49 protein-coding genes and 7 pseudogenes (1 of these 56 only partly in view) are annotated in these 57,450 nt (G+C 60.8%); 35 read left to right on the top strand and 21 right to left on the bottom strand.

The annotated features are described in order from the left end of the window. The 5 genes from urtC to AC070A_RS05375 form a co-directional block, all read left to right on the top strand. On the top strand, positions 1–899 hold the 3' portion of the coding sequence (gene urtC / locus AC070A_RS05395) for an urea ABC transporter permease subunit UrtC (protein WP_058329825.1). Its footprint begins 262 nt before the window's first position; only the last 899 of its 1,161 coding nucleotides appear in the window; its start codon lies off the left edge, out of view; the stop codon is at positions 897–899. A 5-nt stretch (positions 900–904) separates the two neighbouring features. After that, a complete protein-coding gene (gene urtD / locus AC070A_RS05390) occupies positions 905–1,669 on the top strand; it encodes an urea ABC transporter ATP-binding protein UrtD (protein ID WP_113480169.1) in 765 nt (254 codons plus the stop codon). 35 nt (positions 1,670–1,704) lie between these two features. Continuing rightward, positions 1,705–2,400, top strand: a complete 696-nt coding sequence (urtE, locus tag AC070A_RS05385; protein WP_057251746.1) for an urea ABC transporter ATP-binding subunit UrtE — start codon at positions 1,705–1,707, stop codon at positions 2,398–2,400. Positions 2,401–2,713: 313 nt separating this feature from the next. Beyond that, on the top strand, positions 2,714–3,172 hold the full coding sequence (locus AC070A_RS05380; protein WP_029742909.1) for an RrF2 family transcriptional regulator: 459 nt from the start codon (positions 2,714–2,716) through the stop codon (positions 3,170–3,172). Positions 3,173–3,284: 112 nt separating this feature from the next. After that, positions 3,285–4,514, top strand: a complete 1,230-nt coding sequence (locus AC070A_RS05375) for an acyl-CoA dehydrogenase family protein (RefSeq protein ID WP_113480168.1) — start codon at positions 3,285–3,287, stop codon at positions 4,512–4,514. 88 nt (positions 4,515–4,602) lie between these two features. On the opposite strand, the gene AC070A_RS05370 is transcribed toward AC070A_RS05375, so the two are convergent. Both AC070A_RS05370 and AC070A_RS05365 read right to left on the bottom strand, forming a co-directional pair. Further along, positions 4,603–6,000: an LLM class flavin-dependent oxidoreductase gene (locus tag AC070A_RS05370; protein ID WP_113480167.1), complete on the bottom strand. Its 1,398-nt coding sequence runs from the start codon at positions 5,998–6,000 to the stop codon at positions 4,603–4,605. A gap of 80 nt (positions 6,001–6,080) precedes the next feature. After that, positions 6,081–7,298: an SfnB family sulfur acquisition oxidoreductase gene (locus AC070A_RS05365; RefSeq protein WP_057251744.1), complete on the bottom strand. Its 1,218-nt coding sequence runs from the start codon at positions 7,296–7,298 to the stop codon at positions 6,081–6,083. A 395-nt stretch (positions 7,299–7,693) separates the two neighbouring features. Between AC070A_RS05365 and AC070A_RS05360 the strand changes: the two genes are divergently transcribed. From AC070A_RS05360 to repB, 10 genes are all read left to right on the top strand, one after another. Next, positions 7,694–8,080 carry a BRA0787 family protein gene (locus AC070A_RS05360; RefSeq protein WP_057251743.1) on the top strand — a complete coding sequence of 129 codons (387 nt, stop codon included), beginning with the start codon at positions 7,694–7,696 and terminating at the stop codon, positions 8,078–8,080. Positions 8,081–8,236: 156 nt separating this feature from the next. After that, on the top strand, positions 8,237–9,139 hold the full coding sequence (locus AC070A_RS05355; RefSeq protein ID WP_058329854.1) for a LysR family transcriptional regulator: 903 nt from the start codon (positions 8,237–8,239) through the stop codon (positions 9,137–9,139). A gap of 337 nt (positions 9,140–9,476) precedes the next feature. After that, positions 9,477–10,421: an ABC transporter permease gene (locus AC070A_RS05350; protein WP_058329828.1), complete on the top strand. Its 945-nt coding sequence runs from the start codon at positions 9,477–9,479 to the stop codon at positions 10,419–10,421. Next, positions 10,418–11,236: an ABC transporter permease gene (locus AC070A_RS05345; protein ID WP_113480166.1), complete on the top strand. Its 819-nt coding sequence runs from the start codon at positions 10,418–10,420 to the stop codon at positions 11,234–11,236. The genes AC070A_RS05350 and AC070A_RS05345 overlap by 4 nt, the downstream gene beginning before the upstream one ends. Then, complete coding sequence (locus tag AC070A_RS05340) at positions 11,233–12,876, top strand: ABC transporter ATP-binding protein (RefSeq protein WP_113480165.1); 1,644 nt, start codon at positions 11,233–11,235, stop codon at positions 12,874–12,876. The genes AC070A_RS05345 and AC070A_RS05340 overlap by 4 nt, the downstream gene beginning before the upstream one ends. 1 nt (position 12,877) lies before the next feature. Continuing rightward, on the top strand, positions 12,878–13,735 hold the full coding sequence (locus AC070A_RS05335) for a serine hydrolase (RefSeq protein ID WP_113480164.1): 858 nt from the start codon (positions 12,878–12,880) through the stop codon (positions 13,733–13,735). Between the two features lie 31 nt (positions 13,736–13,766). Then, complete coding sequence (locus AC070A_RS05330) at positions 13,767–15,311, top strand: ABC transporter substrate-binding protein (RefSeq protein WP_057251738.1); 1,545 nt, start codon at positions 13,767–13,769, stop codon at positions 15,309–15,311. A 114-nt stretch (positions 15,312–15,425) separates the two neighbouring features. After that, positions 15,426–16,865 (top strand): M20 family metallopeptidase, encoded by a 1,440-nt coding sequence (locus tag AC070A_RS05325; RefSeq protein WP_057251737.1) that lies wholly within the window; start codon positions 15,426–15,428, stop codon positions 16,863–16,865. Positions 16,866–17,121: 256 nt separating this feature from the next. Beyond that, positions 17,122–18,375 carry a plasmid partitioning protein RepA gene (gene repA / locus AC070A_RS05320; protein WP_113133081.1) on the top strand — a complete coding sequence of 418 codons (1,254 nt, stop codon included), beginning with the start codon at positions 17,122–17,124 and terminating at the stop codon, positions 18,373–18,375. A 4-nt stretch (positions 18,376–18,379) separates the two neighbouring features. Further along, entirely contained in the window at positions 18,380–19,456 is a 1,077-nt protein-coding gene (gene repB / locus AC070A_RS05315) for a plasmid partitioning protein RepB (RefSeq protein ID WP_113133079.1), read from the top strand. Between the two features lie 804 nt (positions 19,457–20,260). On the opposite strand, the pseudogene AC070A_RS05310 reads toward repB, so the two are convergent. Further along, positions 20,261–20,398: pseudogene (locus tag AC070A_RS05310) on the bottom strand (IS5/IS1182 family transposase); the annotation flags it as partial. Between AC070A_RS05310 and AC070A_RS05305 the strand changes: the two are divergent. The 3 genes and pseudogenes from AC070A_RS05305 to pyrF form a co-directional block, all read left to right on the top strand. Continuing rightward, a pseudogene (locus AC070A_RS05305) lies at positions 20,363–20,707 on the top strand (helix-turn-helix domain-containing protein); the annotation flags it as partial. The pseudogenes AC070A_RS05310 and AC070A_RS05305 sit on opposite strands and share 36 nt — an antisense overlap. 28 nt (positions 20,708–20,735) lie before the next feature. Further along, entirely contained in the window at positions 20,736–21,200 is a 465-nt protein-coding gene (locus AC070A_RS05300; RefSeq protein WP_112997381.1) for a carboxymuconolactone decarboxylase family protein, read from the top strand. A gap of 614 nt (positions 21,201–21,814) precedes the next feature. Then, positions 21,815–22,711 carry an orotidine-5'-phosphate decarboxylase gene (gene pyrF / locus AC070A_RS05295; protein WP_112997382.1) on the top strand — a complete coding sequence of 299 codons (897 nt, stop codon included), beginning with the start codon at positions 21,815–21,817 and terminating at the stop codon, positions 22,709–22,711. 295 nt (positions 22,712–23,006) lie between these two features. Here pyrF and AC070A_RS05290 read toward each other — a convergent pair. Beyond that, positions 23,007–23,890: pseudogene (locus AC070A_RS05290) on the bottom strand (MFS transporter). Between the two features lie 215 nt (positions 23,891–24,105). Further along, the gene (locus AC070A_RS05285; RefSeq protein ID WP_162728218.1) at positions 24,106–24,252 is read right to left on the bottom strand and encodes a CynX/NimT family MFS transporter; all 147 of its coding nucleotides are present in this window, start codon (positions 24,250–24,252) and stop codon (positions 24,106–24,108) included. A gap of 11 nt (positions 24,253–24,263) precedes the next feature. Here AC070A_RS05285 and AC070A_RS05280 point away from each other — a divergent pair, with 11 nt between their 5' ends. Continuing rightward, complete coding sequence (locus AC070A_RS05280; RefSeq protein ID WP_255571177.1) at positions 24,264–24,710, top strand: GSU2403 family nucleotidyltransferase fold protein; 447 nt, start codon at positions 24,264–24,266, stop codon at positions 24,708–24,710. 205 nt (positions 24,711–24,915) lie between these two features. On the opposite strand, the gene AC070A_RS05275 is transcribed toward AC070A_RS05280, so the two are convergent. Continuing rightward, entirely contained in the window at positions 24,916–25,812 is an 897-nt protein-coding gene (locus AC070A_RS05275) for an SMP-30/gluconolactonase/LRE family protein (RefSeq protein WP_112997058.1), read from the bottom strand. Between the two features lie 111 nt (positions 25,813–25,923). Between AC070A_RS05275 and AC070A_RS05270 the strand changes: the two genes are divergently transcribed. The 9 genes from AC070A_RS05270 (at position 25,924) to AC070A_RS05230 (ending at position 34,958) form a co-directional block, all read left to right on the top strand. Next, entirely contained in the window at positions 25,924–26,646 is a 723-nt protein-coding gene (locus tag AC070A_RS05270) for a FadR/GntR family transcriptional regulator (protein ID WP_113480184.1), read from the top strand. A gap of 11 nt (positions 26,647–26,657) precedes the next feature. Next, positions 26,658–27,860 (top strand): mandelate racemase/muconate lactonizing enzyme family protein, encoded by a 1,203-nt coding sequence (locus AC070A_RS05265; RefSeq protein WP_112997060.1) that lies wholly within the window; start codon positions 26,658–26,660, stop codon positions 27,858–27,860. Between the two features lie 40 nt (positions 27,861–27,900). Beyond that, positions 27,901–28,881 carry a sugar ABC transporter substrate-binding protein gene (locus tag AC070A_RS05260; RefSeq protein WP_112997061.1) on the top strand — a complete coding sequence of 327 codons (981 nt, stop codon included), beginning with the start codon at positions 27,901–27,903 and terminating at the stop codon, positions 28,879–28,881. 142 nt (positions 28,882–29,023) lie between these two features. Further along, the gene (locus tag AC070A_RS05255; protein ID WP_112997062.1) at positions 29,024–30,001 is read left to right on the top strand and encodes an ABC transporter permease; all 978 of its coding nucleotides are present in this window, start codon (positions 29,024–29,026) and stop codon (positions 29,999–30,001) included. A 3-nt stretch (positions 30,002–30,004) separates the two neighbouring features. Continuing rightward, entirely contained in the window at positions 30,005–30,736 is a 732-nt protein-coding gene (locus AC070A_RS05250; protein ID WP_112997063.1) for a sugar ABC transporter ATP-binding protein, read from the top strand. Between the two features lie 12 nt (positions 30,737–30,748). Continuing rightward, positions 30,749–31,489 carry an SDR family oxidoreductase gene (locus tag AC070A_RS05245; protein ID WP_112997066.1) on the top strand — a complete coding sequence of 247 codons (741 nt, stop codon included), beginning with the start codon at positions 30,749–30,751 and terminating at the stop codon, positions 31,487–31,489. After that, a complete protein-coding gene (locus AC070A_RS05240; protein ID WP_112997064.1) occupies positions 31,490–32,389 on the top strand; it encodes an aldose 1-epimerase in 900 nt (299 codons plus the stop codon). After that, the gene (locus AC070A_RS05235; RefSeq protein WP_375374118.1) at positions 32,367–33,512 is read left to right on the top strand and encodes a fumarylacetoacetate hydrolase family protein; all 1,146 of its coding nucleotides are present in this window, start codon (positions 32,367–32,369) and stop codon (positions 33,510–33,512) included. Before AC070A_RS05240 ends, AC070A_RS05235 begins: the two co-directional genes overlap by 23 nt. 12 nt (positions 33,513–33,524) lie before the next feature. Beyond that, positions 33,525–34,958 carry an aldehyde dehydrogenase family protein gene (locus AC070A_RS05230; RefSeq protein WP_218373158.1) on the top strand — a complete coding sequence of 478 codons (1,434 nt, stop codon included), beginning with the start codon at positions 33,525–33,527 and terminating at the stop codon, positions 34,956–34,958. Between the two features lie 511 nt (positions 34,959–35,469). Here the strand turns inward: AC070A_RS05230 and AC070A_RS05225 are convergent. Next, complete coding sequence (locus AC070A_RS05225) at positions 35,470–35,943, bottom strand: methyltransferase family protein (RefSeq protein WP_113480275.1); 474 nt, start codon at positions 35,941–35,943, stop codon at positions 35,470–35,472. A 21-nt stretch (positions 35,944–35,964) separates the two neighbouring features. After that, positions 35,965–36,858: an NAD(P)/FAD-dependent oxidoreductase gene (locus AC070A_RS05220; protein ID WP_218373157.1), complete on the bottom strand. Its 894-nt coding sequence runs from the start codon at positions 36,856–36,858 to the stop codon at positions 35,965–35,967. Between the two features lie 281 nt (positions 36,859–37,139). On the opposite strand from AC070A_RS05220, the gene AC070A_RS05215 reads away from it, so the two are divergent. Both AC070A_RS05215 and AC070A_RS05210 read left to right on the top strand, forming a co-directional pair. Then, positions 37,140–37,787 (top strand): TetR/AcrR family transcriptional regulator, encoded by a 648-nt coding sequence (locus tag AC070A_RS05215; RefSeq protein WP_112995109.1) that lies wholly within the window; start codon positions 37,140–37,142, stop codon positions 37,785–37,787. Between the two features lie 35 nt (positions 37,788–37,822). Then, a complete protein-coding gene (locus AC070A_RS05210) occupies positions 37,823–38,686 on the top strand; it encodes a class I SAM-dependent methyltransferase (protein ID WP_112995110.1) in 864 nt (287 codons plus the stop codon). Between the two features lie 238 nt (positions 38,687–38,924). Here the strand turns inward: AC070A_RS05210 and AC070A_RS05205 are convergent, their stop codons facing one another. From AC070A_RS05205 to AC070A_RS05195, 3 genes are all read right to left on the bottom strand, one after another. Beyond that, the gene (locus AC070A_RS05205) at positions 38,925–39,176 is read right to left on the bottom strand and encodes a hypothetical protein (protein WP_113133940.1); all 252 of its coding nucleotides are present in this window, start codon (positions 39,174–39,176) and stop codon (positions 38,925–38,927) included. A 175-nt stretch (positions 39,177–39,351) separates the two neighbouring features. After that, positions 39,352–40,629 (bottom strand): beta-ketoacyl-ACP synthase II, encoded by a 1,278-nt coding sequence (fabF, locus tag AC070A_RS05200; protein ID WP_113480194.1) that lies wholly within the window; start codon positions 40,627–40,629, stop codon positions 39,352–39,354. A 52-nt stretch (positions 40,630–40,681) separates the two neighbouring features. Then, complete coding sequence (locus AC070A_RS05195; RefSeq protein WP_112995113.1) at positions 40,682–41,266, bottom strand: TetR family transcriptional regulator; 585 nt, start codon at positions 41,264–41,266, stop codon at positions 40,682–40,684. A gap of 97 nt (positions 41,267–41,363) precedes the next feature. On the opposite strand from AC070A_RS05195, the gene AC070A_RS05190 reads away from it, so the two are divergent. Together AC070A_RS05190 and AC070A_RS05185 are read left to right on the top strand one after the other, a co-directional pair. Next, the gene (locus AC070A_RS05190; RefSeq protein WP_113480195.1) at positions 41,364–42,476 is read left to right on the top strand and encodes an efflux RND transporter periplasmic adaptor subunit; all 1,113 of its coding nucleotides are present in this window, start codon (positions 41,364–41,366) and stop codon (positions 42,474–42,476) included. Next, complete coding sequence (locus tag AC070A_RS05185) at positions 42,476–45,589, top strand: efflux RND transporter permease subunit (protein ID WP_492383734.1); 3,114 nt, start codon at positions 42,476–42,478, stop codon at positions 45,587–45,589. The genes AC070A_RS05190 and AC070A_RS05185 overlap by 1 nt, the downstream gene beginning before the upstream one ends. A gap of 325 nt (positions 45,590–45,914) precedes the next feature. Here AC070A_RS05185 and AC070A_RS05180 read toward each other — a convergent pair. The 7 genes and pseudogenes from AC070A_RS05180 to AC070A_RS05150 all read right to left on the bottom strand — a co-directional run. Beyond that, positions 45,915–46,050: pseudogene (locus AC070A_RS05180) on the bottom strand (IS91 family transposase); the annotation flags it as partial. A 49-nt stretch (positions 46,051–46,099) separates the two neighbouring features. Further along, positions 46,100–46,772 (bottom strand): annotated as a pseudogene (locus tag AC070A_RS05175) (tyrosine-type recombinase/integrase); the annotation flags it as partial. A 125-nt stretch (positions 46,773–46,897) separates the two neighbouring features. Then, positions 46,898–47,681 (bottom strand): annotated as a pseudogene (locus tag AC070A_RS05170) (hypothetical protein). Between the two features lie 11 nt (positions 47,682–47,692). Continuing rightward, the gene (locus AC070A_RS05165) at positions 47,693–48,964 is read right to left on the bottom strand and encodes an alpha/beta hydrolase (protein WP_492384383.1); all 1,272 of its coding nucleotides are present in this window, start codon (positions 48,962–48,964) and stop codon (positions 47,693–47,695) included. Between the two features lie 77 nt (positions 48,965–49,041). Further along, positions 49,042–49,254 (bottom strand): hypothetical protein, encoded by a 213-nt coding sequence (locus tag AC070A_RS05160; protein WP_112995118.1) that lies wholly within the window; start codon positions 49,252–49,254, stop codon positions 49,042–49,044. Next, positions 49,251–50,036 carry a DUF2092 domain-containing protein gene (locus tag AC070A_RS05155; RefSeq protein WP_112995119.1) on the bottom strand — a complete coding sequence of 262 codons (786 nt, stop codon included), beginning with the start codon at positions 50,034–50,036 and terminating at the stop codon, positions 49,251–49,253. The genes AC070A_RS05160 and AC070A_RS05155 overlap by 4 nt, the downstream gene beginning before the upstream one ends. Before the next feature lie 131 nt (positions 50,037–50,167). Continuing rightward, positions 50,168–51,877: an adenylate cyclase gene (locus AC070A_RS05150; RefSeq protein ID WP_492384382.1), complete on the bottom strand. Its 1,710-nt coding sequence runs from the start codon at positions 51,875–51,877 to the stop codon at positions 50,168–50,170. A 31-nt stretch (positions 51,878–51,908) separates the two neighbouring features. On the opposite strand from AC070A_RS05150, the gene AC070A_RS05145 reads away from it, so the two are divergent. Both AC070A_RS05145 and AC070A_RS05140 read left to right on the top strand, forming a co-directional pair. Further along, positions 51,909–53,012, top strand: coding sequence for an IS5 family transposase (locus tag AC070A_RS05145; RefSeq protein ID WP_494773556.1), 1,104 nt, complete (start codon positions 51,909–51,911; stop codon positions 53,010–53,012). After that, a complete protein-coding gene (locus tag AC070A_RS05140; protein ID WP_113479793.1) occupies positions 53,009–53,365 on the top strand; it encodes a hypothetical protein in 357 nt (118 codons plus the stop codon). The genes AC070A_RS05145 and AC070A_RS05140 overlap by 4 nt, the downstream gene beginning before the upstream one ends. Before the next feature lie 372 nt (positions 53,366–53,737). Here AC070A_RS05140 and AC070A_RS05135 read toward each other — a convergent pair whose 3' ends face one another. After that, positions 53,738–54,076 (bottom strand): DUF2147 domain-containing protein, encoded by a 339-nt coding sequence (locus tag AC070A_RS05135; RefSeq protein WP_113479791.1) that lies wholly within the window; start codon positions 54,074–54,076, stop codon positions 53,738–53,740. 830 nt (positions 54,077–54,906) lie between these two features. On the opposite strand from AC070A_RS05135, the gene AC070A_RS05130 reads away from it, so the two are divergent. Next, positions 54,907–56,340, top strand: coding sequence for a DUF1254 domain-containing protein (locus tag AC070A_RS05130; RefSeq protein WP_112995124.1), 1,434 nt, complete (start codon positions 54,907–54,909; stop codon positions 56,338–56,340). Positions 56,341–56,561: 221 nt separating this feature from the next. On the opposite strand, the gene AC070A_RS05125 is transcribed toward AC070A_RS05130, so the two are convergent. Both AC070A_RS05125 and AC070A_RS05120 read right to left on the bottom strand, forming a co-directional pair. After that, on the bottom strand, positions 56,562–56,903 hold the full coding sequence (locus AC070A_RS05125; protein ID WP_492383732.1) for a hypothetical protein: 342 nt from the start codon (positions 56,901–56,903) through the stop codon (positions 56,562–56,564). 106 nt (positions 56,904–57,009) lie between these two features. After that, positions 57,010–57,372: pseudogene (locus AC070A_RS05120) on the bottom strand (arylsulfatase); the annotation flags it as partial. Positions 57,373–57,450 lie beyond the last annotated feature (78 nt).

The following is a 57,450-nucleotide window of genomic DNA, read 5'->3' as shown; positions in this document are numbered from 1 at the left end:
CCATGGGCATGTATCTCATGCGCCAGATTGGCGCGCGCGGCTCCTACGGCAATCCGCTGCTGCCGGATTTCATGGTGTTCCTCAACTGGAAGGAACTGCCCTGGTTCTGGTACGGCTTCGACATGTTCTGGTTCGCCGCGCTGATGGTGGTGCTGGTTCCGGGGCTGCTCGCCTTCATCTTCGGCTGGTTCGCCTTCCGCTCGCGCGTCAACGGCGTCTATCTGTCGATCATCACCCAGGCGATGACCTATGCGCTGCTGCTCGCCTTCTTCCGCAATGACATGGGCTTCGGCGGCAACAACGGGTTGACTGATTTCAAGGATATCCTCGGCTTCAGCATCCAGGCGGACGGCACGCGCGCCACACTGTTCGCGGTCTCGGCGCTGATACTGGCGCTCTGCCTCATCCTCACCTCGGCGATCGTTCGCTCCAAATACGGCAAGGTGCTCGTCGCCGTGCGCGACGCGGAAAGCCGCACCCGCTTCCTCGGATACCGGGTGGAGCACATCAAGCTCTTCGCCTTCACCGTCTCGGCGATGATGGCGGGCATCGCCGGCGCGCTCTACGTGCCGCAGGTCGGCATTATCAATCCCGGCGAATTCGAACCCGGCAATTCGATCGAGGTGGTGATCTGGACGGCGGTCGGCGGGCGCGGCACGCTGATCGGCCCGATCGTAGGCGCCATCCTCGTTAACGGCGGCAAGAGCATCTTCACCGCTGCGTTTCCTGAATTCTGGCTCTTCGCCCTCGGCGGTCTTTTCGTGCTCGTCACCCTGTTCCTGCCGAAGGGCGTCGTCGGAACGGCCAGCGCCTATTTCGCCCGCCGGCGTGCTGAGCGTAGGGCGCAGACGGGCGAAACGCCGGACAATCTTGCTGTTGAACCCATTGCGGCGGAGTAGGCGACATGAACCAGACGATCGGCCAGACCAAACCGACCAGCCTTCTCTATCTCGATGGCGTCTCCGTCGCCTTCGACGGCTTCAAGGCGCTGAACGCGCTCTCCTTCGTCATCGAACCGGGCGAACTGCGGGCGATCATCGGCCCAAACGGGGCCGGCAAGACGACGATGATGGACATCATTACCGGCAAGACCCGACCCGACGAGGGGCAGGTTTTCTTCAAGGGCGGGATCGACCTGACGAAGAAGGACGAGGCTGAGATCGCCTCGCTCGGCATCGGCCGAAAGTTCCAGAAGCCGACGGTCTTCGAAAGCCATACGGTGTGGGACAATATTGAACTCGCCTTGAACCGAAGACGAGGCGTCTTCGCGACGCTGTTCTATCAGCTGACGGCCGCGGACAAAGCCCGGATCGAGGAAATCCTTGCGACCGTCCGGCTTTCTGCGCGTCGCGACGATCTCGCCGCCAACCTCTCGCACGGCCAGAAGCAGTGGCTGGAGATCGGCATGCTGCTTGCCCAGGAGCCGGAACTGCTTCTGGTCGACGAGCCCGTCGCCGGGATGACGGATGCGGAAACGGCCGAGACCGCGGTTCTGCTCAAGGAGATCGCAAAGACCCGATCCGTGGTGGTCGTCGAGCACGACATGGGCTTCATCCGCGAATTGGGGGTCAAGGTTACCTGCCTTGCCGAAGGTGCAGTGCTGGCGGAAGGCTCGATCGACTCCGTCAGCAGCGACCCGAAGGTGATCGAGAACTATCTCGGCCGGTAATGCCCCATCCAGCAAACGTCATAGGAGGGCGCGCCATGCTGAGCGTCGAAAACGTCAATCTTCACTACGGTGCCGCGCAGGCGCTGCGCAACGTGTCGATCACCGCCGAGATGGGCAGGATCACTTGCGTGCTCGGCCGCAACGGCGTCGGCAAGTCGAGCCTGCTCCGGGCCGTTACCGGTCAGCATCCGGTTAGCGCCGGCGCGATCGGCTTCAACGGCGTAGCACTCGCGGGTATGGCGCCCTACCGCCGTGCCAAGGAAGGCATCGGCTACGTGCCGCAGGGCCGTGAGATTTTTCCGCTGCTGACGGTCAAGGAGAATCTCGAAACCGGCTACGCCCCGTTGAAGCGGGGCGATCGCTCGATACCGGAGGACGTCTTCAATCTCTTTCCGGTTCTTCGTTCGATGCTCGGGCGTCGCGGAGGCGACCTCTCCGGCGGGCAGCAGCAGCAACTGGCGATCGGCCGGGCACTGGTGACACGGCCGAAGATCCTGGTGCTCGACGAGCCGACCGAGGGCATTCAGCCTTCAATCATCAAGGATATCGGCCGGGCGATCCGCTACCTCCGGGATTCGACCGGAATGGCGATCCTGCTGGTCGAGCAATATCTGGATTTCTGCCGGGAACTCGCCGATCACGTCTACATCATGGACCGCGGCGCCGTGGTGCACGAGGGGCCGCCAGAGACGTTGGATACGGCCGAGGCCCGACGACATCTTACGGTTTGATCACCCGCTACCGGCATCTCTGGTGTCAGGTGTCCTGCAAGGGGCGCCATCGTTCGCGTGCGCAGGTGCTGGCGCCGCGGACCGAACCTCAATCCACCGAAGGCTCATTTATGAGAAATCGCGGTCTCTGCCATGAAAGCGCCAAGAAAGCGCACTAAATCTATGCAGTAACTTACGTAATTTCTTGAGAATGGTACGGTTTGGGTGTAGGACATCCTAAGCGAAAGAGTGCGGCCGTCACAACCCGTTGCCTCCGGCAAATGCCTGAGGAGCGGAATTGTGGCGGCCTTCTTGTTCACGAAAGCGAAGTGACATGTTGACCAAAAAAGGAAAATACGGGCTCAAGGCCCTTGTCGACCTGGCTCAACTGGAGCCAGGAGAGACCGCCTTCATCACCGAGATCGCCACGCGGAACAATATTCCGAAGAAGTTCCTGGATGCGATCCTTCTCGAACTGCGCAATGCCGGCATCCTGCGCTCGAAGAAGGGTCCGGGCGGCGGCTATTCTCTGTCTCGACCAGCCTCCGACATCCGCATCGGCCAGGTCATCCGGACGCTGGATGGCCCCTTGGCGCCGATCCGCTGTGCCAGCCGCACCGCCTTCGAGGCCTGCGACGACTGCGCAGATCCGGTCAACTGTCATGTGCGCAAGTCGATGAGCAATGTTCGCGACGCGATCGCCTCGATCCTCGACAACATGACGCTGGAGCAGTTCGCCGCCAATGACAACGCCTCCGAGATCGTAGCGTTGCGCGATGCCGAGGCGGGCTGAGGCGGCGCGGAAGCGGGTAGGACATTTCCAACGGCCGCGCCGCCGTGGAACTGGATTGCTGTCTTTATCTATATAATATGTGCATTATTTCGCCTCAACCATGGAGAGGCGGATGAGCAACGTACATTTCCTCAAAGAGCCGGTGGCGGCCGACAACAGCGAACATGATCAAAAACGGCGGGAGCTGTTTGCCCGCGCCGAGACGCTGTCTAGGGATCTTGCCCGGCGTGGCGCCGAACTCGACCGCGTCGGAGCGCCGCCGCGGGAAGAGGTCGAGGCGCTCCGTCAGGCCGGTCTGCTGACGGCACTGCATTCGCCCGAGATTGGCGGAGCGGGGCTGAGCTGGGTCGACGGGCTGCGGCTGGTACGCATCATCGCGCGCGGCGAAAGCTCGATCGGCCAATTGCTTGGCTATCACTACGTCAACAGCCAATATGTCTACTGGGCCGCTGCCGATCCGAAGCAGGCCTGGGTGCTTGGGGCGGAGACCGTCGAGCGGCAGCTCTATTGGGGTGCCGCGGTCAACCCGCGCGATCCGGGCCTGACATTGGAACGACGTGGTGGCCACTATGTGCTGAACGGCCGCAAGACATTTTCGACCGGCGCGCATGTCTCCGACCGCATCAACGTCAACGCTGCGATCGGCGGCAAGATCGCCAACTTCGTCGTGCCGACCGATCGGCCGGGTTACATCACCAACGACGACTGGGACAATATCGGCCAGCGCCTGTCGGACAGTGGCAGCGTCGAGTTCCGCGATTTCCCCGTCTACGAGCGTGATTTCATCCTGCCGCTTGCTGATCCCTCCGATCCGCCAGTGGTGCAGGCGACGTTCAACACGCCGTTGATCCAGCTCGTCTTCGTCAATTTCTACCTCGGCACGGCCGAAGGTGCGTTTGCCGCGGCCCTCGACTACGTCCGCAGCACGACGCGTCCCTGGGTGACATCGGGTGTCGAGCGCGCCGGCGATGATCCCTATATCCTCGAACGGATCGGCGAGTTGCAGGCAAGCCTGAAGGCGTCGGTCGCTTTGGCCGATACGGCGGCGGCAACCGTCGAGGCGGCACTGTCGCAGGGGAGGTCGGTGACGGCTGAGGCGCGCGGCGAGGCGGCGATCCAGGCCTATGCGGCCAAGGTGCACTCGACCCATGTCTCGCTCGACGTGACGACGAAGGTCTTCGAACTGATGGGCGCACGCGCCACGGCCGGGCATTATCGCTTCGACCGCTACTGGCGCAATGTCCGCACTCACACGCTGCACGATCCGGTCGCCTACAAGGCGCGCGAGGTTGGCGATTTCGCATTGAACGGTCGGATCCCGCCGGTAAGCCTTTACAGCTGAGCCCCGCCCCGCAGGCGCGATTACCTCGGCCTGAACTAAAAACGCCGCCTGGACCAGGTCCCGGCGGCGTTTCTTGGATGGCCCCGCCTTAAGCGGAGGCTGCGATTGCTTGTCGCTGTCCGCCGAGATCCCGATAGCCGGCGCCCGGATGCGGCGCTGCAAGCCTTGGCCCGGCGCCGAACAGCTTTTCCCTGAGCGTGCCCTGGCGATAGCCGGTCTTGTAGACGCCGCGTTTCTGCAGTTCCGGCACCAGCAGGTCGACGGCGTCTTCGAAAGTCTCGGGCGTGACCGCATAGGCGAGGTTGAAGCCGTCGACATCGGTGTCCTCGACCCATTCCTGCATGAGGTCGGCGACCGTCGAGGGCGAGCCGACGAAGACCGGTCCGAAGCCGCCGATGCCGACCCAGTCGGCCATCTCGCGTACCGTCCACACGCGATCCGGATCGATGGTCGTGAAGGTCTCGACGGCCGATTGCACAGCATTGGTGTAGCGGTGGCGCAGCGGTTCGTCCGGCGCGAACTGGCCGAAATCTATGCCCGTCCACCCGGAGATCAGCGCCAGAGCGCCCTCATAGGAGACGTGCTTGCGGTACTCGTCGAACTTCTTCTTCGCCTCGGCATCGGTTTCGCCGAGGATCACCGTCTGCAGATTGAAGGCAAGGATTTCGCGCGGGTTGCGGCCGGCGCGCTCTGCCGCCTCCCGGACATTGGCGACATAGCGTTTCAATACGGTCTTTGAGGGCGCGGCGACGAAGATGCATTCGGCGTGCTGGCCGGCAAAGTCCTTGCCTCTGCTCGAAGAGCCAGCCTGGTAGAGCACTGGCGTGCGCTGCGGCGAAGGCTCGCTCAAGTGGATGCCCGGAACGGTGAAATGGCGGCCGCGGTGGTCGATCGGGTGCACCTTGTCGGGGTGGGTGAAGATGCCGGTTGGCCGGTCGCGGACGACTGCACCGTCTTCCCAGCTGCCTTCCCAGAGCTTGTAGCAGACCTCGAGATATTCCTCAGCGAGATCATAGCGGTCGTCATGGCGCGTCTGCTGCGCCTGGCCGACATTGAGGGCGCCACTGTTCAGATAGGAGGTGACGATGTTCCAGCCGATCCGCCCCTTGGTCAGATGGTCGAGCGTCGAGATGCGGCGGGCGAAGGTATAGGGGTGTTCGAAGGAAAGCGACGCCGTCAGGCCGAAGCCCAAATGTTCGGTTTCGTGGGCCATGGTCGGCACCAGCTGTAGGGGGTCGTTGACCGGAACCTGGGCCGAATGGCGAAGAGCCGCGTCTGCATTGCCGTTCAGCACGTCGTAAACGCCGAGCACATCGGCGATGAAAAGGCCGTCGAACTTGCCGCGCTCGAGCGTTTTTGCCAGATGCACCCAATAGTCGAGGTCCTTGTAGCGCCAGGACTGGTCGCGCGGATGGGTCCAGAGCCCCGGCGACTGATGGCCGACGCAATTCATGTCAAAGGCATTCAGCCGGATTTCGCGACTCATGCAGTTCTCCTTCGAGCAAGGTTTATGCGTTGCCCGAAGCGTTGGTCACGCCTCGAGCCGCTTGTGCGCGGTCAATGGGATCAAAGTGCGCCGTTCTTCGGCGGCTTGACGCCGTTCAGGTGGTAGTTGCCGACGACGTGATGCTTCCAGCGCACCGGGTCGTGCAGCGTGTGGGTGCGGGCGTTGCGCCAATGCCGGTCGAGGTTGAGGCCGATCTTCGTCGAGGCGGTTCCGGCGAGTTCGAAGAGCGTGTTGCTCGCTTCCAAGGCGATCTCGGTCGTCAGGACCTTCGCCGCAGCAACGGCCAGCGTTGCCTCGACGACGCTCTCCTCGGTGCCGTTGATCTGGGCGACATCGACCTTTTTGCCGGCGCGTTCGACGGTTGCGGTTGCCGCCTCCAGCCGGATGGCGAGCTGGCCGATGCGGGCGATGGTCAGGGGATCATCGGCAGCGCGCTCGACGCCGCTGTCCATCCAGGGCCGCGCATGATCACGTACGAAATTGAGGGTTTCGGCAAAGGCCGCCCGGGCGATGCCGAGGTCGATGCCGGCATGAATGATCTGGCCGACGGAGCCAATCGTCGTCGGGCGCTCGAAGCCGCGGTGATGACGCACCACCGCATCGGCGGTGACGTAGACATTTTGCAGCACGGTCGTGCCGCTGCCGGTCGTGCGCTGGCCGAAGCCGTCCCAGTCGTCGATGACCTGCAATCCTTCGGCGCCGCGCGGCAAAAACGACATGGTCAGCTTGTCGTTTGGATCCAGAGCGAAGACCACGATCCATTCGGCAAACAGCACGCCGGTCGAATAGTACTTGCGCCCGTTCAGCCGGAAACCGGGACCATCGGGCGCCAACCGCGTCGCGTAGTCGCCGACAGTCTTCGTGCCGCGCTCGGAAAGGGCGTTGCCGAAACGGTCGCCGGCAAGCGCACGGCCGAAGAAGAACGCCTTCTGCTCCTCGGTGCCGTCAGTGCGCAGCGCTTCCAGAATGTAGAAGTGGTTCTGCGGGATCTGGCCGATCGAGCTGTCTGCTTCCGAGAGGATGGCGGTGATCTCTGCCAGAACCGCATTGGAGACGTCGATGCCGTCATATTCCGGCGGCACTGTGATCGCGAGCAGGCCGGATTGGGCCAGCGCATCGAGCTCGTCGAAGGGCAGGATGCGGTCCGTATCCCGCTCATTGGCGCTCTTCGCAAATTCCGCCGCCAATTCGCGGGCGATCGACAGCGCTTCCTCCTCGCTCTCGATCCGGTGCGCCGGGGCTCGTGTTTTCTCGGAAAGCCGCGAGATCGTTCCCATGTGACTGCTCCCTGTCGATTGAGGTGCATATCAGTGAATTATCTGGCAGAGCCGGGTAAGATAGTATATTCTATAGAAATTATCGATTTGAGATTTTCGTTTCTGCCGCGGTGGCGGCCCGGTGTTTACCTTTGGGGCGGGATCGTTAATATCGAGTCGGGGGGGAGGCCGCGGGGGAAACCTTGGCCGCGGCGCGCGACGTGTATGCGTGCCGATTTCCCGCCAAAATTGACTGCGGCTCAGGGAACTATCACCCGATTTGCGCATTGCGTCATCGCCTGCAGTTTAACCAGTCGCGTGGCCACAGAGTATCGGCCACCCGGCACGAACACAAACACATGCTGACAGAATTGGCCATTCGCGTTTCCCGGCCTTAACCACTGAAGGAGACACAAATGACGAATTTCCTGCCTGCTCTACATGAAGGGCACGCCTCCATCACGCTGCAGAACCTGTTTCGCGATGCTCTGGAGGCCTATGACGACTGGGGCGCAAACATGCCCGAGCCGTTCGTTGCGTTCGAAGGTAAGCTGCTTCCGATCAGCGAAGTCTTCGACTGGATGAAACCTTGTACCGACATCATGCCGGCGAACCTCCTCGGCATCGTCACGGACCGGCTGAACAAGCCTTGGAGCGGTGAAGGTCCGCTCGACGCTATGACCGTCTCGACGGCGGCACGCGTGATGGCTGTTCTCACGCGGCGACAGCTGCGCAGCTTCGGTCGAGGCTCGATCGAGGTTTTTGCCGAGCGTTTCAACCATCCGGTGCAGGCCAACGCCTGATCGGTGAATCCCTGAGGAGCGCGTTCGCGCGCTCCTCATCAATGGCGAGCCGCTCGGCGATCGATTTCGCTACGCTCGGTGTCGCACCCCTTTCTTGCCGGATTGCCTTCCCGTAAACACGGGAGCTAGCGGATGTTCGAACGAACCGGGGGCGACGTGAATTTTCGACAATTGGAAGTGCTGCGCACGCTTCTTGCGACCGGATCGACGATTGCTGCCGCCAAGACCATGGGCCTCAGCCAGTCCGGTGTCAGCCGGTTGTTGCAGCAGCTCGAGGAAGACCTGTCGCTGACGCTCTTTGCTCGCGACAAGGGCCGGCTGATCCCGACGCCGGAGGCGATGAAACTCGCCGAGGATGCCGAGCACATTCTGTTGGGCATCGACCGCTTCACCAATCTGGCGCAGGATCTGCGCAGCGGCGCCGTCGGCCCCGAGGTCGTGCGCATCGGTCTGCCGAACAGCATGTCCGAGACTTTCGCGCCGGCGATGCTCGCCGACTATGCCAAGGATTTTCCGGGCGTGCGCATCGAGACTTTCTTCGATACGACCGTCGCGATCGCGCGGCTGGTGGAGCAGCGCATCATCGACTTCGGCTTTCTGCGCTATGAGGGGCAACTGAGCGCCGGCATCGAAATGCAGCCGGTCGCCACCGGCGTCAGCGTCTGCGTGATGGAAAAGGGGCATCCGCTCTCTGCGCTCGATACCATCACGCCCAAGGAATTGCGCGGGGTGCCTCTGATCCTCATCGGCCGGCGCCGGCCGACGCGCGTCATGCTCGACGAGATCTTCCGCAAGGCGGGCGTGCCGCAGAAGGTCAAGATCGAGACCCACAGCAACAGCTCGGCCTGCGCCTATGCCGCCTATGGCCTCGGGGTCGCGATCATCAGCAGCTTCTTTGCCAGTTTGCATCGGCATCTGCCGATCGAGATCCGCCGATTCTCGCCGCATCTCACCCAGGATTTCGGAGTCGCAACGGCGGCCGGCGTTCCGCTGTCGCTTGCGGCCCAGGCCATGATCGATTGCCTGAAGCGTCAGATCGCCGCCGTCCACGACCTGTAGACGGTGGGTCGCCTCGGCACAGGGCAGCTACTGCATGTCTCCTTAAATCGGCTTCGATTTAAGGACAAAGACATGCAGAAAATCAAAGTGCTACAGCGACCTTTGCGCGTCTGATAAGACGCGCGGCGCTGTAGTAATGCCTTGTTTTATATTCAGTATCCTGTTCGTCGAGCGATCCATCGATGCTCGCCCGGCGTGTCATGTCCTTGTCATAGATGTATGACGATTACTCATAATATTGCGCGATTTTTTCCAATCGATCATACTTCCATCAACAAGAGCCGACGGGCGGGAGAATCGCGGTAACGCGTGCGGCCTGCCTCAGTACGGGGAACCCATGATCAAGTTCATTCTCAATCGCCTCGTGATGGCGATACCGACGATCGTTATCGTCTCGGTGGCCGTCTTCACGCTCATCCGCCTCATTCCCGGCGATCCGGCAGCGCTGATGCTCGGCGACATGGCCGAGCCGCGGCAGATTGCCGCGATGCGCACGGAGCTCGGTCTTGACCGCAGCATCCCCGAGCAATTCGTCATCTGGGCCGGCAATATCCTCTCCGGCGATTTCGGCACGTCGATCGTCACCGGCGAGCCGGTGCTGCATCTGGTGCTCAGCCGCTTCATGGTGAGCGCCGAGATCGTCGTGATCGCCGTGTTTCTCGCAAGCCTCATTGCGGTACCGGCTGGCGTCATCGCCGCCTGGCGGCAGAACAGCCTGACGGATCTTGCTTTGGTCGGTACGGCGACCGTGCTTCTGTCGATCCCGACCTTCTGGCTCGGCCTGCTGCTGCTGCTCGCCTTCGGCCTCAAGCTCGGCTGGCTGCCGGTACTGGGTTACGTGCCGATTTCGGAGAACTGGAAGGCGGGCCTTCTCTATCTGGTGCTGCCGGTCATGACCCTCGTCATCCACGAGATGGGCGTGATCATTCGCATGGCGCGTGCCTCCACCCTCGAAGTGCTGAGACTCGATTACATCACCCACGCCCGCGCCAAGGGGCTGTCGGAAAGCGCTGTCCTCTGGCGCCACGCCTTCAAGAATGCCTTCGGACCCACCTGGACGATGATCGGCCTTATCCTCGGCAACCTGCTCGGCGGCATCGCGGTCATCGAAACGGTTTTTACCATCCCCGGCCTCGGCCGATTGATGGTCGATGCCATCTTCCAGCGCGATTATCCGGTGATCCAGGGCTGCCTGCTGCTCGTCGCCTTCTCCTATGTCGTCGTCAACCTCGTGGTCGACCTTCTCTATCCTCTCTTCGATCCGCGGGTGGTGGCAGAATGAGAAAGTTCACTTTCAATGGCTTCATCGGCGGCGGCCTGATCGGATTGCTCGTCATCATCGCGCTCATCGGTCTCATTTGGACGCCCTATGATCCGATGGCGCTCGGCTTCACCTCGCGCCTCGCTGCACCCGGTGCGGCGCACTGGCTTGGCACCGACGAGTTCGGCCGCGATGTCGCCAGCCGGCTGATGGTCGGCGCCCGCGCCAGCGTCTGGATCGGCTTCCTGACCGTCACCTTCGCCGTCGTCTGCGGTACCTTCATCGGCATCGTCAGCGGCTATGCCCGCGGCTGGGTCGATGGCGTCATCATGGCGATCAACAACGCGCTGCTGGCCTTCCCCGGCATCCTGCTCGCCCTCGGCCTGCTCGCCGTCTTCGGCGCCAACCAGTACGGCATCATCTTCGCACTCGGCATCGCCTATACGCCGTCGATGGCGCGTGTGGTGCGCGGCGCAGTCCTTTCATTGCGTGAGCGCGAGTTCATCGAAGCCTCGCGCGTCATGGGCAATGGCGAGATCTATACGATGCTGCGCCATATCCTGCCGAATTGCGTTGCGCCGATCACGGTGCTTGCGACTTCGATGTTCGGCTGGGCGATCCTGTCGGAAAGCGCTCTCTCCTTCCTCGGCCTCGGCGTGCCGCCACCGGCGCCGACCTGGGGCAACATGCTCGCCGCCGGCCGCCCCTTCATCGAACAGGCCGTCTGGCTCGGTTTCTTCCCCGGTCTCTGCATCGCGCTCACTCTGCTCGGCATCAACCTGCTTGGCGATGCGCTGCGCGACCGGCTCGACCCCCGCATGCGAGGCCTGAAATGACCGGAAAATCTCTTCTCAGCGCACCCCTTCTCAGCGTCCGGGGCCTCTCGCTTGCCGTCGCCCATTCCGGCAACCAGGTGGTGAAGGATGTGAGCTTCGACGTCGCGCCGGGCGAAATCGTCGGCATCGTCGGCGAAAGCGGCTCCGGAAAGACGCTCGCCACACGAGCGATCATCGGCCTCATCCCGCCGGCCGTCCGCCATGGCGGTGGCACGATCCTCTACCGGGGCCGCGACGTGCTCGGCATGAAGGATCGCGATCTACGCGCGCTTCGTGGCGGCGAGGTCGGCGTCGTCTTTCAGGAACCAATGACATCGCTCAACCCGTCGATGACCATCGGCCGGCAGCTCGAAGAGGGGCTGATCCTGCACACCAAGATGTCTGTGGAGGAGCGCCGCGCCGCTATCCTCTCCATGCTGAACCGGGTCGGAATCCGCGAGCCTGAGCGGGCGCTGACCGCCTATCCGCACGAGTTCTCGGGCGGCATGCGCCAGCGCATCATGCTCGCCTCGGTGATGCTGCTGAAGCCGGCCTTGCTGATCGCCGACGAGCCGACCACGGCGCTCGACGCCGTCGTCCAGCGCGACGTCATGGAGCTGATGGTCGACCTCACCCAGGCCGAAGGCACGGCGGTGCTTCTGATCAGCCATGACCTGCCGATGGTCGCCCGCTACACGAACCGTTTCGTCGTCATGGAAAAGGGCGTTGTCGTCGAGCAGGGGCTGACCGACGAGATCCTGCAGGCACCACAGCATCCCTATACCCGCAAGCTGCTTTCCTCGCTGCCGTTCCGAAGCGCGCCGCGCAAGCTCGACCTGACGCGCACGCCGATGATCTCGGCGCGCAACATCGTGGTCGAATACCCCGGTCGCAAGGGGCTTTTCCGCAGGCATGAGCCGAAGCGGGCGCTGCACGGCGTGAGCGTCGATATCCATGTCGGCGAGGTTGTCGCACTGGTCGGTGGCTCGGGCTCCGGCAAGACGACGCTCGGCCGCACCATTGCCGATCTGGTACGGCAGACGGAAGGGGAGATCCTGTTCCAGGGCCGCGAGCGCAGTGCCGACTGGCGCGACTATCGGCTGAACTGCCAGATGGTGTTTCAGGATCCGTATTCCTCGCTCGATCCGCGCATGACCATCCAGGCGCTGGTCGAAGAGGCCCTGCGGCTGGTGCCGGATCTCGATACGGCGGCCAAGCGCCTCCGTGCGCTTGAAACGCTGGAAGAGGTCGGGCTCAGCGCCGATTTCGCCAACCGCTACCCGCACGAGCTCTCGGGCGGCCAGCGCCAACGCGTGGCGATCGCCCGCGCCATTGCCCGCCGCCCGAAGTTCTTGATCGCCGACGAGCCGGTCTCGGCCCTCGACGTCACGGTCCGGGCGCAGGTGCTGGAGCTCTTTTCCAGCCTGCAGAAGCGCTACGGTTTCTCCTGCCTGTTCATCAGCCACGACCTCGGCGTCGTCGAGCAGGTCGCCGACCGCGTCATCGTCATGCAGGACGGGCGCATCATCGAAGAAGGCGACCGTGACCGGATCTTCGACGCGCCGCAAGAGGCCTATACCCGCAAGCTCCTGTCCGCGATCCCGGCGCTCGATCTCAACCAGACCGGTGGCGTCACCCTCAAATGGCGGCTGGAGGCCTGAGATGAGCAACGAATTCAAGACCGGCGCGATCACGGCCGAACTCAACGCCATCGCCGATGCCCAGCCCTTTGTTACCCGCTTCCTCGTGCGCAATCTGCAAACAGGCGAAACGATTGGTCGTGGTGAGCGTGAAGAAACGCCGTCGGCCAGCACCCGCAAGACCTCGATCATGATGGCGGCGCTGAAGGCGGTATCGGAGGGGCGCCTGGATCTTGATGAGCGCATCACCTTCGAAGCACGCCTCGCCCAAGAAGTGGCGAGCGGCATGTTCCGCTACCTGACGCCGGGCATCGTCATTTCGCTGCGCGACGCAATCGTCGGCATGATGGTGCTGAGCGACAATGTCTGCACGAAGATGGTGTTCGAACGGCTGACGCTCGAAGAGGTCGATCGCTATTGCAAGGCGCTCGGCATGGTGGGCACGCACCACCGTTTCCTCATTCCGCCGCTGGCGCTGAAGCCCGATCATTCGCTTGCCGACGTTACAACCACGACGGCGGCCGACCAGGTGATGTTGTTGGAACTGATCCTGGGGGCTGAGCACGATGCCGTAGCAGCAGCCAAGCTGGGTATCTCCCTCGAGCTCGCCAGTTTTGCCGTGCAGACGCTCAAGAACCAGGTGCTGCGCTACGGCATCCGTTCGCGGCTTCCCTTCGAGGTGGTGGCCGCCTGCAAGGGCGGTCGGGGAAAACGCGGCCGAATGGATGCCGGCGTCGTCTATCGCGATGGCAAGCCGCTCTACGCCATCGCTGCCTTTACCGACGGCGTGCCGATGCTGATGCCGGACGGAACGCCCGGCTACACCATCGCGCTCGAAACGATCGGCAAGCTGTCGCAGGCCTGCTGGCGCGCCTTTTGAACCGACAACCAACAACAAGAGAGAGGAACCCATGAAAACCATACTTCTTGCCGGCACCATGCTGATGAGCGCGATCGCGCTCGGCCACGCGCGCGACCTGACGGTGGCGCAAAGCTCCGACATCCGCAGCAACGAGCCCGGCGTCAACCGTGACGGCAATACCGACTCGGTGATCTTCCACATCGTCGAAGGTCTCGTCGGCTATGCCGAGAACGGCGAAGTGAAGCCGCTGCTCGCCAAGAGCGTCGAGGTTTCCGCCGATGGTCTGACTTATACGTTCAAGCTGCGCGACGACGTGAAGTTCCACAACGGCAAGGCGCTAACCGCGGAAGATGTGGTCTGGAACTGGACCCGCTACATGAAGCCGGAGACCAAGTGGACCTGTGCCGGCGATTTCGACGGCGGCAAGTCGATCAAGGTGACGAACGTTGCCGCAGCCGATGCTTCCACCGTCACCATGAGCATCGAGAAACCGTCCGCGGTCTTCCTCGGCCTGATGGCGCGCCCGGAATGCGGCTACACCGGCATTGTCTCCAAGGATTCCGTCGGCGCTGACGGCGCCTTCGTCGCGCCTATCGGCACCGGTCCGTTCAAATGGGCCGAGTGGAAGAAGGGCGAATATGTCCGGCTCGAGAAGAACGCCGACTATGTCTCGCCCGACAATGACGGCAAGCCCGATGGCATGGTCGGCTCGAAGCGGCCGCTCGTCGACGGCATCAAGTTCATGGTGATCCCGGACGCTTCGACGGTGAAGACCGGTCTGCTTTCGGGCGCCCTAGATACCGCCGAGGTCTCGGCCGATCTCATCGCCGAGTTCAAGGGCAGCGACACGATGCAACTCATCGTCAAGCGCAACAACGGCAAGAACCTGCTCTACTTCCAGACCCGCGACAAGGTGCTGAGCAACGTGGCGGTCCGCCGCGCCATGGCCGAGGCGCTCGACCTCGATCAGCTCGTCGCCGCCGTTTCCAACGGGACCGGTGAGGCCAATTCGTCAATGGTCTCGGCCGACTCGGTCTTCTATTCCGACGTCCAGAAGAAGAAGATTCCGATGGACTTGGAAAAGGCGAAGAAGAACCTCGCCGATGCCGGCTACAAGGGCGAGCAGATCACCATCATCGCCAACAAGCGCGGCAACGTGCCGAGCTTCCCGGCGGCCGTCGTCGCCCAGGCGATGATGCAGCAGGTCGGTCTCAACGTGCAGATCGAGGTGCTTGACTACGCCACCCAGGTCGATCGCCGCCGCTCCGGCAATTACCAGGTGATCTCGCAGTCGGTCTCGCCGCGCCTCGATCCCGCGCTGATGTACGGCTTCTATGTCGGCAACAAGGACAAGAACGCCTCGCTGATGTGGGACAATCCGAAAGCGGTCGAACTGATGAAGGCGGCTTACATCGAGGCCGACCAGGCCAAGCGTCAGGCGATCTTCGACGAGTTCCACCAGTTGATGCTCGACGAGGTCCCCGGCATCTTCATGTACGACATGGTCGACATCTGGGGCGCCACCAAGAAACTGCACGGCCAGCCCGTCTGGCAGTCCAATACCCGTCTATGGGAAGTGACGCTTGATGACTGATCCGGCGCTGGCCTGATCTGACCAAAGAGATGGCGGCCGCTCTGCCGCCATCTTCAATCCACCGATAGCAATACTGATGCGACCGCGCACCGCGCCGTTGCAAAAGGAAGATTCATGCCAAAATCGTCCGCACTGACCGCCCTTGTCGAAACCGTCGAGGCGCTGAAGCCCGAATTCGCCGCGATGAGCGACGCGATCTGGGAACATGCGGAACTGAGCTTTCACGAGGAAAGGTCGGCTGCGACCCAGATCGCGATGCTGGAGAAGTACGGATTTCGCGTGTCGCGCGGGCTGGCCGAGATCGATACGGCCTTTGTCGGTGAGGCGGGCGCGGGCGGTCCGGTGATCGCCTTCCTTGGTGAGTTCGATGCGCTGGCGGGCTTGAGCCAGGTGGCCGGCGTCGCCGAAGCACGGGCAGAGGTCGAAGGCGCTACCGGCCACGGTTGCGGCCACAATCTGCTCGGTACCGGCTCGTTGCTCGCTGCCGTCGCGCTTGCCCGCTACCTGAAGGACAACGGGCTGCCGGGCACGGTGCGCTATTATGGTTGCCCCGGCGAGGAGGGCGGTTCCGGCAAGACCTTCATGGCGCGCGCCGGCGTCTTCGCCGATGTCGATACGGCGCTGACCTGGCATCCCGCACCCTTCAACGGCGTTCGCTCGACCAACAATCTCGCCGTGCTCGAAATCTACTACCGCTTCAAGGGTGTGGCGGCGCATGCGTCCAACGGCGCCCATCTCGGCCGCAGTGCGCTCGATGCGCTGGAACTGATGAATGTCGGCGTCAACTTCCTGCGCGAGCACATGCCGCAGGATTGCCGTGTGCACTATGCGATCACCGATGCGGGCGGCAAGGCGGCAAACGTCGTCCAGGCGCGTGCCGAGGCGCTCTATCTGGTGCGGGCGCCGCAGATGCCGGAAGCACTGGCGCTGGCTGCGCGGATCGACAAGATCGCCAAGGGCGCGGCGATGATGACCGAGACCGAGGTCGAGATCGTCTTCGATCGGGCGGCGACGAACCTTCTGCCCAACATCGCACTGGAGACGGCAATCCATCAGAACATGGTGGCGCTCGGCCCGATGCCTTTCGACGAGGCCGACATCGCCTTTGCCAAGGACATCCAGAAGACGCTGACGCCGGAGGCGATATCGAGCAGCATCCGGCTCTACCAGATCAAGGGCGACGTCTTCGCCAGCAGCCGTCTCGACGGTTCGACCGGCTTGCATCTCGGCCTTCGCGATTTCGAGGGGCAGTCGCATTTCCGCGCCGGCTCGACCGATGTCGGCGATGTGAGCTGGATCACCCCGACCGCGCAATGCTGGGCACCCGCCTGGGCAATCGGCACGGCGCCGCACACCTGGCAGGTGGTGGCGCAGGGCAAGAGCCCGGCCGCGCACAAGGCTTTCGCCCATGCGGCGAAATCATTGGCGGCAACGGGTCTCGATCTGATCCTCGATGCCGATCTGCTGGCGCGCGCAAAGGCGGAGTGGCGCGAAAAAACAGAGGATAAACCCTATCAGTGCCCGATCCCGGATCACATCGGCCCCAAGCTCTGATTGCTGATTTGACGGTTTTATCGAACGCCCGCGCCGCCGTCGCGGGTGTTTTCTTTTGCGAGATTGGCACCCCCAGCGTGTCGCTCGCCATTGCCGCCGATCGCGGTCGAAGTCTTGACGCGAATCAGAAGCTTCGGCATCTCTGTTACGGAGTTTTTCGAATAAGTGCTGATTGGCCGTATTTGGATTAAATCTCTGTTAGTGCATCGCCGCAGCGTTGTGCCGCGATGCATGCAAGGAGTAGGGCGAAATGACGATGACGGCAACCCAGGCAAGGCAGGACGCGGATCACTCCCAGGCTCGCCGTCCGGCCGACGAAGCGATCGCGGCCGATGCGCGCGCGCTTTCCGACCAGTTGAAGGCCATGCGCGAGCGGCTCTTCCCGCCGACGGCGATGAAGACGCTTCGCAGTTTCACCTCGGGCGAGGCGGCCAAGCTGATCGGTGTCTCCGACGGCTATCTGCGCCAGCTTTCGCTTGCCGGCGAGGGCCCACAGCCGGATACGGGGCTCGGCGGTCGCCGGTCCTATTCGCTCTCCGACATCAACGCGCTTCGCCGTCATCTCGCCGAACAGGCGCTGGCCAAGGGCAATGCCGTCAAGGCGCGTAGCTACCTCAAGTGGCGTGACCGGGGAGCAGGCGAGCACCTGCAGGTGATCTCTGTCACCAACTTCAAGGGCGGCTCCGGCAAGACGACCTCGTCGGTGCATATCGCGCAATATCTCGCCATGACAGGCCATCGCGTACTGGCCGTCGACCTCGACCCGCAGGCCTCGCTTTCCGCCCTCTTCGGCTATCAGCCGGAGCTCGACCTCACGGGCAACGACACGCTCTATGGCGCGATCCGCTACGACGCCGAAGCGCGGCCGCTGAAGGACATCATCCGCAAGACCTATTTCGACGGTCTCGATCTTGTGCCCGGCAATCTCGAGCTTCAGGAGTTCGAGCATACGACGCCGCAGGCGCTGAGCGCCCGCCACAATGGCAGCGATGCCGGCCCGCTGTTCTTTGCCCGCGTGCAGACAGCGCTCGCCAGCGTCGCCGATGACTATGATGTCGTCATCATCGATTGCCCGCCGCAGCTCGGTTATCTGACACTCTCGGCCCTTTGCGCTTCGACCTCCGTCATCGTCACGGTGCATCCGCAGATGCTCGACGTCGCCTCGATGAACCAGTTCCTCTACATGACGTCGGATCTCTTAAGCGTCGTGCGCGAGGCCGGTGGCGAGCTGAATTTCGACTTCCTGCGCTATCTCGTCACCCGCTTCGAGCCGAACGACGGGCCGCAGGCACAGATCGTCGGCTTCATGCGCTCGCTGTTTGGCGAGCGGGTGCTGACCTCGGCCATGGTGAAATCGACGGCGGTCTCGGACGCCGGCCTGACGAAGCAGACGCTTTACGAGGTCGGGCGCGAGAATTTTACGCGCGCCACCTACGACCGTGCGGTCGAATCGCTGAACTCGGTCAACGGCGAGATCGAAGCACTCATTCATGCGGCATGGGGGCGCTGATCGAATGGCTGGCAATCGCAAGAACGAGCTGCGCGCCCTCTTCTCCGGCAATGTCCAGCCGGCAGGTCCGGCCGCGCCGGCTGATGAAACGCAGCCTGCCACTGCGGCGAGCGCCCAGCCCGCCCAGCCCGTGACCGCCAAGGCACCGCTTGCCGAAGTTCCCCGCGCCGCTTCCGGCGCGATCAAGGCCATGGGCCTTTCTCTCGGCAGCATCACCCGTGAGGCGGAAGAGGCGCGCGCGCTGCGCGAAGCCCTGACGCAGGGCGAGCGTGTCGTCGAGCTCGATCCGGACCTGGTCGATGCCTCCTTCGTCGGCGACCGCCTGACGGATGGCGAAACCGACGACCCGGATTTCCTGGCGCTTGCCGACAGCATCCGCGACAGCGGCCAGCAGTCGCCGATCCTGGTGCGTCCGCATCCGGAGAAGCACGGCCGCTACCAGACGGCCTATGGCCACCGGCGCCTCAACGCCGTGCGTAGCCTCGGCATCAAGGTCAAGGCGATCGTCCGGCCGCTGACCGACGATGAGCTGGTGCTCGCCCAGGGCAAGGAAAACGCTGAAAGGCGCAACCTCTCCTTTATCGAGCGGGCGATGTTTGCCTCCGCGCTTGCCGACCGCGGCTTCGACCGCAAGGTGATCGGCGAGGCGCTTGCCGTGCAGAAGAGCGAGCTGTCGCGTTTGATCCAGGTTGCTGAAGGCGTGCCGCCGGTTATCGCCCGCGCCATCGGCCCGGCGCCGAAGGTCGGCCGTGAGCGCTGGATGGCGTTTGGCGCCCTGCTTGAAGACGAGGCTGCGGTCCAGACCGCGCAGGAGGAATGCCGCTCACGCCGCTTCCTCGAAGCAGAGAGTGACCACCGGTTCCAGATTCTCTTCACCCGCCTGTCGCGCAAGCCGAAGCCGGAAACGGTGAAGCCGGAAACGCTGGTCGACGCCGGCGGACGTGCCTTTGCCAAGCTCAAGCGCGACGGCAAGAACGCCCGCATCGAGTTTGCCGCCGACGTCGATCCTGCCTTCATCGACGAGGTGGCCGCGCTGCTTGCCAAGCATCACGCGGCGTTTGCATCGGGCCGCGAAGGCTGACGGCGAGGTCTGGCTTAAGGTCGCTGTCGTGACCCGCAACCAATTTCAGCTTCCAACCATCGCCATCCCCGTCTAATCACCGGGGATGTTCGCGATTCAGAGATTTACTTGGGTCCTATGACGTCGGGCGGGCCACGCTTCTAGGTTCCTGAGATCTGATTAGCCCTAAGCGTCTGCCCTTGCCGAGACCGTGCGGGATGACTGCACATCGGGCGAACCAAACTAAGATCTGAATAGATTGCTGAGCGGACTGTGGACGCTCAGTCGGGATTTTTGTCGAAATTCGAGGGTATGGCTTTGGGTGCGTCGTTGAGCTTCGTGAGGGCTGGAATGCGCAGCAGGCGCAGAGCGCGACACGGTCGTGTATGACATCATCAGGCGGCACCACTCAACGACCATGTTCCGTGATCATTTCGTCTTGCAACGCTGGCATTAAGTATTCATTTGGAAGATGAGGTTTCGACGTGACTATTTCAATGAAGATCTTACCGTTTCTATTTGTCTCAACGACGGCAATAATTGTTTCATGCAAGGCATATCGCGATACATTATTCTATTTTCGAAATAATTTGGATTTCAATATGGATAATTAATATTCTGGAACAACGTATAAAACAGAAGGTCCACACGACGATTACAAAGAAAGCAATGGACGTATGATATTATGTTGATCTCCGCTTATTTTGGCTGTGCTATATATTGCATTATTTGTATTGATTCTTTCGTGAGAAATAAATAACGCGGCGTTTGTTATTTAATCTTATTTTTGTTCTACCTTGATGAGTCGATCGTGAAGAACTCGCTTCAGGCAGTTTGCTGCGGCATTGGTCGGCTCTGGAACGTGAGGAAGAGTGCGGCGAACAGACACAAAAGTTGCCTGAACCATCGCAGCAGGAGGGAGAAGTTGTATCCGGCGGCGGCCAAAACGGCATTGACGGCATCTACCATCGGTTTTCGCAGAAGTACTTCGACTGGTACGTGGCCGAGCTCGCATGGCGCGCGGATTGCCGCCAGGTAAGCATTCGTGGATATACGTTCCAGATAGAGCGGACACAATCCGGCCTCAAGCGTGCGAAGTCAGAAGGAAAGGCCCTCGGCCGTCCTTCGACCCTCAGCGAAAAACAGAAGCAGGACGTCCGCGACGACCTGACAAGCGGAATGAGCGTCTCGGCCGTCGCGAGAAAGTTCGCGACAAGCCGGCAGACGATCATGCGCGTGCGCGACGAAAGTTCACGATCCATTCGGCCTTAGTGCCGCGCGGCAAGCCTGCGGAGCAGCCATGCAGAAAAGCGCCGTGGCAAGCCCCGAGCTCACGCCGGCGGCGCTGACGAGCATGTGGGGATCGTTCCGCGCGCTTGGCGGCGGCCGCCTCGGCGCCAGGCTCGGCGAGCAGATCGCGGTGGCGATCGCCGACCGCAACAATTGCAGCTATTGCCTCGCCGCCCATACCGGGCTTGGCCGCAAAGCCGGGGCAACCGGAGAGGAGATGGCCGAGGCGCAGGCGGGCCGATCAGCCGATCCGCGCACGGCGGCAGCCCTGCAGTTCGCCATCAAGGTAGTCGACCGGCGGGCCGCAATCGAGGCGGCGGACGTCGATGCGCTAAGGGCGGCCGGCTTTGACGACGAAGAGATCGTCGAGATTATCGCCCACATCGCCCTCAACCTCTTCACCAACGACCTCAATGTCGCGCTCGATGTGCCGGTCGATTTTCCGGGCGTGAAACTCACGCGGGCCGCCGCCTAAGCACCTGCTGGCCCTTTCGGTCCGCCCGAACGCACCCGCGATGCTTGGGCGTCGGGAGGACGGGGGATGTTGCCAGCCCCTAGCATTCGCAGGAATGCCCACGTGCTCTGCGGATTCTTGCGGCTGATGCATAGCTGCACTGCAACATAGATGCTGGCGGACGGCGATGGTCCGCGTATGATGAGTTCATCGAAGCGATGCACCTCCTCCCGCACCGCTTCGATATCCAGACGGCCCATTCCTCCTCCCAAAGGGACGTTTGTTGGAGCAGCGGCACTCCTCCTCCCAAGTCGCTGTTCGTTTGTTTAGGAAAGCCTGCCGCACCTCCTCCCGCGGCAGGTTTTTCTATTTCGGGGCGATGGCGCGTCAGAGCCCGAGATCAAGATGGGACTGTGGTTGCGGGCGGGAATGCTCCCGCTGAATTACAGAAATTGACGATGAACCGATCACATGCGGATCTTCGGTCGACTGGCTTTTCCGCTTCGCCTGCTCTCAGGTGAGATTTCACCCATTCTCTGACGCACGTTAAAGTTGATGCGCCGCCTGAAAGGCATATATGCTTGCGCGTCAGGGTGAGCCGCTGCAACGATCTTCGCGACAACAGGAATCAAGCAATGTCGTCAATTCCATGGGTAGAATTAGTTCAGCAGAATACGGCTAAATACGGCGAGCTCGTTGCTGGCATTGATCCTTCGCTGGTGGATATGCCTGCATTCTTTGAGCAGGATGACGGCATTCCCTGGATTAGCCGCTTCGTCGATTTCGTCTTAGATGCCATCGAAGGACAGGTCGGATTCGTAAAGTTTCAGAGCGCCTATTTCGAAGCGTGCGGCCTTTCCGGCCTCACGGCGCTCTCATTAGGCATGAAGCGGGCCAGGGCCGCCGGAATGGGAGTGATCCTGGATGCCAAAAGGGGCGACATCGGAGCAACCGCGACCGCCTATGCCCACGCCTATCTGACACCGGCGTCCGAAGGCGGAAGCGGTGACTTCGAAGCGGATTGCTTGACGGTAAACCCCCTGATGGGCCCAGACACCCTCGAGCCCTTTGTCGCAACCGCAAAGCGCTACGGCAAAGGCCTTTTTGTGCTCTGCCGCACATCCAATCCCGGCGCCGGCTGGCTGCAGGACAAGAGGACGGGGAACCGACTGATCTCCGATCACGTTGCCGATCTCATCGAAGGTCTTGCCCCAGACCCTGAAGGTTTGAACCCGATTGGTGCCGTTATCGGAGCGACGGTTCCGCATGAAGGAAGGCGGCTGCGAATGCTTCTCCCGCGCTCCATCATTCTGGCTCCGGGCCTTGGCGCACAAGGCGGTGATGCCAGCAGCATACATGCGCTTCGTGGAACACAGCAGGGCGATCTTTTAATTCCGGTCTCGCGCGGTCTTACTCGCATCGAAGACCGAGGAATCTCTGCGGCAGCCTATCGCAACCTGATCTTGGAACGGATCAGTGCCTTCAGGGGTGCGATCGCCCACGGCCCAACGTCTACGGCCGCAGTTGGCTGAACAGCAGTCGCTACCTTGTGAAAAGCAGCCATCGCCGTTAGCCATGAGATGGTCGTCACCTAGCCTCGGATGCAGCGCGCCGCTGGTTAACGAATGTCACGAAAGGGCCCCAGGCAGCGTTCGGCATACACTCGTGGAGAGCCCGACACAATCGTCCAGATGGGGCAGGGACGATCCTGCCACAATTCTGAACGGACGTGCCTAAACCGATCCGAGGTTTTCGCGCGCGTCTACCAAGGGGTTTCGGCTCGATGGACACCAAGAACATCGGACAACCGTGACGTAATTGTTTTCATCACATCGGGTGAGCTTCTATCAACGCCATAGACGAAATCCGGGAAATCGAGAGTCTTTTGGAGCGCCCAGATAGCTTCGTGCTGCTCCGGCGAGAGAATTTGCACTGGGTCACCGACAGCGACCCACCCGATCGGCACGGTCGAGCCCGGTTCCAACCGCGTTCGCAGATGCACGGTTCCGTTGATGCGGACTTCGGACCCCTGTCCGATCTGCAAAAGATTTCCATGCCTGCGGTGATGTTCCCCGTCAGGTACGGAGCAAGTGTTGCTGACCATCGACCATATACCGCAATCAGCAATGTGCCGCCGCCGACAAAGAAAGCCAACCGTGGATCCCGTATCGCCGTCTTGAGGCTCTTGAGTAGCGGCGCCGGAACGGGAACAAGGGTATTGTCGCTTTGATGGATCGGCACGTGCAGCACGTGAAGGGCGAGCGCGAAGATCGCGTAGACGACGCCAGCAATGATGAAGAGAGCGGTGGACGCAGCGCCAGCGGCGATGCCAATCAAGGGTCCGACGGCCCAGCCGACATTCGTGGCCGTGTAGCGCCAGGAAAAATACTTGAGCCGTAGCGGCTCGGGGCAGATGTCACTCATCAGGGCACGCGAAATCGGCTCATAGATCGCGAGAGCGACGGCGGCAACGATATGAGCAATGCAAAATGCCAGACGGTTTCGGCGAGCCCCATTCCGATCAGCGCAAGTGCCATAGAAAGCAGGGTGAGCCTCAGCACGGTCTTGCGCCCCATCGCATCCGACAGGGATCCCGCGAAGGGAGCTGCGACAGCACCCATTAGGGGACCAATGCCCAGGAGCGCACCAATCATGGCCGGACCGAGCCCGAACGACTGTTGCAGCTTGATGGCAAGAAATGAGAGTGACATTGCCCGCGCGATGGTCACGAGTCCTGAGCCGGCAACGAGGAACAGGACGTAGTTCAGTTTTTGTTTATGGTGCCTCATCTGCGCCCCGGCAATCCATCGTCGTGAATTCAAGCTATATTGGGATTCGCAAAATTCCGGTTCTCAGGCAGCTGAAATGCGGACGTTTGCAATCTGTGAAGTAAGGCTTCTGCGACCTCGCGTGCCGCAGAATGCAATCAACTGATGCGGTTGTCGGGAGAGAAACGCAGCGCCAGCAACAGAAGCAGCACGATACCGACAGCCATCATGATCCATGCCTGCGACAAGTCGTCTGAATGGCTTCGCAGCCAACCAGCGGCGAAGGGCATAATGGTGGCGATCATGTACCCCTGCCCTGGAATCGGATGACCACATGGACAAACCGGCCGACATGCCCGCCCTTGGTGGAGCCTCGGCCGAACCGCTGAGATTCCTGGACTTCCTGATCTATGAGCCGATCAGAGCCGTCATGCTGCACAAGTCAGGCATCAGCGTGATCGTACCAGCTCCGGAGCGCTACGCGATCCACAAGCTGATCGTCGCCAGCCGCCGCGTCGTTGACACGCTTGGTTCCGCGAAACGAGACAAGGACTTGAGGCAGGCCGTTCTCCTGTTCGAAGCACTCGATGTCGCCAATCGGCTCAATGAGCTGTCGGACGCACTGCATGAGGCATGGGAGAGGGGAGAGGCCTGGCGCTACGCGATCAAGACCGGGATCGGCTACATGAGCCGCGCTGATCGGGCGAAGACGGAAGCGTTGTTCAAGGAGCTCGGCGTCGATCCATTCAAGGAAGATAGGTAGGGGCGGCTATTTCACAGATTTAGAAGCGCCCTCGCTGCAGCGGGTTTCTAGTTTGTTCTGGCTTTGTGCGTTCAGGGTCGCATACTGTATCGGGCCTTTATCAACATGGGGTAATCGCGGGAGCGGTTACCCCATGTTGATAAAGGCCATGTATCGAGTGGAATGAACCGAGGCTGTCCTTCTGAACGGCTTTCAGCTTGGTGCGTCACGCTACGAAGCGGTTAGCCGGTAGTCCCCGTACACCGGGGTTTACGGCGAACACCGCGCCTTCCTGTGGGTTGGCTGCCAGATGTTCATCGCGCATCGTGAAGCGTGCTGAAGTTACGAAAAGAGTCTCAAATCCAGGCCCGCCGAATGTGCAACTTGTCGGCCAGGAACAGGGCAGCTCGACGATGCGATCTATCCTGCCATCCGGGGCAAATCGAACGACGCAACCGCCGCCCGCAACGCGACAATTCCATATGAAACCTTCGGCGTCCATGCAGGATCCATCTGGCCGGCCTCGTTCAAACCCCGAAAGAAGGTTTCGCCGATTGCGTAGCAACCCAGACTCTCTATCGAGCTTGTAGCTATATAGAGCGTTTTCTTCAGTGTCCGCCGTGATGAGGCGGCCGTCGCCGGTCCAAATGAGCGTGTTTGTGATGCCAAAGCGGTCATCACATACGGGACGCAATTCTCCGTGCGCATATCGATAGAGCCTTCCTGTTTTGGCCGACATCGCAAGCGGCGTGCCGTCGGCGGTGATGTTGTCTTGCATCGTGCCTACCCAGAAGCTCCCGTCAGGTGCGACGACGCCCTCATTCAGCCGGTTGCCCGGCAGTTCCGGCTCGACCTCTGCCGCCAACCGAAGTGGTCCGCCGAAGTCCCACAGCGCAATCGACTTTCTCGACCCGACGATCGCGCCGCCGTCGGCTCGAAGTCCAATCGACGTGATCAGATCGGGGAAGTGCCATGTTTCATGCTTGTTAGACGCCGAGCAGAGCCGATGGATCGCTTTCCCCACGATGTCGACCCAACACAGCTTGTGATGTCGATCATCCCATACTGCACTCTCGCCGACGATGTTTTCCGCCGCGAGAACCACGTCAAAGTCGATGTTCATGCGCCCTCCTTGTTGGCTGGAAATTGGTTCTTGACACATAGCTTACCCATAAACTATGACTCAGTTCAATTCAACCTGTCGGACAGGTTTTATAAAACCGGGAGACGAAAAATGATAGTGGCGCCCCTCGACGAAGAGCAATTTGCAGCCGGCAATCTCGTCGGCACAGCCATCGGCGCCATTACCCAGCACATCCGGACAAACGAGCTTGGACCCGGCGATCGCCTCCCCAGCGAAGCAACTTTGTCGAAGGAGCTGAGTGTCTCTCGGTCAGTGGTTCGCGAAGCTTTCCGATCACTCGCCACCATGCGGCTGATTGATCTGAATGTCGGAAAGCGCGCGACCGTGGCTCAACTCGATCATGGCGCAATGTCCCTGATGATCGAGCATGGCGTGCACACCGCCCAGATCAACATCAATCAGGTCTATGACGTGCGCCGCACGATCGAAATGCGAACGGCGACGCTAGCGGCGCTGAGGCGAACGGAGGCAGAAGCGCGCATCATCCTCGACCACGCGCAGGCGATGGAGAAGAATTTCGCCGATGCGGACAAGGTCATGGAAAGCGACCTTGCCTTTCACCTGGAGATCGCGCGCGCCTCCAAGAACCCGATCTTCTCCATCATTGTCGGAGCCTTTCAAGGTGTCTCTCGACAGACCTGGCCGATCGGATGGCGCAGTCGCGCCTCCGACGCGGAGCGGCATGCCATGAATCGCATCCATATTGAGTTAGCTGAGGCGATCGGTGCCGGCGATCCGCAGGCCGCCAGCCAGCTTATGGCTCGCCATTTTGATGAAAGTGCCAAAGCATTGATCGCCGCCGGTATCGCTTAAAGGATAGCCCTATGCAAATATCGAGACTTGAAACGCTCCGCATCGCGGAGCGACCGAACCTGCTTTGGCTGCTCGTACACACGGACGAGGGACTGACCGGACTTGGAGAAACCTTCTTCGGCGCCGAGACTGTCGAGGCCTACATCCACGAATATGTCGCGCCGCGCGTTATCGGCCGAAACCCGCTCCAGATCGATCTTCTCGCGACTGACCTGGTGGGTTACCTCGGGTTTCGCTCGTCCGGTGCGGAGGTACGCGGCAATTCGGCCTTTGACATTGCACTCTGGGATATATTCGGAAAGGCGACTGGTCAGCCGATCGCGCAACTGCTCGGTGGCTTCAGTCGCAATGAAATCCGGACCTACAATACCTGCGCTGGGACGGAATACATCAAGAAGGCGACCGGCCAGACAACGGCGAACTACGACCTATCCTCTGCGTCCAGCCGCAACTACGACGACCTGAATGGTTTCCTCCATCGCGCCGACGAACTTGCCTTATCTCTCCTGGAGGAGGGCATTACGGCGATGAAGATTTGGCCGTTCGACGTCGCGGCGGAAAAGACGCGCGGCCAATATATTTCGGTTCCTGATCTTAAATCGGCGTTGGTACCGCTTGAGAAGATCCGCGCCGCGGTCGGCGATCGAATGGACATAATGGTTGAGTTCCATTCGATGTGGCAACTCTTGCCGGCAATGCAGATTGCCCGCGCCCTCGAACCGTACCAGACATTTTGGCATGAAGACCCCATCAAGATGGACAGCCTCTCGAGCCTCAAGCGTTATGCGGCGGTCTCGCCTGCGCCGATTTCGGCGTCGGAAACTTTGGGTTCGAGATGGGCCTTCCGCGACCTCTTGGAAACAGACGCTGCAGGCGTGGTCATGCTGGACATAAGCTGGTGTGGGGGACTGTCGGAGGCGCGGAAGATCGCCGCGATGGCGGAGGCATGGCATCTCCCGGTTGCGCCGCACGATTGCACTGGTCCGGTCGTACTTTGCGCGTCGACGCACCTGTCGCTCAACGCCCCCAATGCGTTGGTTCAGGAGAGCGTTCGAGCCTTCTACAAAACCTGGTACCGCGACCTGGTGACGGCGCTTCCAGAAGTTCGAAACGGAATGATCACGGTCCCACCCGGTGCAGGTCTCGGGATGGAGCTCAACCCAGACCTCGAAAAGGCATTCACGGTGTCACGCCGCGTCTCAAGCGCGGACTGAAGAATTCGGCAGTTAATCTGCAGCTTAAGGAGGAGTAAGCATGCGAAAGGTTTTGATAGGAAGTGGATTAGGGTTGGCGCTTCTCGGCTCGAGCGCGCTTGGCGCGTCGGCCGAGCCGTTGAAGATCGTCTTTACACATCACTCGTCGGCTTCGAATACGTTCTGGCAAGCGGTGAAGAAGGGGTTTGACGACGCCTGTGAGAAGATCGCGGCAAGCTGCCAGATGGTGTTTACACAGACTGAAGGCTCTGTGGAACAACAACTCTCCAACATGGAAGCTGCGTTGGCGAGCAAGCCCGACGCACTTCTGACCTCCATCGTTGATGACAAGGCGTTTGACGACGTCATCGCGCGGGCCACCAAGAATGGCGTGGAGGTGATCGGCGTCAACGTTGATGACAGCGAGGGAGCGAAAGGAAACGCGCGCGCCGCTTTCGTCGGACAGGGCTTCCGAAAAGCCGGGTACTCGCTCGGGAAGGCGATGTCAGAGAATTTTCCGAAAGAAGGACCGGTCAAGGTACTCGTCGGCATCTCGGCGCCGGGGCAGAATTGGTCTGAAGCACGCGGGCAGGGCGTGATGGACTTCCTCGAGGAGTTTAAAGCTGCAAATCCTGGCCGTGACATCTCTTGGGAAAGGATCGACAGTGGAACGGACCTTGCGGTCACGTCGGATCGTGTTGGCGCCTATCTCAACGCGCATCCCGACACGACAGCCTACTTCGACACCGGCTTCTGGCATGCTGCCGTAGCGCGCGTGCTCAAGGACCGTGGGATCGCACCAGGCAAGGTGCTCCTGGGCGGTTTCGATCTTGTTCCCGAGGTCGTTCAGCAAATGCAGACCGGCTATGTTCAGGTGCAGGTCGATCAGCAGCCATACATGCAGGGATTCATGCCCGTGATGCAGGTCTATCTCGCCAAGAACTTTGGCCTCGCTCCGGCGGACATCGATACGGGGCAGGGGATCGTGCGCCCGGAAGACGCCGACAACATCATGGACCTGTCTGCAAAGGGCCTGAGGTAAGCGCCTCTCTCCAACGTTCCAGCGATTAGAGAGTGACCAATTGATCAAGCATCGGCTTTGCGCGGCAACAGTGGCGCGCAAAGCTATGAATTTGGCTGGAGGCCTGCGAACGAGCAGCCCTGCCGCACGGGAGTGCATGCAAATGAAAAGAATGCTGAAAATTTACATGGAGAAGCCAGAACTGGCGGCGCTTCTTCTGCTCTTTCTCCTGATCGTTCTCTTTCAGATCCGGTCAGGAGGCATCTTTTTGAGCTTTGATAATCTGCGAGGCTTCGTTGGGATCCTGCCGGAGATGGCGCTCGTAGCGATGGGCGTCACTGTTTTGATGATCTGCGGTGAATTCGATCTTTCGGTGGGAGCGGTGTTCGCCCTCATGCCGATGACGATGGCGGTCTTGATGGCCACGGGGATCGCGTTCCCGTTGGCCTTTGTCGCTGGCGTACTTGTCTGCGTGGCTATAGGTTTCCTGAACGGCTTTCTGACGATCCGGTTCGCCATTCCGAGTTTCATCACCACGCTTGGCATGATGTTTGTGGCGAGGTCTCTCACCGTGGTGATCTCCGGCGGCTTCCCGCCACTCCTGCCGGCTGATCTTCCCACATGGCTCTTCACCAGTTTCGTGGGGCCAGGGCAACTTCTTCGCATGTCGTTCATCTGGTTCGTCGTCATTGCTGTCCTTGTGTCTCTGCTTCTGAACCGAACGAACCTGGGAAACTGGATACGAGCAACTGGCGGGTTCCTGCCGGCCGCAGATGCGCTCGGAATCCCGACGGCGCGCGTCAAGATTGCCTGCTTCATTCTGTGCTCGGTGCTTAGCGGCTTTGCCGGGCTTATTCAGGTGCTGCGCCTTGGCTCGCCACTGCCTTCGATTGGCGAGGGTATGGAGCTTCAGGCCGTCGCCGCAGCCGTCATTGGCGGAACCGCCTTGAATGGCGGAGTGGGGGCCGTCCTCGGAGGCATCATTGGCGTCGTGCTCATCCGTGTCATCGATAACGGTCTGATCCTCAGCCAAGTCGATGCCAACTGGTTCAAGTTCGCGATCGGAGCACTGACCATCTTTGCGGTCGTCGCCAATTCATGGCTGCGCAAGCGGGCCAAAGCGATTAAGATGGAGATCTGAGCGATGAACGGTCCAATTGTTTCCGTCAAAAACCTGCACAAATGGTATTCCGGCGTTCATGCCCTTAGGGGTGTCTCGGTCGATTTCGCGCGCAATGAAGCCGTCGGCCTGATCGGCGACAACGGTGCGGGCAAGTCGACGCTGATCAGCATCCTTTCCGGTGTCCAGAAGCAGGACGAAGGTCGCATTTTTGTCGAAGGCAAGGAGGCGACGATATCAAGTCCGCGTGACTCGATGCGGCTCGGTATCGAGACCATCTATCAATACAACTCCATGGTGCCGACCATGTCGATCGCTCGGAATCTGTTTATTGGCCGCGAGCCGATCAAGTACTCCCTCTTCGGCATTGGCGTGCTCGACATGCGCAAGATGCGCAAGGAGAGCGTACAGGCCATCGCGGATGTCGATCTGCACCTGCGCTCGCCCGACGCTTTGGTTGGCGAACTCTCGGGTGGCCAACGACAGGGCGTCGCTATCGCGCGAGCCATGCACTTCAAGTCGAAAGTCATGATCCTCGACGAGCCGACAAATCACCTGTCGGTGAAGGAAACCAATAAAGTCATAGGTTTCGTTCGCTCGTTGAAGGAACAGAACGTCACCGGCATCTTCATCAGCCACAATATGCACCACGTGTTCGAGTCCTGCGACCGGGTTGTCGCTATGGCGCGTGGGCAGATCGTGCTCGACAAGCGCGTCAGCGAGACGTCGATCGACGAAGTTCAATCCGTGCTCTGAGGAGGAATGCAGATGAAACCACTTGAGGGAAAGGTGGCGCTGGTCACAGGCGGTCTCGGCACGCTCGGTCGCGCACAGACCAGTAAGCTCAGCGCCGAAGGCGCGGCCGTCATCGTGCTCGATCGCCCCGGTCACGAGGCAGAGGCGACAACGCAGGACCTTGGCGAGAATGCGCGTTTTCTCGGTTGTGATCTCAACGACCTGGCACGGTCAGAGCAACTCATTCGACAGGAGGCCGAGGCGTCAGGTGGCATCGACATCCTGATCAACAACGCTGCGCTCATCATCAACAAGCCGTTCCAGGACTTCAGCCTCGAGGAGTACGAGGATCAAATCCGCGTCAATTCCTCGGCTGCTTTTGCAGCGGTGCGAGCCTGTGCCGAATGGATGAAACAAAAACGAAGCGGAAAGATCCTCAACTTCGCGTCCATCACACTCAACGGACAGTGGGATGGTTATGTGCCCTATGTCGCTTCGAAGGGGGCGATGATCGGCCTGACGAAGTCGCTTGCGCGGGAACTCGGCCCCTATGGCATCAACGTCAATGCCATCTCCCCCGGAGCCGTCATCTCCGAGGCCGAAAACCGTGTCTTTGCAGATCGACTTCAGGAGTACAACGATTGGGTTCTGGACCGGCAATGCATCAAGGCACGTCTCAAGCCCGAGGACGTGGCGGAGCTTGTCTATTTCCTCGTTTCCCCGGCCTCAGACATGATCACGGGTCAGAACTTCGCCATTGACGGCGGTTGGTAGATGGTTGTCGAACGGGTCACCGTCGAGAACGGCAGCGCGCATCTGCAGCTCGTTCCGGCGCTTGGCGGTGGGATCGCGCAGCTTGATGTGCGAACTGCGAGCGGAGACTGGCTTCCTGTATTGAGGCCCTGGCATGGCCGATTTGAGGATGGTCCCTTCGAACTGGGATGTAACGTCCTCGTTCCGTTTTCGAACCGCATTTCCGGGGGCGGTTTCGAGCATGATGGCGCGTTTTACACCGTGCCTGCCAACTTTGCAGACGAGCCCCTCCCCATTCACGGCGACGGCTTCCAGCGGCACTGGCACTTGCTTGCTCACAATGATGAGACAGTGGAACTCGGATGCGATGGGGAGATCGGCCCATTTCGCTATCGCGCTTGGCAGCTCTTTACCCTGCGGGACGACAGGCTGGTGGTGGAGCTGCGCGTTCAAAACCTCTCGCAGCAAGCGTTACCCTTCGGCATTGGGTTCCATCCGTGGTTTCCGCGAAATGAGGGCACTCGGCTGAAATTTCAGGCCACGGAGTTTTGGCTAGAAGACGGCAATCATCTTCCCGCTGGTCGACAGAACATCTGCGAGGTTCCGGACCGGAACTTTGGCGACGGCCGGGCACTGCCCGAGCATTGGATTAACAACGCCTTCGGTGGGTGGGCACGAGAGGCGATCATTTCCCAGGAAGGGGGGGCGGCTTCCGTCAAGATCACTGTTTCCGATACTCTTGGATATGCGCTGGTCTATTCGCCAGGATCGAAGGCGGACTTCTTTTGTTTCGAGCCGGTTTCCCACCCGGTAGACGCACATAATCTCGTTGGCCGTCCGGGTTTAAGGGTACTCGAACGTCACGAGGAACTGACGGCTTCAATGACGCTGAATTGGGATGAACGATATGGAACTCGATAAGTCTGGCACTTTCGTTGGTCGTGTGTGGTCATCTGAGGAACAGGGACCGGTGTTGGTGACTGTCAGGGCAGGCGTAGTCTTCGACATCACGTCGAAAGAGGCGCCAACGATGCGGGATCTCGCGGAGATGGATGATCCTGTTCGATACGTCAGGGCGCAACGGGGGAGGGCGATCTGCGATCTGGTGGAGCTCCTCTCGGCAACTCCTGCGCAGTCCGAAACGCCACGGATCCTCGCGCCATGTGACCTCCAGGCGATCAAAGCCTGCGGCGTCACCTTCGCACGATCGATGCTCGAAAGAGTCATCGAAGAGCGCGCTGCCGGCAATCCAGAACGTGCCTCCGAAATCCGCGAGCGGGTGACAATGCTCGTCGGCGATAGCTTAAGCGACCTCAAGGCCGGCTCACCTGCGGCGGCAAAGGTCAAGCAGGCGCTGATCGAAGAAGGCGTATGGTCCCAATATCTCGAAGTCGGGATCGGTCCCGACGCCGAAGTCTTCACCAAAGGCCAGGTCATGTCGGCCGTCGGCTACGGGGATGAAGTGGGTCTGCACCCGATTTCGAAATGGAATAACCCCGAGCCCGAGGTCGTGTTGGTTGTCAACAGTAGAGGCATAGTCAAGGGAGCGACGCTCGGTAATGACGTGAACTTGCGTGATGTTGAGGGGCGGTCAGCACTCTTGCTTGGCAAGGCCAAGGACAACAACGCATCCTGCGCGCTCGGACCGTTCATTCGGCTGCTCGACGAGAGCTATTCGATCGACGACGTGCGCAATGCCGACCTCGACCTCAGGATAGAAGGCGAGGATGGCTATGTGCTGAAGGGCAGGAGTTCGATGAAGGAGATCAGTCGTGATCCACTCGATCTGGTATCACAAACCATCGGCGCCCATCACCAGTATCCCGATGGCTTCATGTTGTTCATGGGCACTCTGTTTGCGCCCGTCGAAGATCGTGACGTCCCGGGTCAGGGATTCACCCATAAGCTCGGCGATGTCGTGACGATCTCAAACGCTCAACTGGGGTCGCTGATCAACACGGTGCGATTGTCAACCGAGTGCAGTCCCTGGACTTTTGGCACATCGCACCTGATGCGCTATCTCGCGGCACGTCAATTGATCTGAATGGAACCGACCATGACATTGCACCAGAACCTGATTGCCGGCGAATGGGTCGGCGGTGACGGGGTTGCGAATATCAATCCGTCCGACACCAACGACGTGATCGGCGAGTATGCCCGCGCCTCGGTGGAGGATGCCAAGGCTGCGATTGCCGCGGCGAAGGCCGCGTTTCCGGCCTGGTCGCGCTCCGGCATCCTCGAGCGCCACGCGATCCTGAGGAAGACCGCCGACGAGATCCTCGCCCGCAAGGACGAGCTCGGAAGGCTGTTGTCGCGCGAGGAGGGCAAGACGCTTGTCGAAGGCATCGGCGAGACGGTGCGTGCCGGCCAGATCTTCGACTTCTTCGCCGGCGAATGCCTGCGACTGGCGGGCGAAGTGCTGCCGTCGGCGCGACCCAATATCGGCGTCGAGATCACCCGCGAGCCGGTCGGCGTCGTCGGCATCATCACGCCCTGGAACTTCCCGATCGCCATTCCCGCCTGGAAGATCGCGCCGGCGCTTTGTTACGGCAACACCGTCGTCTTCAAGCCGGCCGAGCTGGTGCCCGGCAGTTCCTGGGCGATCGTCGACATTCTCCATCGCGCCGGCCTGCCGAAGGGTGTGTTGAACCTCGTCATGGGCAAGGGCTCGGTCGTCGGCCAGGCGATGCTCGACAGCCCCGATGTGCACGCCATCACCTTCACCGGCTCGACCGGCACCGGCAAACGGGTGGCGTTGGCCTCCGTCGAGCACAATCGCAAATACCAGCTGGAGATGGGCGGCAAGAACCCCTTCGTCGTGCTTGACGATGCCGATCTGTCCGTTGCGGTCGAAGCGGCGGTCAACTCCGCCTTCTTCTCCACCGGCCAGCGCTGCACCGCGTCGTCGCGCATCATCGTCACCGAGGGCATTCACGATCGTTTGGTGGCCGCGATGGGCGAACGGATGAAGGGGCTGACGATCGACGACGCCTTGAAGGCCGGCACCCATATCGGTCCGGTGGTCGACCAGAGCCAGCTCAACCAGGACACCGACTATATCGCCATCGGCAAACAGGAGGGCGCCAAGCTTGCCTTCGGCGGCGAGATCCTGAAGCGCGACACGCCCGGTTTCTACCTGCAGCCGGCGCTGTTCACCGAGGCGACCAATCAGATGCGCATTTCGCGGGAAGAGATCTTCGGGCCGGTGGCGTCCGTCATCCGCGTCAGGGACTACGACGAGGCGCTCGCGGTGGCCAACGACACACCCTTCGGCCTGTCGTCGGGCATCGCCACCACCAGCCTCAAGCATGCGACGCATTTCAAGCGCAACGCCGAGGCCGGCATGGTCATGGTCAACCTGCCGACCGCCGGCGTCGATTTCCACGTGCCGTTCGGCGGCCGCAAGGGCTCGTCCCACGGGTCGCGCGAGCAGGGTCGCTACGCCGCCGAATTCTACACCACCGTCAAGACGGCCTACACCTTGGCTTAAGCGGGAATGTTTAGGTTGAGGCGCGCCGCCTTGAGATCATTCGAGGCAAGGGGGGAGGGGCCGACGTTTCGGTTCCCTTCAAGGCGAAAAGCTCCTCCACTGATGGGCGCAATGCGGACCGCGATCAATGCGTTCAACCGCCCCCCATGTTGGTCACAGAGGGCATCGTCGCGCCGGCCTAAAGCAGACATCTTCTTGGCCACGGCGTCCCTCGACTGTGCGCCAGTAGCGGTTATTGCCAATCGGATATTCTAACGTCGCATTCGGGCGGTGTGTCCGCTCTCGGTTACCGCTTCTCGAAAGCAGACATCGGCGTGCGGTGCGTCGACGGCTAATTTGTGGCGGCAAGCGGTAACCAAATCTGCCCATGGTCTGACGATACAGCACGTCGGCTCGCTCCGCTGACCGGCAGTGTAGGGCGTTAGCGCGCTGCGGGCGCACACGTCGGCTACGTCACGGTCGTCCTGTGGGCCGCGGCAAGAAGGCCCCGCAGGCGGCAGCGGCGGAATAGTCAGAGCCAGCGGCGAACCTCGGCCTTGTAGCGGCGGTAGTCGTCGCCGAACTTCGCTTCGAGATAGCGCTCCTCGCGGGCGATCACCTGCGTCTGGATCGCGATCAGCACCAACGGGAGCAAGGCGAAGGCGATCGGCCCGTCGAAGCCGATCGCAAGGCCGGCATAGATAAGCGCCATGCCGAGATACATGGGATTGCGGGTCCACCGATAAGGACCGGTCGTTGCGATGAGGGTCGTTGGCTGCGACGGCGGAACGTGGGTGCCCAGCCGCCGGAACAGCCCCGCCGCCGCAAGCATCATCGCTGCGCCGGCAACGAACAGCAGCGCGCCCGTCGCGACCAGCAACCCCCAGTCGATGCCGAAAGAGCGCAGGGTGACGAACCGCTCCGCCGCCAGCCCCAACAGCAGCGTTCCCAGATAGACGAAGGGCGGAGGGAAGCGCACACCCGCGCTGTCCGGTTCGACGGCCATGCTCATCTCCAATCTGTGCTCTCAAATCAGCATCGACTGTTGGGCGAAGATACCCGCCATCGCGCCTTGCCATGATGCGGTGGTGACCGAGGGCATGAGGGGGTTGGCGAGGTCGCCGGCGGCGTAGATGCCGGGCATGCTGGTTTCGCGGCGCTCGTCGACCTTGAGGGCGATGCCGAGGGGCGTATCGACCGTGGCGAGACCCAGTGATTCATGCAGGCTTGCGGACGGCTTGTTGCGCGGATGCGCGAACAGGATGTCGACCGCGACATCGGGGCCGGTATCGAGCTTGACGGTGGCGCTATGGCCCCCGTGACGGGCGATCCCGGTGATCCGGCCCTCGACGACAGGTATGTTGCGATGCGCCAGATCGGCCCGGATATCGGGCGGAATGTCGTGACCATCTGCGAAGAGCGTCAACCTGTCGGTCCAATCGTGGAACAGCCTGACAGACTGGTGCGACTGCGGGCCGGACCAGACCAGGCCCCAATGCTGGCCGGCGACTTCAAAGCCGTCGCAATAGGGGCAGGGCACGATGGACGTGCCCCAGCCTTCGGCAAAGCCCGGAACATCAGGCATCTGGTCGGCGACGCCATAGCTCAGGATCAGGCGGCGGGCCCCAAGGCTTTCGCCATCGCCAGTGAGGATGGAGAAATCGTCGATGGCGCCGGAGATGCTGTCGGCCCGGGCATTGACCAGCCTGATCGTGGGATAACGCGCTAGCTGCTGCCGCGCCTCGGCTAGGATGTCCAGCGGTGGCTTGTGATCGTGAGCGAGCAGGCCATGCGAGTGGCTGGCGAAGCGGTTGCGTGGCAGGCCGGTATCGAGAACGGTGACCTTGCGGCGGGCGCGGCCGAGCTGCAGCGCGGCGGCGAGACCGGCAAAGCTGCCGCCGATGATGACGACGTCATCCATGGTGATGGGCTCCGTGTTGTGGTTGGAGGGGGGGTGGGTTGGGCCTGGTGCGCAATATCGTCCAGCGATACGCGCTCGAAACGGGCAGCGAGCCGGGCTTCGGCATTGGCGAGAAAGTCGCCCATCACTGTGTTGATCGACCGGACGGTGCCGCATTCGATATCGCCGGGCGGCCCGGATTTGGAGGACATGGTTGAAACCTACCCAATGGCTTGCACATTTTAGAAACTGTATGGTATCGTAATTCAAGAATTAGGATACTGTCAAGGACTGGAATTGTCGTGACCGAAAACACCCAGGGCCGGCGCGGCCGGCCCGCCAACGAGGCGCTTGGCCAAACGATAGTCGACGCCGCGTGCGAACTCTTTGTGGAATTGGGTTTTCAAGCGACGACATTGGACAAGGTCGCCCAGCGAGCGAGGATATCCAAGCTCAGCATCTATCGGCACTTCGAGAACAAGGAGGCGCTGTTCAGTGCGGCCATCGCGGCCCACTGCCATCAGTTTGCACCCCAGTCTCTTATTGAAGGCGTCGACGGTTCGGCCGAACATCAGCTCATGGCGGTGGGCACATCCCTGCTTCGCACGCTGTTGAGCCCGGACGTCCGCAGTGTCGAAGCCATGATCATGGCGGACAAGACGAATCAAAAGTCGTTAAGCAAGCTCCATTACGTAGCCGGCCCCGCCTATGTCATCGCCCAAATCGAGGCCCTGTTGCGTCAGTTGCACGCGAAGGCGGTTCTGAACGTGCCCGATCCTCTCCGGTCCGCCCGCTTGTTTGCCGCGCTTATCAAAGGATCCGATCTCCTGATTATCGCACGCTTCGATCAGGCGAGAGCAGAGGACGACAACGAAATCGAATCCTATTGCCGGTCCGCCGTCGCCATGTTCGTCGCCGCACACGGTGGGAACGACCACGCGGGCGGATAGCCTGGTTAAGAACGGATCAGAACAAAGGATATGGCATGACAGAGAAAAATGTTTATCAGGTAGCCGACTGGAAAGGCCAAAGCGGGGAGCGCTGGGTCACTTACCAGGCCCGGCTCGATGCCGTGATGGCGGTGTTCGGCCAGGCCGCGATCGAAGCCGCCGCGCCCACCACGGGCGAACGCGTGCTGGACGTCGGCTGCGGCGCGGGGGCGTCTAGTCTGGACCTGGCCGCCCGCGTCGGCGCAGGGGGCCATGTGCTAGGCGTGGACATATCCGAACCGCTGATCGGCAGAGCGCGCGCGCTAGCGCCGCAGGATACGCCGGCCCTGTTCCAGGTGGCCGACGCCAGCAGCACCGAATTGCCCCAGGGCGCGTTCGACATCCTGTTCTCGCGTTTCGGAGTGATGTTCTTTGACGATCCTACGGCGGCCTTCACTCATATGCGCCGTGCGCTCAAGCCGGGCGCGCGGGTCGCTTTCGTCTGCTGGCGCGGCATGGCCGAGAACGATTGGGTGCGCTTGCCGATGGGCGCGATGAAGGGCATCCTCCCGCCGATGACGCCGCCCGGTCCCGACGCGCCCGGCCCGTTCTCGTTTGGCGACCAGGGGCGGGTGGCGCGTATTCTAACGGTGGCTGGCTTCACCGATGTCGCTATCACGCCATTCGATGCCTCCATCCCGTTCGGCAAGGGGGAGACGCGGGACGCGGCGCTCGACGACGCGGTGAAGATGACACTCGAGGTCGGCCCGCTGGCGCGCTCTCTCGCTGATCAGCCCGACGATATCCGCGCCCGCGCCTCGGCTGCGGTTCGTGCCGTCTTCGCGGGCTGCCCCGGTGAGCGGTCGGTGATGATCGACGGCGCGGCGTGGATCGTCACCGCGCGCAATCCGGCAAGCTGACAGGGATTAACAGGGGGGAGACGTCCCGTCTCGATGGCTCGGCGTCGGCCGTGACGCGATCGACCCCGCACCACTTGCGGCCGGAACGCAGAGGAGGTAGGGCGGCGGGCTTTTGTCCCAGGTCGCACTGCCGCCATTGGTTTATATCGCGCTCATCGTCGACTACCTCTGGAACGAATTTGACCGCCCCCTCGAACGATTCAGGCCAATCCGCGCTAACCAATACAATCCAAACAAGTCAATTTCCCTTAGCGGGTATTAGTGCAGGAATGCCCACAGAGCCCCTTCCACCTTCAGAGTTCAGCTTGTCGAGAGACAAGAGGCGCTCAATCGGAGATTCCGAGGAGCGCGTTTCCTTCAACAATGTCATTTCCCTTTCAAGGATGAGCACGCGCTTCTCCAGGTTCACGAGATGATCCCCGTGCAGGTCATCTATCCCGTCGAGCGCTTGCTCCCAGAGTCGCCATTTTGCCAAAAAGCGTTTCAGCATCGTAATCTCCTGCATAGGCTCAAGTTCTGGGAAAGTCGCTAGGCGACTTGGGCGATAGGAGAAGGCACTTGCACCGCAACCTAAGGTCGGTTGCGCCAATCGACCCCGCATCCGGTCCTCGAGAGTGGCATCAAAGGTTGCGTCGAGTAGCCAGTGGCGACTTTTCGGTTGATGCTCACGCCCGTATTGCGGACCAGCACTTGAACAGCGCGCTTGCGTTCACACCTCCAAAACCGAACCCATTGGTGATCGCGTAGTTCATTGGGACCGAACGGGCCTTGTGCGCGACGATGTCTATACCGTCGCTTGCCGGATCGGGCGCGTTCAGGTTCAACGTTGGTGGCGCGATCTGGTTTCTAAGTGCCATGATCGTAAAGATGGCTTCCAGCCCGCCAGCCGCACCGAGAAGGTGGCCGGTCGCGGACTTCGTGCCGCTCACCGCCAGACCGGACCCTTTCCCGAACACCGTCTTGATCGCCTCGATTTCCCCGCGGTCACCAACAGGGGTCGAGGTCGCATGCGCATTTAGGTGCTGGATCTCTTTCGGGGTGATGCCCGCCTGTCTGATCGCAATCTGCATCGCTCTTGCGGCGCCTGACCCGTCCTCGGGACCCGAGGTGATGTGGTGGGCGTCGGCCGTAGTGCCGTAACCGACTAGCTCGGCTAACGGCTGGGCGCCGCGCGCAAGCGCATGGCTCAAGGATTCGATCACCAGCATGCCGGCGCCTTCGCCCATGACGAAGCCGTCACGCAACATGTCGAATGGTCGTGACGCCAGCTCGGGTGTGTCGTTAAACCCCGATGACAGCGAACGCGCTGCGGCAAAGCCGCCAAGGCTTACAGTGTTCATGCAGGCTTCCGTGCCACCGCAGATCGCGATATCGGCCTCGTTTCCACAGATGAGCCGCGCGGCGTCGCCGATGGCTTGTACACCTGCCGCGCATGCCGTCACCGGCGCCCCGAGCGGACCTTTGAACCCATGTCGGATCGACACCTGACCCGCTGCCAGATTGACAAGGAACGAGGGGATAGTGAACGGCGACAGGCGCCGCGGCCCCTTTTGGTCTACGGTCCTGACCGCGTCGGTTATGGCCGGAAAGCCACCGATCCCCGACGCGATGATCGTTGCGGTCCTCAGGCGGTCTTCTTCCGAGGTGGGCTTCCAGCGCGCTTGCGCCAGCGCCTCTTCGGCCGCCGCGAGTGCGAACAGAATGAAACGATCAATCTTGCGCTGATCCTTCGGCGGGAGGACCTTGTCGGGGTTGAACCCCGCGTCGGCGTCCTCATCCATCGAAGGAACGACACCGCCCACCTTGGCAGGAAGATCGCTGACGATGTCGTCCGGCAGACGGCGAATGCCCGACTTGCCAGCCAGAAGCCTGCTCCAGGAAGTGGTTACATTGGCACCGAGCGGGCTAACCGCTCCCATGCCTGTGACGACGATACGGCGCATGACGACTCCAAGATGTACTGCATGGTATTGCGGGATCAGGACGGGCGTCGTCCTAATCGTCGCTGAGCGGGGCGAGGCGCTTGACCTCGTTTGCGGCCGCTTGGAGCAAGCGGTTCGACAGATTCTCGTCGGTCACGATCCGGGAGAGCGTGACGGCGCCGACCATCAGCGACAGGACGACCATGGCCTTTTCGTCCGGATGGGGTTCGCCTTGCTCCGGCATCAGTTCCTCCAAAACCTGGAGGTGGGCTTTTATGCCATCCTGGAAGGGTGTCCGGATTTCCGGACTCTGACGAGCCGCGTCCGCCCCGAGCGCCACGAGTGGGCATCCGTCCGCGGTTTCGCCGCGATGACCGGCCGAAAGATAGAGATCGATGACGGCTCGAAGTGGATCGGAGCTCGAGGCTGCGACGGATGACCATCTGCGCGTCGCGCTCTCCATGGCCCGTCTTGACGCAAGCGCGGCCAAATCCTCTTTGGACTCGAACTGCTTGTAGAAGCCGCCCTGGGTCAGACCGGCACCTTTCATCAGATCCTTGAGACCAATCCCGTCAAAGCCGTGCTCGCGAAAGAGCCTGCTGGCAGCGTTGATCACCGCCTCCCGGTTGGCTTCGGCTTGGGCACGAGTGACTCTCATGATGACCTCCTTTTAGATTTCATTTGACATCTATATGCGATTTAGAGTTAGAATGCAATCTATTCAGAACGCGTCGACCGTCAAGAAGGGTCACCACATGAAAACGAAGTTTATTCTCTCTTCGGCGGCTGTCCTCGTCGGAGTGGGGGTTGCGACCGCAGCTTTTGTCTTTTGGCCCAATGAGAAGGTCGCGATAGCTGCGGATCCTCGGACCTCTGTCCCCTTTGTCAGCGTCATTAAAGCGAGAACGCCGGACGCCGTGGCACGTAGCTTTACCGGAACCATAGCCGCACGTGTGCAGAGCGATCTCGGCTTCCGCGTTCCGGGAAAAATCATTGAACGGCTGGTGGAGCTCGGAAACGAAGTGCGGGCCGGGCAACCGCTGATGCGGATCGATGAAACAGATCTTCGTCTGGCCGTCGCCGCCAAACGCAACGCGGTTGTGGCCGCCAAAGCAACCTTTATTCAAGCGCAGGCCGACGAGAGGCGCTACGCGGAGCTCGTCAAGAATGGCCTGGCGGCGTCTCCGCAGAGGTACGAACAGTCCAAGACTGCTCTCGATACCGCGACAGCGCAGCTTGCCGCGGCAGAAGCTGAAGCGAAAGTTGCAGAAAACGAGGCGACATACACGCTCCTTGTGGCAGACGCCGACGGCACTATCGTCGAGACACTTGGCGAACCCGGCCAGGTCGTATCAGCCGGTCAGCCAGTCGTCAGGCTTGCCAAGGCGGGCGCGCGTGAAGCGCTGGTCTGGATGCCGGAAAATATCAGGCCTCAGATCGGTGCCCTTGCCCGCGCCACCGTTTATGGCCGCGACGCGGAAGAAGGGGCGGTCCTGCGGCAGATGTCTGCTGCTGCGGATCCTCAAACCCGCACCTACGAAACGCGCTGGGTATTACAGGGAGCAGCCGCAACTGCGCCGTTGGGTGCAACGGTGACGCTTAGAATACCGAACAAGGACGCTCAGCTTCATGCCGAGGTGCCTGTCGGCGCCGTCCTGGACGATGGCACCCGGACTGGCGTCTGGGTGGTCGATGCGCAAGCGTCGAGCGTTCACTTTCGTGAAGTAAAGGTCGAACGGCTCGGCGAAGAAAACGCGATCGTGACGAACCTAAATGCCGGCGAGGCGGTAGTCGCGCTCGGCGCGCATCTTCTGACCGACGGCGCGACCATCCGCACCAGCGTCGAAAAAGCAGAGGCGGCGAACTGATGAACTTCAATCTTTCCGCGCTCGCCGTTCGTGAGCGGGCGGTCACCCTGTTCTTCATCGTCTTGCTGGCTGCAGCGGGTGTCTACGCCTTCGTCAAGCTGGGACGCGCGGAAGATCCATCGTTCACGATCAAGACGATGACCGTCACGGCCGTCTGGCCGGGCGCGACCGCCCGTGAGATGCAAGACCTCGTCGCTGAACCGCTTGAAAAGCGTATTCAGGAACTCACCTGGTATGATCGGGTGGAAACGACAACCCGCCCCGGTTACGCATTTTTGACGGTCACCCTCAAGGACAGCACGCCGGCGAGTGCTGTTGAAGAGGAGTTTTATCAGGCCCGCAAGAAACTCGGCGATGAGGCGAGAAACCTGCCACCCGGTGTGTTCGGGCCCTTCGTCAACGATGAATATTCGGACGTAAGCTTTGCCCTTTATGCGTTGAAAGCCCAAGGCATGCCGATGCGGGACCTCGTGCGCCAGGCGGAAGGTATCCGGCAGGATCTCCTGCATGTGCCAGGCGTCAAGAAGATCAACATTTTGGGGGAACGGCCCGAGCAGATTTTCGTCGAATTCTCGTTCGCCAAGCTCGCCACGCTCGGTATCTCGGCGCAGGACATCGCAGCCGCCCTTCAAAATCAGAACAGGGTCACGCCAGCCGGCTCTATCGACACGCGCGGGCCGCAGGTCTTCATCCGTTTCGATGGCGCCTACAACAACATACAAGCGATCGCCGATACCCCGATTGTCGCGGGCGGCCGCACGCTGAAGCTTTCCGACTTCGCTCACATTCGCCGTGGCTACGAGGATCCTGCGACGTACAGCATCCGCCATGAGGGCGAGCCTGCCATCATGCTCGGCGTCGTCATGCAGTCGGGCTGGAACGGCCTGGAGCTTGGCAAGGCGCTCGAGGAAAGATCAGCGGCGATTGCCCAGACCCTCCCACTCGGCATGACATTGGCGAAGGTCAGCGATCAGGCGGTCAACATTCAAGAAGCCGTCGGCGAGTTCATGCTCAAATTCGCCATGGCACTTGGTGTCGTCCTGTTCGTCAGCCTCGTCAGCCTTGGCTGGCGGGTCGGCATCGTTGTTGCCTTGGCCGTGCCACTAACACTGGCCGTCGTCTTTCTGATTATGTTGGAGACGGGCCGCTTTTTCGACCGCATCACGCTCGGTGCGTTGATCCTGGCGCTCGGGCTCCTTGTCGATGATGCCATCATCGCCATCGAAGTGATGGTCGTGAAAATGGAAGAAGGCATGGACCGTATCAAGGCGGCGGCCTATGCCTGGAGCCATACGGCGGCCCCCATGCTGTCGGGTACGCTCGTGACAATCATCGGCCTGATGCCGGTCGGCTTTGCCAGATCCACGGCCGGTGAGTATGCCGGCAATATCTTCTGGGTGGTCGGCTTTGCTCTGATCGTATCCTGGATTGTCGCGGTGTTTTTTACGCCCTATCTCGGTGTGAAGATGCTCCCCAACATCAAGCCGGTCGGCGGTGGTCACGCGGCCATTTACGGCACACCGAACTATCAGCGCCTGCGCGCAGTCATCGAGTTTGCGGCGCGTCACAAGTTCATGACATGCGCCGTCGTCCTCGTCGCCATGGGTGTTTCCGTTGTGGGCATGGGCGCGGTGAAGCAGCAGTTCTTCCCGACGTCGGACCGTCCCGAAGTCCTGGTCGAGGTTCGACTGCCCGAAGGGACAAGCATCGAAACGACCACCGCCACGGTCGCAAAACTCGAGCGTTGGCTGCAGGAGCAACCCGAGTCGAAGATCGTTACCAGCTATATCGGCCAGGGCGCGCCGCGCTTCTTCTTTGCCATGGCGCCTGAACTGCCGGATCCGGCATTTGCCAAGATCGTGGCGCTCACCCCCGATGCCGAGGGGCGCGAAGCGCTCAAGCATCGGATGCGCACCGCCATCGCCGAAGGCCTCGCTCCGGAAGCATCCGTGCGCGTCACACAGCTCGTGTTTGGACCCTATACCCCGTTTCCGGTTGAGTTCCGGATCATGGGGCCTGATCCCCAGAAGCTCTATCAGATCTCGGAGGAAGCGCTTGCCATCATGAAAACCGTGCCGGACGTTCGTCAGGCAAACCGCGACTGGGGCAGCCGCACCCCCGTGCTCCGGTTCATTCCGGACCAGGAACGCCTCAACCTCATCGGGCTTTCCCCGGCTGAAGCCGCGCAGCAGATGCAGTTGCTGCTGACCGGGGCTCCCATCACCCAGGTCCGCGAGAACATCCGCAATGTCCCGGTGGTTGCCCGCAGCGCTGGCGAAAACCGGCTCGATCCCTCGAGACTGGCGGACTTCTCGTTGATCAGCAGGGATGGCCGGCCGATTCCGCTCGATCAGATCGGCCACTCTGAAATCCGCTTCGAGGAACCGCTCATGAAGCGCCGTGACCGCACGCCGGTCATCACCATCCGGTCGGATATCAATGAGGCGACGCAGCCGCCGGAAGTCTCCCAGGAGGTGATGATGGCCCTGCAGCCCCTGATCGCCTCGCTGCCGGTCGGATATCGCATCGAGATGGGTGGCAATATCGAGGAATCGCTCAAGGCAAACGTCGCGCTTGTTCAGATCTTCCCGGTGATGATTGCGGCGATGCTGATCGTTATTGTCCTCCAGGTTCGCAGCCTGTCGACGATGACCATGGTCATGCTGACGGCGCCGCTCGGTCTTGCTGGCGTGGTGCCGACATTGCTCCTCTTCAACCAGCCCTTCGGCTTCAACGCCATTCTCGGGCTGATTGGGCTGGCGGGCATTCTTATGCGAAACACCCTCATCCTGACCGAGCAGATCAAGGAAAACCAGGCTGCCGGCCTGGACGACTACCACGCGGTCATCGAAGCGACCGTGCAGAGGACGAGGCCCGTCATCCTGACGGCGCTAGCAGCGGTTCTCGCCTTCATCCCGCTCACTCATTCGGTCTTCTGGGGATCGATGGCCTATACGCTCATTGGCGGTACGGCCGTCGGCACGGTGATGATCCTGCTGTTCCTACCGGCGCTTTATGCGGCCTGGTTCCGGATCAAGCCGACGGAGCAGCAGACGCATGAGCATGCAGGGGAGAAGGCTCCGCAATTGCAGCTCGCGAACGCCGCGGAGTGACCACATGTTCAAATTGTGTGTAGCCCTATCCCAAAGTGCTGCGAAGGAGAACGTCGACGGTCCAGCATCGAGGATCCCTAATCTTCGGCCGGCGTCGCCTCGACCCGGACCCGGGACCCAGGAGTTCAGCGGCCATTCTTCCTCAGCTTCGGATGGCGGGGCTTCTTTTCCCCCTGATAGTTTGCGCGCGAACCTCAGGTCAAAAGCCGACGACGCGCTGGTCGGGGTGGCGGGATGCGCGGAGCCGCACGCGGCGCGGTTACGGTATTAGTCGGACAAAATAGAAAATAGGAGGCAGCTGTGCCCGAACAGAAAGTAGTCGTAATAGCCTGGGTGTGCGGCAGGCTTCGACAGCTCCCACGACGCGACGTTCGCCGCGGCCAAGGTGACCGGGCGTTCTCTCGTTTGTAGGACGCCCCATGCCGCCGAAGGATGTCGGCGACTTCGAAGGCAGAGCGCACCCGACTATTCGTCCGGCGGCGTCACCTCCAGGCGCGTCGTCGTAGAGCAGATGGTGACGCGTTTGGAAAGACCGGTCGCTGCAACGGCTGACCGGCAAGCGGCGTTCAACACTGTCGCCTCGATAGGTTTGCCGGGATCACGTCCCGGAAACAGGAACGATTCTGGACGCGCCAGACGCCAATAGCTGCGCAGAATTCCCAGCAACTCGACAGACAGCATGACATAGCGGGCTTTGCTGCCTTTGCCATGACGGACATGGATCACCATCCTGGAGCTGTCGATATCCTCCACCTTCAACCCACAGACTTCCGCGACCCGCAAACCCGCCGCATAGGCGCAGGTCAGCGCCACCCGCGCCTTCAGGCTGGAAACCGCCTCGAGGAATTGAACGACCTCATCCGCCGACAGAACAACTGGGAGTGTGCGCGGCTTGCGCGCATACGGGATCCGCTCGGGCACATCATTCTGGCCCAGCGTGATGCCGTAGAAAAACCTGAGAGCGCAGACGATCTGGTTCAGCAATGCCCAGGATATCCCTGTCGAGACCAGATGAACCTGGAAGGCGGGAAACATCCTCAAGCTCAAGCCGATCCGGTGACCGACCGAAATAGCGGCTGAACTTCTGAACGGCGTTGATGTAGGATCGCTGGGTTGCCGGAGACAGATTGCGGACCGTCATGTCCTCGATCATCCGGCGGCGAAGAGGGCTAAGCTCAGCCATCTGGACCTCCTGTCTGAAGGGTGGGTTGCAACACCACCATCCCATCAGTCAGGAGGCTCCGGTCAAAGTCGGCCCCATTCGCCGCGATAGCGGCTTAGTTCAATCCACTTTGTCAACAGGACCTCCTAGAATCTTAAGGCAAGCCCGAGAATTGGACCCTGCTGGACTGCATCAAACACGAATCCATCGTCTCTATAGTTGACGCCGAGCGCCCTGTAGCCGGCAATCGCCATCGTTGAATTCGTAGCCGACGCCCAGGGCAATGTCCCAGTCGATGTCAGCCCCACCACCGCCGACCAGTCCCCATCCCGTCAGGTAGACTTCCGGGGTGAGGGAATACTTGCCGCGCAAGCCGACTATGCCGTCAACCCAGGTCGCGCCATCGCTCCTTTCAATGCCGCCAAGGAGGCCGCCATTGAAGCGGATCGTTGTGTCCACCGACCAGACCCTTATGCCGCCAACGACGTCCAGATGTCCCTGCGGCGTATCGATGACGGCGTATCCGGCGCCCAATAGTCCCGAGAAGGTCTCAGAGGTCACATCGACGCTGGTCGCCAAGATGCCGCCGGGCGTATCGCCATCGGCTCCAAGCTTCGTGTAGAAGATGTCGCCGATGACGCTGAAGCGACCATTCCGTGCCTCTCCCGCCGCCATGAAGGCGAAGTCGAGATTTCCGAGAATGTCATCGAAGTTGGCGTCCATGTTCACGGTCGGGAGGCCGAATTGCGAGGTTTCACCCGACAGCCCTGCCATCCAAAAATAGGGTGCGACCGAGAACGACCATCCGCCCTGGCTTTCGACCGTCTGCTGATCCTGGGTGAGCAGAGGAGAAACGTCGGCGGCAAGGGCACTGCCGCCAATCAGCGCCGCGATTGCTGCCGACAGGCCGAGTTTGATGTAGCTGTTCATTGGCTGCCCCTTCAGTTTCGGTGCGCGCGACACGCCGGATCACGGTCCACGCTCTGTTTAAACCCGCACTCGATCGCGATCTTCTGCTTGCTGCCCGACTGGCCCGCTAACCCGCTGACGTGGTTGGAATAGTTGTCGCGGGTCGCTTGATCGACAACCGCGACTGGCGCGGCGAGAATCAGGCCCGCAGCGCTGCCGGCTGCCACCGCAACTCCTGTCGTCCCGGCTATGAGGTGATCGCCAAGACCCATCTTGCTGTCCGTCAGCGTCTGGCCTTCGGAAATCCGGGCACCGATCAGTTGAACCACTTGAGGCGATTCTGCGAACTTGCCGTGATGCATGCTGTCCCCGGCCTTCACCTTGGTCAGATCGATGACAGTAATGTCGTTGTCCGCCAGCTCCTGCTTGTAAGGGGCCTGCTCCGGATCAATCGAACCCAGACGAGGAATGTCGCCCCAGACCCGACGCGAAAAGGCCAGCGCCCGGTCGTCCTGCGACACGAAGAGGGTGAACTGCGGGTGCTTGTCGCCCATGTCCTCGATCTGCGAACGGAACACGTCGACGTCGACGTCGGGAGCTGCGAGCATCACGTTCTTGAACTTTGCCGGCAGGCGATCGTTGCGGATGGCCATCTGGCGAAGCGCTTCCAGCGTCAGCCAGTTACCCATCGAATGAGCAAGGATCGACACTTCTTTCACCTCCTTGTCCGCAGCCAGATACTGGAACAGCGATTCCAGCGCATTGCGGGTGTAGTTGGTGCTTTCGCGATCGTAGCCATAGGCCAGCAGGCTACCCCGCGACGGCCATGTCACCAGGACGGGCGCGCTTTTGACCCCGGAATCATGGACGATCTGCGCAAAACGGTAGACGGAGTCCTCGAAGCGATTGTTGAACCCGTGGATGAACACGAGCACGCTGCGGTCTGGGCTCTTCCTGACCGAGGCATTCAGCCACGTCTTGGCTTCGTCCTTCGTCAACTCGTCTGCTTTCAGGGTTGCAAAGTCGGTGACCGGATTGGGGGGAAGCTTCTTCGGCCACGCCACGTCGCCTACCTTGCGAACAGGAGGGATGGATACGGTGATGTCCGCAAACGTTGGAGCTCGCGCCCGTTCACCCGTGAACATTTCGCCCGGCGTTTCCGAGCGGCCACGTGTGGTCGTAATCAGCATATCCACTCGGCTTGCATCGGCTGACGTCTCGGCGACGGGCGTCAGCACTCCCTTGGGATGGCCGCCGCATCCGGAAATTATGACCAGTGGCAGGCAAAGGATTAGCCGCTGCAGGCGGCCTGTTGAAGCGGCACGTGCATCGCCGATATCTGAATTGGTCAAAACGCCCCCAAATTTCCTCTGATATCGCTCTAGCAATAATAGACGCCGACGGCGCAGCGCCGCACGGTTCTGCGCGCAACGCCCGCGACGCTCACAGGTGTCAACGGGCGACCGACGCGAGCCTCAGCGGGCTTCGCAACGCTGTAGATCCCCAGGATCGATATCTGCTCCGCGGCATCAATCGCCGGAAGCAGCAGCGCCGCAAGAAACAGAATTGCTTTCAGTTTCCCTAGCATGGTCATTTTCCGTCTCCCATGGTCAAGTGATCGGGCAGTTCGTCGATGTTGGCAAGATCCTTTATGTCGACTCTTTTGGCGCCCGTCGCGTTCGCGAAGCTGTAGTCTTGTGCCGCGACGTCGACACTGGTCTTCCAATCAGAAATCTGAATGCTGTATTGTGGAGCCTCGTCGATCTGGCTGGCTGTGATCACGTAGCGGCAGGGACGGGGGGTGTCCCCCTGCGCAATCCAGATCTGCCAATCGACGTCTTTCGCTCGGAAGGCGAGGTGGTCGCATTCGACACCGCCGATCACGCCGCTGCCGAGGTCCTTCACGTCAGTCACACCCTCTAGCAGACTGTCATAGGCGTCGGGCAGCAGCAGGTCCGCTCCCGGCACTGGCTTTCGAAGTTTTTCGCGCATCTCGTCGACAAGATTTTCGACTGTGCCGGGAACTTCGACTTGGGTGTAGAGGTTGGTGTCCTTGCCGAAGATCGTCACGGTCTTGCCGTCGAAGACCATTTCGACATTGGCAAAGCCGCCTGACCGCGTGGCGCGCAGTTTGTCCGGCCGCCCCAATTCGATCTTGCCGGAACTCGCCAGCAGCAGTTTCTGATGTTCTCCTGTGACGACTTCCAGGTTTGAGTCGTAGGTGAACGAGATCGCCTTTTGCGAAGCGAGATAGTCTGACATCGCTTTGAGGAGGTTCTTGGCCTCGGCTTCCCCCGCCATAGCTCCTGGTGGCGCCATTAGCCCCAAAGCGAGAGCGAGCTTGGCTGCTAAGAGAGTCGTGTCTTTGCTGTTCATTGGCCTAGTCTCTGGCTTGCATGGTCGGACTCGGTCGCCGTGGCGGCCTGCACCGCAAACTGTAAGTGCCGCGGACGCCGAACACCCGTAACCTCTTGTAGGTTCTATGCGGCCCAAGCCGTAGCATCTGCTTATTGCGAAGGCGCTTGGGGCGATGGTGCGGAGGCCAATAGCTTCGCTTCCACTTCTTCTGCGCTCGGCACAGGGAGTCCCGCTTTGCGAAGCGACGCGATCATGCGGACGTTGTCTTCCGGCTTGATGTTACGCTTTCTGTGTTCTTCGATGACATTCGAAATATAATCTGGACGCATCTTCACGAAGATCTCTCCTTCGCGCCTCGCATCATCCAAAAACCCAGCCTCGGCGTATATGGCGGCTGCCACGAGGTGAAACATCGGAAACTTTTGTAGATCCGTCTCGCGGATGAGGCTCACAGCTTTATCGTGATCGTTCAGCATGTAGGCCGCGAGCGCCCTGGCCCCGGGGTAATAGCTTGCGCCACCCGGATTGAGCGAAAGCGCCTGGTCAAGAAAGTCTGCGCCGCGCTGCCACTGGCCACAGATTGCAAGGCGCGTTCCAAACTCTCCCAGAAGTTCGGTGTCGTTTGGGTTCATTGCCAGGGCCTGCTCGCCAACTTGGAGCGCCTCGGTAAGTTGTTGGTTGAAGTACAGTGCGATCATCAAAGATTGAAGAGCACGGGTGTTTCCCGGTTCCAATTTGATCGCCCGCCGAGCAGAGCGCAATGCCCGCTCAAGCGGCGTCGATTGACCGGGCCTGAGGTTGAAACGAAAGCGGTCCTCATCGAGGTACACGATGGATGACATTGCCCATCCGGTCGCATAGGTCGGATAACGGGCCACCGAGCTTTCAAGACAGTCTCGGGCGGCCAGGTGGGTCTCTGGGCTCAGTTCCGCACGATAGGCGTAGAAGCGAAGCGTGCAGTCGTAGACGTCGAGATCGTCGGGAGGAGCGCTGGCGGTCTGGGCTTGCGCGATGATGCCGTAAGGTTGAGCAACAGTGGTCGCAACTTTGCTCGCGACGTCGGATTGGATAGCAAAAAGTTCGCGGCTGGTCAGGTCGTCGTCGTAGTTCTGCGACCAGAGGATTGCTCCGTCAGATGTGTCTAACAGGCGAGCCGTCACCCGCACCTTGGAGCCGGTTACCCGGACGCCGCCCGCCAGCAAATAACGAGCGCCCAACTCGCCACGGATTTCAGAAGCCCCAACCTCTGGGGAAAGCGACTTCGAGGTCTCGCGACCGAAGACCTTGATTTCCTTGAACCGTGGGAGATCGGTGAGCAGCTCCTCAGTCAGTCCGGCCGTATAGAGCTGCGTCTGGGGATCGCCCCCGAGATTTGCGAAGGGTGCGATCACCAGCGTCGGCTCGTCGGGGGCTTTGGCGCCGCCGGCCCGCTTTGCCGCCTTGATCACATGGTCGCCAGCCCACAACGTGAGCGTGGCCAAGCCTGCAACGCCGAAAAGGAAGGCAACAAGCGCGGTCCGCCGAATCCGTGACGGAGATCGGTCTGCCTGTTCGTCATGCTCGCGAACGGTCTCTATCTCGGGGCGCGTTGATGCCGTGCCATTCCAGGCGAACGAAGGCGCATAATGCCCTTTCGGAATATCTATTCTGATGGGGTCTTGCAGGCCGGCGACGAGATAATAGCGCTCGAGCGTGTGCCTCAATCGCCCGGCCTCGATGCGAACGACAGGGTCATCTTGAGTGAAGTCTTCGTTGCGTTTGAACACCTCGATCGCGATCGTGTATCCCTTCAGGCGGTGCGCGCGCCCCGCTAGCAGGCTGTTGAAAAAAGGATCTGGCCTGAAGGCTTTAGCCGTGATTCATTGGCTTCGTGAGTTTCGGGGTTGATGGATGCGCGGCGGCGATGTGAGGACGAGTGAACTCTTCAGCTATGTCGATCTGGAGGATCGAGTTCGTCGTGATCATCCGCTGCGGGCAATCCGGCAGATCGTGAACGACGCTCTGGTTTTCTTGGAACGGGAGTTTGCAGCGCTCTATTCGCCGATCGGGCGGCCATCGATTGCGCCTGAGAAGCTTCTGCGCGCCATGCTTTTGCAAGCCTTCTATTCGATCCGCTCGGAGCGGCTTTTGATGGAGCGGCTGGAATACGACCTTCTGTTCCGCTGGTTCGTCGGCATTGGCATTGACGATCCAGCTTGGGACCATTCGGTGTTTTCGAAGAACCGCGACCGGTTGCTGGAAGGCGACATCGCCGCGAAGTTCCTCGGTGCGATCCTTTCGCAGCCCAAAGTAAAGCGGCTGCTGTCAACGGACCACTTCTCTGTCGATGGCACGCTGATCGAAGCCTGGGCGTCGATGAAGAGCTTCAAGCCGAAGGACGGCCCAAAGGGCGATCATGGCGAACCACCTTCGGATGCGGGCGGTCGGAATAAGGAAGCAGACTTTCATGGCGAAAGGCGTTCCAACGAGACGCATGCTTCAACGACCGACCCAGACGCAAGACTTTATAAGAAGGGCAAAGGCAAGGAGGCCAAGCTGTGCTTCATGGGGCATGGGCTGATGGAGAATCGCCACGGCCTGCTGGTCGATGCCTATCTGACAGAGGCCAGCGGATATGCTGAACGGGTAGCGGCGCTGCACATGATCGAACCTTTCGCCGACCGGCCACAAGCGATCACGCTGGGTGCCGACAAGGCCTATGACACAAAGGACTTCGTCCAAGATTTGCGTTGGATGAAGGTGACGCCGCATGTGGCGCAGAATGTTAATGGTCGCCGCTCGGCCATTGATGAACGCACGACGCGCCATTCCGGCTATGGAGTCAGCTTGCGCATCCGCAAGCGCATCGAGGAGGCGTTCGGCTGGATCAAGACCGTCGCGGGGCAGGACAAGACGAAGTTCCGTGGCCGCGACCGCGTCGGATGGGCCTTCACCTTCGCGGCCGCCGCTTACAATCTGGTACGGCTACCGAAGCTGATAGCGATGCTGTCATGAGCGCGGCCAGAAACTGCCGCCTGATCGGCCGCTGGCGGATTGTCGAGGCCGATCTGTGGGGTCGGGATTATCTCGACCTGGTCGAGCCCGCCACAATCACCATCAGGGCCAACGGTCATGGCGAAATCGCCTTCGGTGCGATGCAAGCGGGCCTCGAACTCGGCTACAGCACGTCCATGGTCTCCTTCACATGGGCAGGATGCGACGAAATGGACGAAGTCTCAGGTGACGGTCATGCCGAATTGCTCGACAGCGGCTCGATCGAGATCACTTTCGCTTATCACAACGGCGACGAGGCCATTCTAAAGGCCAAACGGGAGACTTCTTCTGCTAGGGCTTCCTCGACGACATAAGCGAGAAAAGCCGCACCGCGGCCCGTGCGTGGAAACTCCGGACTGGAAACGATGCGCGTGAGCTGGACCCGAATCTCCGCCGGGCTTGGCAGTGACCCTGTCGCGTCCGCGCACCCGTGTGCCACAGAGGTGTCCATCAAGTGCTCCCCACCAGGCCCGCTAACTCGCGACAATCACAGATTTAGTTAGCGTCACTTGGTGTAACCTACGCCGCGAACAGCGGCTCGTCTAGGTCATCGCGGCGACGTAATCCCGCGTGCGCTACCGACGCAGATGGTTGTCGAGTGAGGTTGTCATCGGCGGTGTGGGTCCAGGCAACGTCAGACGCGACCATCGGGAGACAACTGTGGTTTCAGGGAGGAATACTGGCTTTCACATCCGCGGCCAGGTCTGAGATTCGCAGACGACCTTCAGAACACACCCCTTCATTTTCAAGGCATTGCCCGAAATAGCAAGAGAGCCGTCATAGGTTTTGTTTGCATCGGGATCCGTTATCTTCCCTGCATATTCGCCGTCCCTGCCGTGGAAGGTGCCGATCTGCTTGCCTGCGTGCTTGCCAGATTTCAAAGTGATGCAATAGCCTCCTCCGCAAGAGGCGATGGCGGCGGTGTCGCCCAACTCTGTCTTCCAGTTGCCAACGATCGGATCGTCTGCGTGGGCGTTATTTGCAACCAGGGTGAGTATCGCGGCTATGGTGAAGATACGCATCATGTTTTCCTATGAACGGGAAGTTCTGCTGCTCTGAACCTACACCGCGCTTGCCGCCTCCTGCCCGTAACATCTGGTAGGCGCTGTAGGTGAAACTATGTTCATCGTCTGAACGGTGTAGGGCAAGCGGCTTTCCGCTACACTGGAACTGTAACATACGGTGCCTATGCGAGAGTATTGGTGCATCATGTGAACCCAACGAAAGTTCGTTTGTCAGGCCGCTCCGATCCGGCACTGGCGTTGGGGGCCACTCATGGGTTGCGACGTCTCTCTCGTGAAACGATGTTTCGCTGACCGGACCAGCCTGATCGATGAACTTGCTGCCCGCGACGAAAGTTTCCGCGACTTGTGCGATGACTTCGCCACCGCGGATCGTCTCCGACTGTCGTTCAACAAGGCTGCGGTCCCCAACGGGGACGAGCGCCTTGCCGAATATGTGGAACTCGTGAACTGCCTCAGGGACGAGATAGCGACGGTCCTCGACAACGCTGTCATTGTGCCGTTTCCTCGCCAGAAGAAAGGAGGAGGCGGCCGTGGTAGGGGTGTTGGATACTGTAAGATACTTTCCTTTCGCCAAATCCCATAGAGCATCTCGACTTGGCCAACGCCTTGGCCATCGGCCCGGGACGGCCGAGCTCAACAGTGTTTTTGATCGGACTGGCAATGACCAACAGACATGTAGTTTTTGCGGCGATCCTGACTATCGCAGCGTTCACTTCCTGTTAGTACCTCGCCACCAGGCCAATGAACTGGACAATTGCGTCCAGGGTTCCAAAGCTGCCCTACAGCTCGGGTCGTTTCGACAACTGATCGAATAAGAAAGGGATAAGAACATGCTGACGAAGAGAGATCTGCTTCGATCCACGGCGGCGATCGCCGCCGGCGCCGCGATTGCGAGGCCAAGCCTCCTAATGGCGCAGAGCACCCCCGGTATCATCGAGGCCAAGGACATCGCCGAGGCAGGTTTCATCTACGGCCTGCCGCTCGTGATGAACTATGCCATCATGTACGAGTACGCGGTGGATCGCAATTCGGGGCAGTTCAAGGCGCCGTTCAATGAGATCAAGAATGAGCCTAACGTCTTCACCTACAAAGATACGGCAATCGTCACGCCCAACAGCGACACGCCCTATTCCTTCGCCTGGCTGGATTTGCGGGCGGAACCGGTGGTGCTCTCGGTGCCAGCGATCGACCCGAAGCGCTACTACTCGGTCATGCTCTGCGACGGCAATACCTACAATTACGGCTATATCGGCACCCGAGCCACAGGGAGCGAGGCCGGCGACTACATGGTCGTGGGGCCCGACTGGACGGGTGACACCCCGGCGGGCATCAAGCAGGTGTTTCGTTCGAGCACACAGTTTTCTCTTGCGGGTTATCGCACCCAGCTTTTCGGCCCGGATGATCTCGACAACGTCAAGCAGGTGCAGGCCGGCTACAAGGTGCAGATGCTCTCTGCCTATCTGAAGCAGACGCCGCCGCCGGCGGCGCTAGCTATCGACTTCCCAAAGATCGACAAGGAACTGGTGAAGACCAACTTCTTCGACTATCTCGACTTCGCGCTGCAATTCGCGCCGGCGCAGGAAAATGAGAAGGAGATCCGCGCCAAGCTGGCACGCATCGGCGTCGGGCCAGGCAAGACCTTCAATTTCAAGGACCTAACACTGGAGCAGAAACTAGACTTCGGCCTTGGCATGAAGGAAGGACAGCGGAAGGTCGACGAGGCCGTCGCCAATGTCGGCAAGACGATCAATGGCTGGCGGGTTAGCGGCCTTCCAGGCGACAGCGCCCACTACAATGGCGACTGGATGAAGCGTGCCGTCGCCGCTCAGGCCGGCATTTATGGGAACGACCCGGAGGAAGCGACCTATCCGTTCACGCGTGTTGACAGCGACGGCCAAACGCTCGACGGCAGCAAGCACAACTACACGCTGACGTTCCCACCTGGTCAACAGCCGCCGGTGAACGCATTCTGGTCGCTGACCATGTATGACGGCAAGTCTCAACTCCTGATCGAAAACCCGATCAACCGTTACCTCATCAACTCGCCGATGTTGTCGGCCATGACGAAGAACGACGACGGTTCGCTCACGCTCTACATCCAAAAAGACAGCCCCGGCGCAGACAAGGAGGCAAATTGGCTGCCTGCGCCCGATAACACGATCTATCTCGTGATGCGCCTGTACTGGCCGAAGACGGAAGCGCCATCCATCCTGCCGCCGGGGGAAGGGACGTGGGAGCCGCCCGGCATCGTCGTGGCGGGATAATTTCCTCGCCTCATCGATCTGGCTGGCGCCTCTCTCTTGGCCGTCGCGCTTGTACTGGCCGAAGACGGAAGCGCCGTCCATCCTGGGGGATGGCACCAAAGGCCAGCACCGTTCCGTAGCTTGCTGTGACCCTTCTATCTGCTTCTCCTCTTTGCCGCTTAAACCAAGACCCAACCACGATCAGATCTCGAAGCTCCCCGACGGGCGCCCGCGATGCGAGGTCATGCCGACTTGCACGCCACACACCAGACGGCCAGCGTGAGATGTCCCGCGATAACAGGCCAAAAGGCAATTCCGGAGATGCCGTGACGGAGCCATGCGAGTGCGAGGATTGCGACGACGGCGAGATTGTAGAGAAGCATCGCCGTGACCATTCCTTTTGCCGCCTTGCCTTCCACATCGTTTCGCGCCTGCCAGCACGCGACGGCCAAGGCGAGGACTGCCGCCCCGGCTACCCGGGCCACTGTCAGGCCAATAACGGCATCCGGTGCTGCCCCGAGCAGTACTTCGACCAAGAGTGAGGGCATCACAATCAACGACAAGCCCGTCGCGGCTTCGACCACCCCGTGATCGAAAGCAATAGCCTTTCATGCGCCCCCATAGTTCCCGGCATGTCGTCTCCTAAACGCCTCGGCACTGCGCCGTGCCACGGTTTGGGCCTCCTTGAATCTACTGGCCGAGTTTGAAGGTCAGCTTTTCGATCTTGCCGGAGAATTTGAACGGAGCGTCGTAGCGATATTCGATCATGGCTACGCCTGTGCGTGTGTCCTGCCCGACATCAAAGCTTTCGTCCTCCGGAAACGTGACCGGGATCGTGTGCTCCAGCGCGTTTGTCGCCACCTGCTTGCCGTCCACCGACAGGACGCCGGTACCGCCCTTGCCGAGGCCGGGACCATCGGACTTGAACTCGAAGACGATCTCATGCTTGCCGGGTTCCAGTTCCGGCCCTTCCCACATCGTGCGCTTGAGATCGAGAAGGTTGTAGAGAAACACCACCTTGCCGCGCCCGACGCCGAAGTCGCCTTTGCTAAGGTGCGGGTTTCGGTAATTCGCGGACATGGATTCCATTAAATCCCGGACAGCGATTTCACTAAATCCGGGACAGCATTT

It is taken from the genome of Ensifer sp. GW101-20A05 (assembly GCF_059424735.1).
The sequence above is the reverse complement of the archived record's forward strand: the minus strand, read 5'-3'. Positions and strand labels throughout refer to the sequence as shown.

Excerpts from the sequence above, each read along its gene's own strand:
- urtD (WP_113480169.1), top strand. The coding sequence starts at position 905 with ATGAACCAGACGATCGGCCAGACCAAACCGACCAGCCTTCTCTATCTC.
- urtE (WP_057251746.1), top strand. The coding sequence starts at position 1,705 with ATGCTGAGCGTCGAAAACGTCAATCTTCACTACGGTGCCGCGCAGGCG.
- AC070A_RS05380 (WP_029742909.1), top strand. The coding sequence starts at position 2,714 with ATGTTGACCAAAAAAGGAAAATACGGGCTCAAGGCCCTTGTCGACCTG.
- AC070A_RS05375 (WP_113480168.1), top strand. The coding sequence starts at position 3,285 with ATGAGCAACGTACATTTCCTCAAAGAGCCGGTGGCGGCCGACAACAGC.
- AC070A_RS05370 (WP_113480167.1), bottom strand. The coding sequence starts at position 6,000 with ATGAGTCGCGAAATCCGGCTGAATGCCTTTGACATGAATTGCGTCGGC.
- AC070A_RS05365 (WP_057251744.1), bottom strand. The coding sequence starts at position 7,298 with ATGGGAACGATCTCGCGGCTTTCCGAGAAAACACGAGCCCCGGCGCAC.
- AC070A_RS05360 (WP_057251743.1), top strand. The coding sequence starts at position 7,694 with ATGACGAATTTCCTGCCTGCTCTACATGAAGGGCACGCCTCCATCACG.
- AC070A_RS05350 (WP_058329828.1), top strand. The coding sequence starts at position 9,477 with ATGATCAAGTTCATTCTCAATCGCCTCGTGATGGCGATACCGACGATC.
- AC070A_RS05345 (WP_113480166.1), top strand. The coding sequence starts at position 10,418 with ATGAGAAAGTTCACTTTCAATGGCTTCATCGGCGGCGGCCTGATCGGA.
- AC070A_RS05340 (WP_113480165.1), top strand. The coding sequence starts at position 11,233 with ATGACCGGAAAATCTCTTCTCAGCGCACCCCTTCTCAGCGTCCGGGGC.
- AC070A_RS05335 (WP_113480164.1), top strand. The coding sequence starts at position 12,878 with ATGAGCAACGAATTCAAGACCGGCGCGATCACGGCCGAACTCAACGCC.
- AC070A_RS05330 (WP_057251738.1), top strand. The coding sequence starts at position 13,767 with ATGAAAACCATACTTCTTGCCGGCACCATGCTGATGAGCGCGATCGCG.
- AC070A_RS05325 (WP_057251737.1), top strand. The coding sequence starts at position 15,426 with ATGCCAAAATCGTCCGCACTGACCGCCCTTGTCGAAACCGTCGAGGCG.
- repA (WP_113133081.1), top strand. The coding sequence starts at position 17,122 with ATGACGGCAACCCAGGCAAGGCAGGACGCGGATCACTCCCAGGCTCGC.
- repB (WP_113133079.1), top strand. The coding sequence starts at position 18,380 with ATGGCTGGCAATCGCAAGAACGAGCTGCGCGCCCTCTTCTCCGGCAAT.
- AC070A_RS05300 (WP_112997381.1), top strand. The coding sequence starts at position 20,736 with ATGCAGAAAAGCGCCGTGGCAAGCCCCGAGCTCACGCCGGCGGCGCTG.
- pyrF (WP_112997382.1), top strand. The coding sequence starts at position 21,815 with ATGTCGTCAATTCCATGGGTAGAATTAGTTCAGCAGAATACGGCTAAA.
- AC070A_RS05285 (WP_162728218.1), bottom strand. The coding sequence starts at position 24,252 with ATGATCGCCACCATTATGCCCTTCGCCGCTGGTTGGCTGCGAAGCCAT.
- AC070A_RS05275 (WP_112997058.1), bottom strand. The coding sequence starts at position 25,812 with ATGAACATCGACTTTGACGTGGTTCTCGCGGCGGAAAACATCGTCGGC.
- AC070A_RS05270 (WP_113480184.1), top strand. The coding sequence starts at position 25,924 with ATGATAGTGGCGCCCCTCGACGAAGAGCAATTTGCAGCCGGCAATCTC.
- AC070A_RS05265 (WP_112997060.1), top strand. The coding sequence starts at position 26,658 with ATGCAAATATCGAGACTTGAAACGCTCCGCATCGCGGAGCGACCGAAC.
- AC070A_RS05260 (WP_112997061.1), top strand. The coding sequence starts at position 27,901 with ATGCGAAAGGTTTTGATAGGAAGTGGATTAGGGTTGGCGCTTCTCGGC.
- AC070A_RS05255 (WP_112997062.1), top strand. The coding sequence starts at position 29,024 with ATGAAAAGAATGCTGAAAATTTACATGGAGAAGCCAGAACTGGCGGCG.
- AC070A_RS05250 (WP_112997063.1), top strand. The coding sequence starts at position 30,005 with ATGAACGGTCCAATTGTTTCCGTCAAAAACCTGCACAAATGGTATTCC.
- AC070A_RS05245 (WP_112997066.1), top strand. The coding sequence starts at position 30,749 with ATGAAACCACTTGAGGGAAAGGTGGCGCTGGTCACAGGCGGTCTCGGC.
- AC070A_RS05240 (WP_112997064.1), top strand. The coding sequence starts at position 31,490 with ATGGTTGTCGAACGGGTCACCGTCGAGAACGGCAGCGCGCATCTGCAG.
- AC070A_RS05235 (WP_375374118.1), top strand. The coding sequence starts at position 32,367 with ATGAACGATATGGAACTCGATAAGTCTGGCACTTTCGTTGGTCGTGTG.
- AC070A_RS05230 (WP_218373158.1), top strand. The coding sequence starts at position 33,525 with ATGACATTGCACCAGAACCTGATTGCCGGCGAATGGGTCGGCGGTGAC.
- AC070A_RS05225 (WP_113480275.1), bottom strand. The coding sequence starts at position 35,943 with ATGGCCGTCGAACCGGACAGCGCGGGTGTGCGCTTCCCTCCGCCCTTC.
- AC070A_RS05220 (WP_218373157.1), bottom strand. The coding sequence starts at position 36,858 with ATGGATGACGTCGTCATCATCGGCGGCAGCTTTGCCGGTCTCGCCGCC.
- AC070A_RS05210 (WP_112995110.1), top strand. The coding sequence starts at position 37,823 with ATGACAGAGAAAAATGTTTATCAGGTAGCCGACTGGAAAGGCCAAAGC.
- AC070A_RS05205 (WP_113133940.1), bottom strand. The coding sequence starts at position 39,176 with ATGCTGAAACGCTTTTTGGCAAAATGGCGACTCTGGGAGCAAGCGCTC.
- fabF (WP_113480194.1), bottom strand. The coding sequence starts at position 40,629 with ATGCGCCGTATCGTCGTCACAGGCATGGGAGCGGTTAGCCCGCTCGGT.
- AC070A_RS05195 (WP_112995113.1), bottom strand. The coding sequence starts at position 41,266 with ATGAGAGTCACTCGTGCCCAAGCCGAAGCCAACCGGGAGGCGGTGATC.
- AC070A_RS05190 (WP_113480195.1), top strand. The coding sequence starts at position 41,364 with ATGAAAACGAAGTTTATTCTCTCTTCGGCGGCTGTCCTCGTCGGAGTG.
- AC070A_RS05185 (WP_492383734.1), top strand. The coding sequence starts at position 42,476 with ATGAACTTCAATCTTTCCGCGCTCGCCGTTCGTGAGCGGGCGGTCACC.
- AC070A_RS05160 (WP_112995118.1), bottom strand. The coding sequence starts at position 49,254 with ATGACCATGCTAGGGAAACTGAAAGCAATTCTGTTTCTTGCGGCGCTG.
- AC070A_RS05155 (WP_112995119.1), bottom strand. The coding sequence starts at position 50,036 with ATGAACAGCAAAGACACGACTCTCTTAGCAGCCAAGCTCGCTCTCGCT.
- AC070A_RS05145 (WP_494773556.1), top strand. The coding sequence starts at position 51,909 with ATGCGCGGCGGCGATGTGAGGACGAGTGAACTCTTCAGCTATGTCGAT.
- AC070A_RS05140 (WP_113479793.1), top strand. The coding sequence starts at position 53,009 with ATGAGCGCGGCCAGAAACTGCCGCCTGATCGGCCGCTGGCGGATTGTC.
- AC070A_RS05135 (WP_113479791.1), bottom strand. The coding sequence starts at position 54,076 with ATGATGCGTATCTTCACCATAGCCGCGATACTCACCCTGGTTGCAAAT.
- AC070A_RS05130 (WP_112995124.1), top strand. The coding sequence starts at position 54,907 with ATGCTGACGAAGAGAGATCTGCTTCGATCCACGGCGGCGATCGCCGCC.